The organism is Vreelandella arctica (assembly GCF_037070215.1).
Taxonomy (GTDB): domain Bacteria; phylum Pseudomonadota; class Gammaproteobacteria; order Pseudomonadales; family Halomonadaceae; genus Vreelandella; species Vreelandella arctica.
This window is the reverse complement of record NZ_JBANSN010000003.1, coordinates 172133-229803: the sequence shown is the minus strand read 5'-3', so window position 1 is coordinate 229803 and position 57671 is coordinate 172133. Positions and strand designations below refer to the sequence as shown.

At 55.6% G+C, this 57671-nt stretch carries 53 protein-coding genes (2 of these 53 running past the window's edge); 26 read left to right on the top strand and 27 right to left on the bottom strand.

The features are described 5' to 3' along the window. The 6 genes in view from bioB to bioA are tightly spaced (each overlapping or abutting the next) and all read left to right on the top strand, a layout consistent with a single transcriptional unit that may run on beyond the window. Positions 1–335 carry the 3' portion of a biotin synthase BioB gene (gene bioB / locus V8L70_RS04125; RefSeq protein ID WP_101147332.1) on the top strand. The gene continues 745 nt to the left of window position 1, outside the view, so the window shows 335 of its 1080 coding nt (coding positions 746–1080); its start codon lies off the left edge, out of view; it ends in the stop codon at positions 333–335. Beyond that, positions 322–1485 carry an 8-amino-7-oxononanoate synthase gene (bioF, locus tag V8L70_RS04120; RefSeq protein ID WP_101147333.1) on the top strand — a complete coding sequence of 388 codons (1164 nt, stop codon included), beginning with the start codon at positions 322–324 and terminating at the stop codon, positions 1483–1485. The genes bioB and bioF overlap by 14 nt, the downstream gene beginning before the upstream one ends. Then, positions 1467–2213 (top strand): alpha/beta fold hydrolase, encoded by a 747-nt coding sequence (locus tag V8L70_RS04115; RefSeq protein WP_336268942.1) that lies wholly within the window; start codon positions 1467–1469, stop codon positions 2211–2213. The genes bioF and V8L70_RS04115 overlap by 19 nt, the downstream gene beginning before the upstream one ends. After that, positions 2210–2992, top strand: coding sequence for a malonyl-ACP O-methyltransferase (locus V8L70_RS04110; RefSeq protein ID WP_336268941.1), 783 nt, complete (start codon positions 2210–2212; stop codon positions 2990–2992). Before V8L70_RS04115 ends, V8L70_RS04110 begins: the two co-directional genes overlap by 4 nt. Then, positions 2989–3678, top strand: coding sequence for a dethiobiotin synthase (gene bioD / locus V8L70_RS04105; protein WP_336268940.1), 690 nt, complete (start codon positions 2989–2991; stop codon positions 3676–3678). Before V8L70_RS04110 ends, bioD begins: the two co-directional genes overlap by 4 nt. After that, positions 3675–4946 (top strand): adenosylmethionine--8-amino-7-oxononanoate transaminase, encoded by a 1272-nt coding sequence (bioA, locus tag V8L70_RS04100; protein WP_336268939.1) that lies wholly within the window; start codon positions 3675–3677, stop codon positions 4944–4946. Before bioD ends, bioA begins: the two co-directional genes overlap by 4 nt. Before the next feature lie 8 nt (positions 4947–4954). On the opposite strand, the gene V8L70_RS04095 is transcribed toward bioA, so the two are convergent. From V8L70_RS04095 to V8L70_RS04070, 6 genes are all read right to left on the bottom strand, one after another. Next, a complete protein-coding gene (locus tag V8L70_RS04095; protein ID WP_336268938.1) occupies positions 4955–5668 on the bottom strand; it encodes an SIR2 family NAD-dependent protein deacylase in 714 nt (237 codons plus the stop codon). Between the two features lie 42 nt (positions 5669–5710). Continuing rightward, positions 5711–7471, bottom strand: coding sequence for a bifunctional isocitrate dehydrogenase kinase/phosphatase (gene aceK, locus V8L70_RS04090; RefSeq protein ID WP_336268937.1), 1761 nt, complete (start codon positions 7469–7471; stop codon positions 5711–5713). A gap of 84 nt (positions 7472–7555) precedes the next feature. Continuing rightward, positions 7556–8050 carry a CIA30 family protein gene (locus V8L70_RS04085; protein ID WP_336268936.1) on the bottom strand — a complete coding sequence of 165 codons (495 nt, stop codon included), beginning with the start codon at positions 8048–8050 and terminating at the stop codon, positions 7556–7558. Between the two features lie 83 nt (positions 8051–8133). Continuing rightward, on the bottom strand, positions 8134–9573 hold the full coding sequence (gene eat / locus V8L70_RS04080; RefSeq protein WP_336268935.1) for an ethanolamine permease: 1440 nt from the start codon (positions 9571–9573) through the stop codon (positions 8134–8136). 114 nt (positions 9574–9687) lie between these two features. Continuing rightward, positions 9688–10524, bottom strand: coding sequence for an ethanolamine ammonia-lyase subunit EutC (eutC, locus tag V8L70_RS04075; protein ID WP_336268934.1), 837 nt, complete (start codon positions 10522–10524; stop codon positions 9688–9690). Then, on the bottom strand, positions 10514–11929 hold the full coding sequence (locus V8L70_RS04070) for an ethanolamine ammonia-lyase subunit EutB (protein ID WP_336268933.1): 1416 nt from the start codon (positions 11927–11929) through the stop codon (positions 10514–10516). The genes eutC and V8L70_RS04070 overlap by 11 nt, the downstream gene beginning before the upstream one ends. A gap of 207 nt (positions 11930–12136) precedes the next feature. Here V8L70_RS04070 and V8L70_RS04065 point away from each other — a divergent pair, with 207 nt between their 5' ends. Then, a complete protein-coding gene (locus V8L70_RS04065; protein ID WP_336268932.1) occupies positions 12137–13099 on the top strand; it encodes a helix-turn-helix domain-containing protein in 963 nt (320 codons plus the stop codon). On the opposite strand, the gene mdoH is transcribed toward V8L70_RS04065, so the two are convergent. The 3 genes from mdoH to V8L70_RS04050 all read right to left on the bottom strand — a co-directional run bounded on the left by mdoH (position 13082) and on the right by V8L70_RS04050 (position 19883). After that, complete coding sequence (gene mdoH, locus V8L70_RS04060) at positions 13082–15601, bottom strand: glucans biosynthesis glucosyltransferase MdoH (RefSeq protein WP_336268931.1); 2520 nt, start codon at positions 15599–15601, stop codon at positions 13082–13084. The two genes, V8L70_RS04065 and mdoH, sit on opposite strands and share 18 nt — an antisense overlap. Continuing rightward, positions 15594–17180: a glucan biosynthesis protein G gene (locus V8L70_RS04055; protein ID WP_336268930.1), complete on the bottom strand. Its 1587-nt coding sequence runs from the start codon at positions 17178–17180 to the stop codon at positions 15594–15596. The genes mdoH and V8L70_RS04055 overlap by 8 nt, the downstream gene beginning before the upstream one ends. A 357-nt stretch (positions 17181–17537) precedes the next feature. Then, complete coding sequence (locus V8L70_RS04050) at positions 17538–19883, bottom strand: putative bifunctional diguanylate cyclase/phosphodiesterase (RefSeq protein WP_336268929.1); 2346 nt, start codon at positions 19881–19883, stop codon at positions 17538–17540. A 239-nt stretch (positions 19884–20122) separates the two neighbouring features. Between V8L70_RS04050 and V8L70_RS04045 the strand changes: the two genes are divergently transcribed. The 3 genes from V8L70_RS04045 to tnpC are packed head-to-tail and all read left to right on the top strand — an operon-like array spanning position 20123 to position 22320. Next, on the top strand, positions 20123–20335 hold the full coding sequence (locus tag V8L70_RS04045) for a hypothetical protein (protein ID WP_138801450.1): 213 nt from the start codon (positions 20123–20125) through the stop codon (positions 20333–20335). After that, entirely contained in the window at positions 20332–20688 is a 357-nt protein-coding gene (gene tnpB / locus V8L70_RS04040) for an IS66 family insertion sequence element accessory protein TnpB (RefSeq protein WP_336268928.1), read from the top strand. The genes V8L70_RS04045 and tnpB overlap by 4 nt, the downstream gene beginning before the upstream one ends. Before the next feature lie 45 nt (positions 20689–20733). Further along, complete coding sequence (tnpC, locus tag V8L70_RS04035) at positions 20734–22320, top strand: IS66 family transposase (RefSeq protein ID WP_336268927.1); 1587 nt, start codon at positions 20734–20736, stop codon at positions 22318–22320. A gap of 33 nt (positions 22321–22353) precedes the next feature. Here tnpC and V8L70_RS04030 read toward each other — a convergent pair whose 3' ends face one another. From V8L70_RS04030 to V8L70_RS04020, 3 genes are all read right to left on the bottom strand, one after another. Further along, a complete protein-coding gene (locus tag V8L70_RS04030) occupies positions 22354–22794 on the bottom strand; it encodes an HD-GYP domain-containing protein (protein WP_336268926.1) in 441 nt (146 codons plus the stop codon). Between the two features lie 3 nt (positions 22795–22797). Continuing rightward, positions 22798–24069 (bottom strand): flagellar brake protein, encoded by a 1272-nt coding sequence (locus V8L70_RS04025; protein ID WP_336268925.1) that lies wholly within the window; start codon positions 24067–24069, stop codon positions 22798–22800. Between the two features lie 438 nt (positions 24070–24507). Next, positions 24508–26078, bottom strand: a protein-coding gene (locus V8L70_RS04020) for an IS3 family transposase (RefSeq protein WP_232774936.1) whose coding sequence is annotated in 2 segments (ribosomal slippage) — positions 24508–25625 and positions 25625–26078 — 1572 coding nt in all. Because the reading frame shifts where the segments join, the coding sequence is not laid out codon by codon here. Between the two features lie 25 nt (positions 26079–26103). Between V8L70_RS04020 and V8L70_RS04015 the strand changes: the two genes are divergently transcribed. The 5 genes from V8L70_RS04015 (at position 26104) to zigA (ending at position 30497) form a co-directional block, all read left to right on the top strand. After that, positions 26104–26484: a helix-turn-helix domain-containing protein gene (locus tag V8L70_RS04015; RefSeq protein WP_336268971.1), complete on the top strand. Its 381-nt coding sequence runs from the start codon at positions 26104–26106 to the stop codon at positions 26482–26484. A 294-nt stretch (positions 26485–26778) separates the two neighbouring features. Beyond that, positions 26779–27411, top strand: a complete 633-nt coding sequence (locus tag V8L70_RS04010; protein ID WP_008959806.1) for a class I SAM-dependent methyltransferase — start codon at positions 26779–26781, stop codon at positions 27409–27411. Between the two features lie 96 nt (positions 27412–27507). Next, complete coding sequence (locus V8L70_RS04005; protein WP_336268924.1) at positions 27508–28902, top strand: PepSY-associated TM helix domain-containing protein; 1395 nt, start codon at positions 27508–27510, stop codon at positions 28900–28902. A gap of 3 nt (positions 28903–28905) precedes the next feature. After that, complete coding sequence (locus V8L70_RS04000) at positions 28906–29181, top strand: TIGR03643 family protein (protein ID WP_008959808.1); 276 nt, start codon at positions 28906–28908, stop codon at positions 29179–29181. Positions 29182–29270: 89 nt separating this feature from the next. Further along, positions 29271–30497 (top strand): zinc metallochaperone GTPase ZigA, encoded by a 1227-nt coding sequence (gene zigA / locus V8L70_RS03995; protein WP_336268923.1) that lies wholly within the window; start codon positions 29271–29273, stop codon positions 30495–30497. Between the two features lie 99 nt (positions 30498–30596). Here the strand turns inward: zigA and V8L70_RS03990 are convergent, their stop codons facing one another. The 6 genes from V8L70_RS03990 to V8L70_RS03965 form a co-directional block, all read right to left on the bottom strand. Further along, positions 30597–31910 (bottom strand): TRAP transporter large permease, encoded by a 1314-nt coding sequence (locus V8L70_RS03990; protein WP_008959810.1) that lies wholly within the window; start codon positions 31908–31910, stop codon positions 30597–30599. Next, positions 31910–32416, bottom strand: coding sequence for a TRAP transporter small permease (locus V8L70_RS03985; protein ID WP_035587466.1), 507 nt, complete (start codon positions 32414–32416; stop codon positions 31910–31912). Before V8L70_RS03985 ends, V8L70_RS03990 begins: the two co-directional genes overlap by 1 nt. A gap of 65 nt (positions 32417–32481) precedes the next feature. Beyond that, positions 32482–33480 carry a TRAP transporter substrate-binding protein DctP gene (dctP, locus tag V8L70_RS03980; protein WP_336268922.1) on the bottom strand — a complete coding sequence of 333 codons (999 nt, stop codon included), beginning with the start codon at positions 33478–33480 and terminating at the stop codon, positions 32482–32484. Positions 33481–33650: 170 nt separating this feature from the next. Next, a complete protein-coding gene (leuD, locus tag V8L70_RS03975; protein WP_336268921.1) occupies positions 33651–34289 on the bottom strand; it encodes a 3-isopropylmalate dehydratase small subunit in 639 nt (212 codons plus the stop codon). Further along, entirely contained in the window at positions 34289–35728 is a 1440-nt protein-coding gene (gene leuC / locus V8L70_RS03970; RefSeq protein WP_336268920.1) for a 3-isopropylmalate dehydratase large subunit, read from the bottom strand. The genes leuD and leuC overlap by 1 nt, the downstream gene beginning before the upstream one ends. 145 nt (positions 35729–35873) lie before the next feature. Beyond that, positions 35874–36680 (bottom strand): GntR family transcriptional regulator, encoded by an 807-nt coding sequence (locus tag V8L70_RS03965; protein WP_336268919.1) that lies wholly within the window; start codon positions 36678–36680, stop codon positions 35874–35876. 214 nt (positions 36681–36894) lie between these two features. Between V8L70_RS03965 and V8L70_RS03960 the strand changes: the two genes are divergently transcribed. Genes V8L70_RS03960 through V8L70_RS03935 form a run of 6 tightly spaced genes read left to right on the top strand, consistent with a single transcriptional unit; the run spans position 36895 to position 42306 of the window. Next, entirely contained in the window at positions 36895–37275 is a 381-nt protein-coding gene (locus V8L70_RS03960; RefSeq protein WP_336268918.1) for a nuclear transport factor 2 family protein, read from the top strand. A 46-nt stretch (positions 37276–37321) separates the two neighbouring features. Continuing rightward, a complete protein-coding gene (locus tag V8L70_RS03955; protein ID WP_336268917.1) occupies positions 37322–38227 on the top strand; it encodes an isocitrate lyase/PEP mutase family protein in 906 nt (301 codons plus the stop codon). A 50-nt stretch (positions 38228–38277) separates the two neighbouring features. Continuing rightward, a complete protein-coding gene (locus V8L70_RS03950; protein WP_336268916.1) occupies positions 38278–38964 on the top strand; it encodes an isochorismatase family protein in 687 nt (228 codons plus the stop codon). 15 nt (positions 38965–38979) lie between these two features. Beyond that, on the top strand, positions 38980–39933 hold the full coding sequence (locus tag V8L70_RS03945) for a polysaccharide deacetylase family protein (protein ID WP_336268915.1): 954 nt from the start codon (positions 38980–38982) through the stop codon (positions 39931–39933). Positions 39934–39937: 4 nt separating this feature from the next. After that, entirely contained in the window at positions 39938–40885 is a 948-nt protein-coding gene (locus V8L70_RS03940) for a polysaccharide deacetylase family protein (protein WP_336268914.1), read from the top strand. Continuing rightward, on the top strand, positions 40885–42306 hold the full coding sequence (locus V8L70_RS03935) for an FAD-dependent oxidoreductase (protein WP_336268913.1): 1422 nt from the start codon (positions 40885–40887) through the stop codon (positions 42304–42306). Before V8L70_RS03940 ends, V8L70_RS03935 begins: the two co-directional genes overlap by 1 nt. 226 nt (positions 42307–42532) lie before the next feature. Here the strand turns inward: V8L70_RS03935 and V8L70_RS03930 are convergent, their stop codons facing one another. The 9 genes from V8L70_RS03930 to V8L70_RS03890 form a co-directional block, all read right to left on the bottom strand. Beyond that, entirely contained in the window at positions 42533–44062 is a 1530-nt protein-coding gene (locus V8L70_RS03930) for a sensor domain-containing diguanylate cyclase (protein WP_101147362.1), read from the bottom strand. Positions 44063–44185: 123 nt separating this feature from the next. Further along, on the bottom strand, positions 44186–46213 hold the full coding sequence (locus V8L70_RS03925) for a RecQ family ATP-dependent DNA helicase (RefSeq protein WP_336268912.1): 2028 nt from the start codon (positions 46211–46213) through the stop codon (positions 44186–44188). 81 nt (positions 46214–46294) lie between these two features. Next, positions 46295–48037, bottom strand: a complete 1743-nt coding sequence (locus tag V8L70_RS03920) for a SulP family inorganic anion transporter (RefSeq protein WP_336268911.1) — start codon at positions 48035–48037, stop codon at positions 46295–46297. 69 nt (positions 48038–48106) lie between these two features. Beyond that, positions 48107–48535: a protein tyrosine phosphatase family protein gene (locus tag V8L70_RS03915; protein ID WP_336268910.1), complete on the bottom strand. Its 429-nt coding sequence runs from the start codon at positions 48533–48535 to the stop codon at positions 48107–48109. Between the two features lie 29 nt (positions 48536–48564). Beyond that, positions 48565–49473 carry an MBL fold metallo-hydrolase gene (locus tag V8L70_RS03910; protein ID WP_101147366.1) on the bottom strand — a complete coding sequence of 303 codons (909 nt, stop codon included), beginning with the start codon at positions 49471–49473 and terminating at the stop codon, positions 48565–48567. A 166-nt stretch (positions 49474–49639) separates the two neighbouring features. Continuing rightward, on the bottom strand, positions 49640–49858 hold the full coding sequence (locus tag V8L70_RS03905; RefSeq protein WP_153843484.1) for a DUF1653 domain-containing protein: 219 nt from the start codon (positions 49856–49858) through the stop codon (positions 49640–49642). Further along, on the bottom strand, positions 49855–50745 hold the full coding sequence (gene tcdA, locus V8L70_RS03900) for a tRNA cyclic N6-threonylcarbamoyladenosine(37) synthase TcdA (RefSeq protein ID WP_336268909.1): 891 nt from the start codon (positions 50743–50745) through the stop codon (positions 49855–49857). The genes V8L70_RS03905 and tcdA overlap by 4 nt, the downstream gene beginning before the upstream one ends. 10 nt (positions 50746–50755) lie before the next feature. Next, a complete protein-coding gene (locus tag V8L70_RS03895) occupies positions 50756–51529 on the bottom strand; it encodes a pseudouridine synthase (protein WP_336268908.1) in 774 nt (257 codons plus the stop codon). A gap of 112 nt (positions 51530–51641) precedes the next feature. Next, positions 51642–52607, bottom strand: a complete 966-nt coding sequence (locus V8L70_RS03890) for a LysR family transcriptional regulator (protein ID WP_336268907.1) — start codon at positions 52605–52607, stop codon at positions 51642–51644. Positions 52608–52790: 183 nt separating this feature from the next. Here V8L70_RS03890 and V8L70_RS03885 point away from each other — a divergent pair, with 183 nt between their 5' ends. The 5 genes from V8L70_RS03885 to V8L70_RS03865 all read left to right on the top strand — a co-directional run. Then, positions 52791–54308, top strand: a complete 1518-nt coding sequence (locus V8L70_RS03885) for an ABC transporter substrate-binding protein (RefSeq protein ID WP_336268906.1) — start codon at positions 52791–52793, stop codon at positions 54306–54308. A gap of 74 nt (positions 54309–54382) precedes the next feature. Then, positions 54383–55300 carry an ABC transporter permease gene (locus V8L70_RS03880; RefSeq protein ID WP_336268905.1) on the top strand — a complete coding sequence of 306 codons (918 nt, stop codon included), beginning with the start codon at positions 54383–54385 and terminating at the stop codon, positions 55298–55300. A gap of 11 nt (positions 55301–55311) precedes the next feature. Continuing rightward, positions 55312–56220: an ABC transporter permease gene (locus tag V8L70_RS03875; RefSeq protein WP_336268904.1), complete on the top strand. Its 909-nt coding sequence runs from the start codon at positions 55312–55314 to the stop codon at positions 56218–56220. Continuing rightward, positions 56213–57262 (top strand): ABC transporter ATP-binding protein, encoded by a 1050-nt coding sequence (locus tag V8L70_RS03870; protein WP_336268903.1) that lies wholly within the window; start codon positions 56213–56215, stop codon positions 57260–57262. Before V8L70_RS03875 ends, V8L70_RS03870 begins: the two co-directional genes overlap by 8 nt. Beyond that, positions 57259–57671, top strand: the beginning of a protein-coding gene (locus V8L70_RS03865) for an ABC transporter ATP-binding protein (protein ID WP_336268902.1). Its footprint extends 601 nt past the window's final position; the window shows 413 of its 1014 coding nt (coding positions 1–413); it begins with the start codon at positions 57259–57261; its stop codon lies beyond the right edge, outside the window. The genes V8L70_RS03870 and V8L70_RS03865 overlap by 4 nt, the downstream gene beginning before the upstream one ends.

Sequence of the window (57671 nt, the reverse complement as noted above, 5' to 3'; positions counted from 1 at the left end):
CGATCGAGTTCATCCGCGCCATTGCGGTCGCCCGCATCATGATGCCGCAAAGCCATGTGCGGCTCTCCGCTGGCCGTGAGCAGATGAACGAATCGACCCAGGCGCTGGCGTTTTTGGCAGGCGCCAACTCGATCTTCTACGGCGACAAACTGCTGACCACCGGCAACCCCCAGGTGGATCGTGACCGCGCGCTGTTTGCCAAGCTGGGCCTGCACCCTGAGAAGCGCGAGACCTGCGAAAGCGAAGATATCCAAGCGGCACGCCTTGCCCAACAGGCACAGCAGCAGGTGCACGCCGAACGCGTTGCCGAGCTGGCGGTAGATGCCAGTGTCTGAAGCGTGGCAACAGCGCCTGGCCGACGCCCGCGCTCATCGTCAACAGACGGAGCGTTGGCGAATTCGTCAGGTAGCCAAAAGCAATACCCTCGACTTTGCGGGTAATGACTACTTAGGCCTCGCTCAAGACCCGCGCGTTAGCGAGGCCCAGGCGGCGGGCGCTCACCGTTACGGTGCAGGTGCAGGCGCTTCGCATTTGGTCAGCGGTCATCTGGAGATTCACGACGCCTTGGAAGAAGCGTTAGCGCGCTGGACAGGCCGCGAACGTGCGCTGCTGTTTTCTACCGGCTATATGGCCAATCTCGGCGTGCTGCAAGCGCTGGCTGATCGCCATACCGCTATTTTCCAGGATCGCCTCAACCACGCATCGCTAATCGATGGCGCCGCGTTAAGCGGTGCCCGCTCGCGTCGCTTTCATCACCGCGATGCTATTGATCTGGAAAGCCTGCTGGCGCGCAGTGAGTGCGCGCATAAGCTCGTGGTCAGCGATGGCGTTTTCAGTATGGATGGCGATATCGCCGACATTGCCACGCTGGTCGAAGTCAGTCGGCAGCACAGCGCCTGGCTGATGATCGATGATGCCCACGGGGTAGGCGTGCTAGGCGACAATGGCAGCGGCTGCGTGGGCAGCGCCTGGAGTAGTACGGACGTGCCGATTCTTGTCGGCACGTTAGGCAAAGCGTTAGGTACCGCAGGGGCATTTGTTGCTGGCAATGCCGAGTTAATCGATCACCTGATTCAGTTTTCACGCAGCTATATCTACACCACCGCCCAGCCTCCGGCCATCGCCGCCGCGACGTTAAAAGCGCTGGAGATCGTTCAGAGTGAACAGGGACTCCGCGCCCAGCTAAACACTAATATCGCTTACTTTCGCCATGAGGCGCTGCACTTGGGACTACCTCTCAGCGATTCGACCACCCCCATTCAGCCGCTGATCCTGGGGGACGAAGCGCGCACCCTAAGCTGGGCGTTACAGCTCCAGCAAAAGGGCATACAGGTGGGGGCGATTAGACCGCCAACGGTGCCCAAGGGTGAGTCCCGTCTGCGTGTGACTTTAAGTGCGCGCCACCAGCACGACGATATTGATCAACTGTTAGCCGCGCTCCACCACTGCCAGCACCAAGAGGCGTTATGCAGCCCCTGCGCTTAATCCTGCTCTCCGGCTGGGGAATCGACCAGCGGATTTGGCAGCCGCTCGAGGCGCACTGGCCCACCTGTCTAGCTGCCCAGACAGTAGAGTGGCCCGGCTACGGCGATACGCCCTCACTTGAGGCCAACGCGACGCTGGAAGAGCTGGCCGAGGCTATGGCCGAGTCGTTAGCCAGCGATGCGGTTTGGGTCGGCTGGTCATTGGGTGGGCTACTGGCTACGGCGCTACTGGCATATCTCCCCCCACCACGGGGCCTGATCCTGCTCGGTGCGGGGGATGCATTCTGTGTCAAAGACGAGGTCAGTGCCAAAGGGGGCGTCACTAGTGCCGAGCTGAGTGCCTTTCAGCGCGCCTTTCAACGTGCCCCCACCGCGACGTGGCAACATTTCTTGCGCTGGCAGACCCAAGGGGAGCCCGGCCCCCGGCAGGCTCACCGGCAGCTGCATGACTTGCTGGGTGATACGCCCCCCGCCGACAGCACCACCCTGGCTACCGGACTGCACTGGCTGGCATCGATTGATAATCGCCCATGTCTAGCGGCGCCCCCTTGCCCGGTGGTACGTCTTATTGGCGACCATGATCCATTTATCAGCCCCGCCCAGCGCCGCATCAGCAAACCCTTAAGCAATGTCGGCCACTGCCCGATGCTCTCGCAGCCCCAGGTGCTCGCCGCCGAGATTGTCCGTCATGCTAATCAGATAACTAACGTCAGCACGGCGGCTTTATGAACGATCTAACGCTGAAGACTGAGGCAAACTGGCAGGCACGGGTCGCCCACGCTTTCTCACGAGCTGCTCCCCGCTACGATACGCTAGCCACTGCACAACGCCATATAGGTGAGATGCTTTGGGGGACGTTACCTCCACACGCTTATAACGTGCTGGATATGGGGTGCGGTACCGGTGTCTGGACACAGCGGTTGGCTGAACGTTACCCACGCGCTCAGATCACCGGGTTAGATTTAGCCCCTGGCATGCTGGAACAGGCCCGCCAACGCCACGGTGAAAGCATCCACTGGCAACCCGGCGATGCTGCAGCACTGCCATATGACGAGCATTCATTTGATCTGGTGTTTTCCAACTTGGCGGTGCAGTGGTGCCCTGACATTGGCGCGGTGATGGCTGAGCTTTACCGGGTTCTCACGCCCGGTGGGCAGGCGCATATCACCACGCTGCTGCCCGGCACCCTGGAGGAGATCGCCTTTGCCTGGCAGCGTCCCGAAGCGTTGCTGCAAACACCTGATCGCGCCAGCGTCGAGAGAGCCATCGGCGAAAGTGGCTTAACCATCACTCGGCAGACGATCACCGTTGAACGCTTCTATTACCCTGACTTGAAGGCGGTGATGGCGTCTATCAAAGGCGTGGGCGCGCAGATTTCCCGGCCACAAGCCAGCCTTAGCCGAAATGACATCGCCGCCGCACAAGCGCGCTTTGAACAACTCCGCCAGCCGGACGGCCTACCCGTGAGCTACCACTGCTTAACGCTGCAATTGGAAAAATCGCTATGAACGTTTGGTTTGTGACTGGCACCGATACCGATGCGGGTAAAACCCTGGTGACCAGCGGGTTACTATATGCCGCCCACCAACAGCAGTTGAGCACGCTAGGCTTAAAACCTATCGCCTCGGGCAGCCAAGCCACGCCTGAAGGCTTGCGGAATAGTGATGCCCTCGCCCTTCAGCATCAAAGCGTGCCGCCGGTCCACTACGCCACGGTGAACCCCATCGCCTTTGCCCCGGCCATTGCTCCTCATCTTGCCGCGTTAGAGGCGGGCCAGCCGCTTGAGGTGAGCGCCATCGTTAGCTTGTTGCGCGAAACTCTTAGCCAAACATCCAGAGACTTCACCCTGATTGAAGGCGCCGGTGGGTGGCGCGTACCGTTAAACGAGCAGGAAGATTTTGCCGACCTGGCAATGGCGCTTGAGCTGCCGGTGATTCTGGTGGTTGGCCTAAAGCTGGGCTGCTTGAATCATGCCCGCTTAACAGCAGAAGCCATTCGCGCCGACGGCTTGGTAGTAGCAGGATGGGCAGGCAGCGTAGTTGACCCCGTTTTTGCAGCTGACACGGCCCGCTTTGAGGCCAATATCGCCCATCTAAACGCCAAACTCGCGGCCCCCTGTTTAGGCATTGTTCCTCATCTAGATGACCCCGACGCCGCAACTGCCGCCCCCTACCTCTCCCTGGAGCCGTTATGAACACGCCGGTTTGGCATCCTTATGCCCACTTAAAAACCCAGACGCCCGCGCCCAAGGTGGTTGGCGGTGACGGTGCCCACTTTGTGCTCGAAAGCGGAGAACGCTTATTGGATGCCACCTGCTCATGGTGGTGCATGATTCACGGCTACGGCCACCCCCGTTTGGTGGCGGCCATCCGCGAACAGGCAGGTGAGCTTTGCCATGTGATGCTCGGCGGCTTAACCCACGACCCCGCCGATCAATTAGCGCATGAGCTGGTGCGCATTACCCCCGCCGGGCTGAATCATGTGTTCTATTCGGATAGCGGCTCGGTGGGCATGGAAGTGGCGATGAAAATGGCCCTCCAGTACCAGGTACTCACCGGCAACCCCGGCAAGCAAAAGATGCTCTCGTTGATGAAGGCATACCACGGCGACACTACCGGCTGCATGGCGGTATGCGACCCGGAGGAAGGCATGCATAGCCTGTTCGCCAGCCTACTGCCACAACACCATTTCGCCCCGGCGCCCACGGCCCCTTTTGATGCCACCGCTGAACAGGTCGAGCACGACCTTAGCGCCCTGCGTCGCGTATTTGAGCGCCACCATGATGAAATCGCCGCCCTATTGATGGAACCGCTTTTACAAGCAGCAGGCGGGCTCAACATGACCTCGCCGGACTATGTCACTGGCGCCAGGGAACTGTGCGATGAGTTTGGGGTGCTGCTAATTTTTGATGAAGTCGCCACCGGCTTTGGCCGCACCGGCAAACTGTTTGCCGCCGACCACGCGGGCATCACGCCGGATATCATGGTGCTCTCCAAAGGCTTGACCGGCGGCTATTTGGGTCACGCCGCTACGCTCGCCACGGATCGTGTCCATGACGCCTTTATCGGCGACACTCCCCAGCACGCTTTTATGCACGGGCCTACCTTTATGGGCAACCCGCTGGCCTGCCGCATGGCGTTGGAGAGTCTGCGCGTCTTCGAGGAAGAGAATTACCTGGACAAGATTGCCAAGCTCAGTCAGCAACTGCAGCGTGAACTACTCGAAGATCAGGCACTGAATGCACATCCGGCCGTGGCTGACGTTCGCGTGCTCGGCGCCACCGCAGTGATCGAAGCGCACTCCGCTGAAGCGTTAAAGGGCGTAGGTGACTTCGCCCGCGAGCGCTGCGTATGGCTGCGTCCCATTGGTCGCTGGCTCTATACCATGCCCGCCTACATTACTTCTGAAGCGGAAATCTCCCAGATTACCGATGTAATGAAGGCGTGGTTTAGCCGCAGCTAAAGCGAGGGCTATGACAATGCAAGATTACCCTGCTGCTTCCAGCGGTTTACCAACGCTGGAACGCCTTCTCCAGCCGTGGTATTGATTGCCAGCACGCCCGGCGGGCTGAGCATATCCGCCTCCGGGTCGACCAGGGCGCAGGGCGTGTCGTAGTCAATGTACGAAAGCAGCGAAGCGGCGGGCATGACGGCCAGCGACGTGCCAACGACCAGCAGAAAGTCAGCCTGGCTAACAAGGTCGCAGGCCTCCGCAAACAGCGGCACCGATTCGCCAAACCAGACCACGTCGGGCCGCAGTTGGCTGCCCTTGTCGCACACATTGCCCAGCTGGATGCCCCCTTTCGGCAGCGGGTAGCGCATGCGCTCATCGATTGATGAACGTGCTTTTAAAATCTCGCCGTGTAGATGTAGTACATGGCGAGAGCCTGCACGTTCATGAAGGTCATCAATATTCTGGGTAATAATGCTGACGTTAAACCCCTCTTGCTCCAGGGCAGCCAGCGCCTTATGGGCCGCGTTGGGCTTGGCACGACGTATCTGTTCACGACGCTGGTTATAAAAATCCAGCACTTGCTGCGGATTGCGCCGCCACGCCTGAGGGGTGGCGACATCTTCAACCGGATGGTTCTCCCATAGTCCGTCGCTGGCACGGAAGGTCTTGATGCCACTCTCGGCACTAATCCCAGAGCCGGTAAACACCACCAAATGCGGGCTTGCTGCCATGCTTACCTCGTCGCTTGTGTTTCATGGGCCTAAAATAGAAGCCTAATATACCAGTTGGCCTATCGTACCCACGAAACGCTGCTTATTTCGATAGGGATATACGTCGATGACCCGGCCATCGATGATCGCCTGCTGCAGCTCCAACCAGTAATCCGGGTCGAATAACTCTGGATGCTGCTCCATAAACAGGCGGCGCAATTGAGGGTTGGCAAACATGAAAGGGCCAAACTCCTCCGGGAAAATATCGTTAGGGCCGATGGATAACGTATCGCCCCCCTGGAAGTCATTGCCATAGGATTTCGGAAGTTGTCTGAAACGGCATTCAGTGAGATAGCAGACCTCATCGTAGTCGTAGAAGATCACCCTTCCATGGCGCGTCACGCCAAAGTTTTTCAGCAGCATATCGCCGGGAAAGATATTCGCCGCAGCCATCTGCTTGATGGCATTGCCGTAATCCTTAAGCACCATTTCCTTCTCTTGTTCGCTGCACTGCTCCAGATAGATATTCAGCGGCGTCATCATGCGCTCGGTGTAGCAGTGTTTGATAATGACCTTATCGTCTTTCAACACAACGGTAGAGGGCGCCACTTCCAGTAAGTGCTCCAGGCACTCCGGCGCAAAATGATCCTGGCGGACAATAAAATTGGAGAACTCTTGAGTATCGGCCATGCGTCCTACTCGGTCATGGCGTTTTACTAGCCGGTACTTTTCGCGCACCACGGCGTGGGTCACGTCTTTAGCCGGGTCGAATTTATCTTTAATGATCTTAAACACGGTGCGAAAACTGGGCAGCACAAACACCGCCATCACCATGCCACGCACGCCAGGGGCGATAATAAACTGATCTTCGCGCTTGGCGACCTGACGATTCAGCGCCCGGAAAAGCTCGGTTTTACCATGTTTGAAGAAGCCGATGGCAGCGTAAAGCTCGCCTTCCGGTTTGTGCGGCATCAACTGCTGAAGGTAATCGACAAACTCCCTGGGCACCGCCACTTCGACCTGAAAGTAGGCGCGGGTGAAGGAGAAGATAATCGACACCTCGTCAGTTTCGATCAATACCGTATCCAGGTGCAGTCCGGAATCGCCGCCTGTCTGTTCACCAAAACCCTCCCCGTGGAGTACCGGCAGCACCAGTGGTACTTGCTCACCACCGCCGACAATCCGTCCCACCAGATAAGCCCCTTTATTGCGATAAAAGACGCTATTCAACAGCTCGATTTCAGTATCATCGGCGTCCAGCATCGCCGAGGGTAAGTGCTGCTGTAAGAAGGTGGCGCCGAGATGGGTATCCTGGTCTATGTCCGCAAAGCGATTGCCGAAGGGAGCGTCCATAAGCGCCCATTTGAGCGCGGCCTGCCAGTCGCCGTTAACCTGTTTGCGACGGCATAGGTCAATTCCCGAGCGGTGGGCGGCATCCTCACGGGAGCTATACACAAACATCCAATCGTTACGGATATGGCGGTGATGGAAAATCGCACAGAATAGCGAGTTAAAAAAGGTCTCGGCTAGTTCGTAATCGAGCCGGTGGCTGATCAGTTCGGCGTAGTGGTTGCGCGCCTCGCGCCAGCACTCGCAGTGGGACACCACTTCAGGATCGAAAGTGCGCTTCAGGCGCCCAAGCGTAACGTCGATCTTTTCCTGATAGAGATTAATTCGCTCCGCCGAGGCTTGCTGAGCGTCACGCCAGGCTGCGTCGCGGAAACGACGACTGGCATCGGCAGTGATCTCTTTAAAGCGCGCACGATACTCATCGAAGCCATGCAAAATCGTTGTCGCTAAGCGGTACGCAGGTGCGTGTTTCAAGGGCCGTGCTCCTGATCATTTTTACCAGCTTCGCGTAACTGGAAGCTACATGCGAGACGACCTTGGTGGGTAGTCAACGCCAAGTTAGCGCAGGGGCTCGATACGGTTGATCTGAAGGCAAAAAGGCCCCGCGGTGCGGTCAGCGATTAAAAAGCCGACCTGGTGAATCTCGCTAGGGGTTACTGCCGGGGCGTCACTCAATAGCGTTCCCCGCCTCACCGCTTCAAAAGCATCCCATGAGAAGTGCAGTGTTTCCCAGGCATCTTGAGAAGGCGTAAATTTCACTCGGTACGCTGAGGCATTGCCAAGAGAGGTACTTTTCAGGCGCAGTTGATAGGTACGTCCGTCGCCCCGCACGGTCAACGCTATGCCCTGGGCATCCGCTAGCGTTGGCTCGAACCCGTTGGGCTCGCGGCGAACGGAGGCAAAACCACCGCCGTTTTCCAGCGACACCTCACCCTGAAAGCGACCTTCGTTGTCAGTAACGCGAAACGTACTCTCGGAAACACCGCCCATAACACCATCATTCACTGCGTACCAGCGCTGTTCTTCATTAGGACTATCAAATGTTAACGCCATGACGACTCCTTCTCATCAGCCAAAAAAGCCTCTTTGCCACAAGGCAAAGAGGCTTGGTCAGCCTAGGCGATTAGGCTTGTAAATTACAGCTTCGCTGTCGAGACCGCTGGGTCTGAATCACTATCATCCAGCTCCTCAGGTGACGCGACTACCAGTGCAAACTCCTCCTCAGCGGTTTTCGCTACGAGGTGATTCTTGCTGTAGAGGAAGAAGTAGGCTGCGCCAACAATGAACAGCACGATGGTGTAGTTAAAGGCGCGTGGGTCGAAGGCGTATACCCCGGTAAGCGCAACCAGGGAAAGCACCAGTGCAATCCCTGAGGTAACGACACCGCCAGGGGTTTTATACGGGCGCGGCAGGTCGGGTTGCTTTACCCGCAGTAGAATATGGCTGAGTGCCATGAGCGCATAAGAGATCGTCGCACCGACTACAGCCATTCCCAACATCAGGTCGCCTTCGCCGCTCAACGACACCAGAAAACCAAACACGCCGGGCACGATTAGGGCCAGATAGGGCACTTTACGGCCACTGGTCAGCGACAGTGCCTTGGGGAGGTACCCCGCCCGAGAAAGCGCAAAGACCAACCGGCTGTAGCCGTAGATAATCGAGAAGAAGGAGGCGATAAGCCCCGCTAGGCCCAGCACGTTCACCAACGTGGCCAGGGTCGGGTTGCCCGCCGCGTTCAGTGCATCCACCAACGGTACGCCGCTTTGGCCAATCATTTCGGCACCCGCCGCACCGGCCAGTAGCACCACGACTAACAACGCAGTGAAGAGCAGAAACAGCATCGCCGCGATAATGCCTTTGGGCATATCCCGGGCGGGGTCTTTGGCTTCTTCTGCCGCTAGCGGTACGCCTTCCACCGCCAGGAACAACCACATACCAAAGGGTAGCGCCGCCCAAACGCCGTACCAGCCAAACGGCATAAAGGTGCTGGCGCCCGCCGCATCGGTGGGGGCAATATCAAACAGGTTGGCAGCGTCGAAGCTGCCAATTAGCGCGACAGCAGTTGCCAGAATAGCGAATACCGCCAGGCCGCTAATCACCATCATGACCTTGAGCGCTTCCCCCACGCCTGCCAAGTGGATACCAATAAACACGGCGTAGAAAATCAGGTAAACCAGCGGGCCGTTAATGCCGATTAACGCCTCTACCGCGGCACCGATAAAGATCACAATCGCCGCTGGGGCCAAGGCGTACTCGATCAATACTGCAAGCCCCGTTAAATAACCACCGGCAGGCCCCATTGCCTGGCGGGCAAAGCTATAGCCACCGCCCGCTGCAGGAATCGCCGCGGACATTTCCGCGAGGGACAGCACCAGGGCCAGATACATCAGCGCCATCAAACAGGCCGCTATCGCAAAGCCACCCCAGCCCGCTTCGGCGATACCAAAGTTCCACCCGGCGAAGTCACCGGAAATGACGTAAGAAACCCCAAGCCCCGCCAGCAGTATCCAGCCAGCGGTGCCTTTGCGCAGTTGGCGTTTTGCCAGATACGCCTGATCAATCGATGGTTGTGTCATCGTTTTGCCCTTTCAGTGTGGAACGAAATCGTCGTCAGCGGCGTGCTGTTGTTTACCAACGTTGTTCCGTTTTGTTATGTGATCGTTGTTATGGGATATCGCTTTTGGGTGACGTTAATCCGCCACCAGGAAGTTACGTGTCGAGCCTGATGCTGATTCACCTTCCAACACATCGTCTTCGCTGCGGTCTTTCAACTTAACGCCAGACAACTTGAGCTGACGGGCCTCTTTTAACAGCAGAAAGAAACGCCGGGCGGCCTCCTCTATTTGCAAACCCGCCGGGCGCACGTTGGAAATGCAGTTTCGCCGATCATCCTTGAGCCCCGGTTCCGGCGCCCAGGTCATATACAATCCCAGGCTATCCGGTGAGCTCAGCCCCGGCCGTTCACCGATCATCACCAGCACTGCGTCCGCGTTGAGCAGCCCACCAATCTCATCGCCAATGGCCACCCGCCCCTGCTCAACAATCGTTAACGGCGCTAGCTGCCAATCAGCGGTGTCGCTGCTCAACATCTGATAAAGCGTGCTAAGAAACGGCGCGCTGTTTTGCTGCACGGCCAGCGCGGAAAGCCCATCGATCACGACAATCGCAAGGTCATAGCGCTGCTGGGACGCGGCGGCTTGCTGCAGGTGCTCACGGCTCTCGTCGTTAAGTCGTCGGCCATAGTCGGGCCGCTGCAGGTACATGGCACGATCCTGAGCATGGCTGTGCAGGCGAAGCGGTGGTTCAGACAAATTGAGGGCTTGGGTCAGCTCAGTGGAGAGCGTTTCCACATCCAGCGGACAGTGCACCGCATCCTGTGCTTGGGCGTGAGCCAACTGAAACGCCAGCAGCTTGCTGGTCGGCAGGCTAACCCCAGCGCGCCCCAGGCCAATACGCGCGTCGGTAAAGGCATTCAACCTCTCCCAGGAGTTCTCCACCACGATGGGAGATGACGGATCATGTGCCATGGCGCGTCTCCTTGGGCAGATGGCGCAGGCTATTGGCAAAGGCGGCCGGAAGCTGGTCATTGAGCCGGTGGGTGCTGACATCCTGGAAAATCTGCATCTCTTCGAGCCAGCGCTCAAATTCCGGCGCGGCTTTTAGCCCCAGCACCCGACGTGCATAGAGCGCGTCGTGAAAAGAGGTGGTCTGGTAATTGAGCATGATGTCGTCGGAGCCAGGAATCCCCATAATGAAGTTGCAGCCCGCCACGCCGAGCAGCGTGAGCAGGTTATCCATATCGTTTTGATCGGCTTCGGCGTGATTGGTGTAGCAGACATCGCAGCCCATGGGCACGCCCAACAACTTGCCGCAGAAGTGATCCTCAAGCCCTGCACGGGTGATCTCTTTGCCGTCAAAGAGATACTCCGGGCCGATAAAACCCACCACGGTGTTCACCAGCAAGGGGTTGAACTTGCGCGCCACCGCATAGGCGCGGGCTTCACAGGTTTGCTGGTCGAGCCCGTGGTGAGCATCGGCGGAGAGCGAGCTGCCCTGGCCGGTTTCGAAATACATCACATTGCGCCCCACCGTGCCGCGATTGAGCGTCTGCGCGGCTGCTTCGGCTTCGGCGAGAGTGCTCAAGTTAAAGCCAAAGCTGCGGTTAGTGGCCTCGGTGCCGCCAATCGATTGGAAGACCAAATCGACCGGGGCGCCTTGCTCGATCGCCTCCAAGGTGTTCGTTACGTGGGTCAACACGCAGGACTGGGTGGGGATTTGATACTTCTGAATCACTTCGTCCATCAAGCGCATCAGCTTGACGCTCTGGGCGACGTTATCAGTCGCGGGATTGATGCCAATGACCGCATCGCCACTGCCATAGAGCAGACCATCCAGGATACTGGCGGCAATACCGGTCACATCATCAGTGGGATGGTTGGGCTGCAGTCGTGTAGAGAGCCGCCCCGGCAGTCCAATCGTGTTGCGAAAGGCGGTGGTGACCCGGCACTTTTTGGCCACCAGAATTAAGTCCTGATTGCGCATCAGCTTGCTGACGGCAGCGGCCATTTCCGGGGTAATCCCCGCTTTCACTTCCGTTAATACATCGCTAGTCGCGTGATCGGAGAGTAGCCAGTTACGAAAATCGCCCACGGTGAGATGACGAATGGGAGCGAAGGCGTCGGCGTCATGATCATCCATAATCAGCCGGGTGATCTCATCCTCTTCGTAAGGAATCAGGGCCTCATTCAAAAAGGTGGTCAGCGGGAGTTCGGCGAGTACCATTTGAGCGACCACCCGCTCTTCGGCACTCTCCGCCATTACGCCAGCCAATCGGTCGCCAGAACGAGGCGGTGTGGCTTTGGCCATCAGCTCGGCTAGGCTTGCGAAGCGGTAGCTGCGACTCCCCACCGTGGTGTGATAGGTCTGCGCCATGGAGCTTTCCTTTTTAACGACTGCTTTTTATCGCGCTGACTGCGCGTTGAGGTATAAAACTTGCTTGTTTCCACCATAGCGCTATCACTAGAGAGGGAGTATCGAGTTTTGGCAAACCCTTAAATATTTAATAAATTCAATTAAATACAGCAAGTTAAGGCGTTAACCCAGCACTATTGAGCCCATATAACGCTCGAGGAGAGCCCTATGACCACGCTCGAAAGCGCATTTGCACCAAAAAGATGCGTTCAGGAAGCGTTCGATGCCGATGAGCACGCGCAAAACCTGACGCGCTGGCAGCAGGAGTACGACCAGCTCAGCCCTGGCAGCTTCTATGGTCGCCTGGATGAAGTGGCATTAGAAACGATGCAGGTGTTTAAGGAGCACACTGGGCAAGCGCTACGCCAGCAGTGTCGGGTATGGCCAAACTCGCTATGGATCGGCATTCCCACAACGCGAAATGGCACGCGGATCAATGGCCAAGCGCTTAGCGAGGGCGACGTAATGTGCCGCCCCGGTGGGCGGGATTTTGAATTGGTGACGCCGGAAGAATTCGATATCTATGGGCTGGTGATTCAATTACCAGCGTTAGCAGAGGCCGCTAAGCGCCAGGGGATGAGCTTGGATAAAGGCTGGGACGTCATGCCCCGTCGACAAGCAGCAAGCGAAACGCTCAATGCCGTCGCGTTTCTTATCGAGCGCCTGCTGACTAGCCAAACGCTGGCTATTGCTAGCCATATCCATCAAGACATTCTGCTGATGGCGCTACTGGAACTCCTGCAAGCCGAACAGCCTAGTGCAGAGCTGCCGCCCAGCTACGCGCATCGTAAAGAAGTGGTTGACCGGGTAAAGCGCTATGTGGACGAGCACATGGATGGCCCGGTGACCATGGATGAGCTTTGCCAGCTGACCCATGTTAGCCGGCGCACGCTGCAGTACAGCTTTACGGCCATTTTGGGCATTAGCCCGCTGCAGTATTTACGTTTAACGCGGCTCAATCGTGTCCGTCGGGCGCTGCGAGCCGCATCGCCCGAGCAGTCAGTAACGGAAATAGCCACTTACTGGGGCTTCTGGCATCTGGGCCAATTCGCCCACGACTATAAGCAGCAGTTTGGTGAGTGTCCGTCACACACGCTTAATGCAAAAGTAAGCTTAGCTAAAGGTCGGTAGATGTGTGGATTCACGCCCTGGCAGACCCAGTTCAAACCAACTGTGATGCGCCTTACTATCGACCCATAGGTGATAGTGCAATTGAGACATCATCACTGGATCATCTAGAAAATCCAGCCGCTCCAATCGACTCATCCCCGCTGGCCCCATCAATACGGCGCGAGAAACCCGCTCGGCTCGGCGCTGGCGTATGGGCTCGACATCGGTGTGCCGTGATGTGCCTAAAGCTGTCGCTAACGCATTAGGCACGGGCTCTACCACCACTCGGACAAAAGAGGGAGCCGACATCCCGGTGTTCATCTGGGCAAGCAAGCTCACCATGCGTCGCAGCACCCTTGGTGGCTGCGTTTCTTCAGGAATCCGGAACAGCCGCTTTTGAAAGCTGAGCTGCCCTAATGAAACACGGCTCGATAATGCCGACACCGGGATGGATAGCATCAAAGCAACGACAATGGGTGAGAGCCACCAAAGAAAAGTGGGCTCCATCACGTAAACACCCACTGCCCACACAGCCCCTATGAGAGTCTGTGTCCAATGAGCACGAATGGCATCACCCCACGTCGTGTCGCTATTTTCCCGGGACGGTGAGCGCCACTGAACCGCCCACCCCATCACTGACGTCAGTACAAAACGAGTGTGAAACAGCATTCTTACCGGCGCTAATAGCATCGAAAATAGCGACTCGAGAACCATGCTCGCCAGCACCTTGATCGGCCCACCATATTGACGACTGCCCTTTATCCACACCAGCAGTACGCTGAGCAGCTTAGGTAAAAACAGCAGTAACGCGGTCACACCGAATAACCCCACCGCCAAAGTGGGATTCCACTGCGGCCAAACAGGAAATAACATTCCCGGCTCAGGAAAGTAGTCGGGCGTGCTAAAACTATGCACGGCTAAAAGTGCGGTAGAAAGGACCAAGAAAAGGCACCATAGCGGCGCTGACAGATAAGACATTAAACCGGTCAGGAAGACGGCACGGTGAACGGGATGAATACCTTGCGAGAAAAACAGCCGGAAATTCATCAAATTCCCGTGGCACCAGCGCCTGTCGCGATTGAGCTCATCAAGCAGGTTAGGCGGCATTTCTTCATAGCTGCCTTCCAGCTTGTAAGCAATCCATACCCCCCAACCCGCGCGCCGCATCAGCGCTGCTTCGACAAAGTCATGGGATAATATCTCACCGGACATGGAGCCCTTACCGGGCAGCGGTGCCAGTATGCAGTGCTGCATGAACGGGGCCAGACGAATGATCGCGTTATGGCCCCAGTAGTGCGACTCGCCCAGTTGCCAAAAATGGAGCCCAGCGGTAAATAGCGGCCCGTAAACCCGCGTCGCAAACTGCTGCATGCGAGCGTACAGGTTGAGGCGCCCCGAAGCGCGTGGCGCTGTTTGGATAATGCCAACCCTCGAGTGCACCTCCATCATTTGCACCAACCGGGTCAGGCATTTGCCGCTCATGACACTATCGGCATCCAGCACCACCATGTAACGATATAGCGCTCCCCACCGGCGGCAAAAATCGTCCAGATTACCGCTCTTGCGTTTGACACGGCGCTGTCGACGGCGATAGTAAACTTGGCCGAAAGCATTCAGGTCACGACACAACCCCAGCCAAGCGTAGGTTTCTTGAATAGCAATATCGGGATCAGACGTATCGCTCAGGATGAAGATATCGAAATGCCGGTCATTGCCTGTACTGCGCAGGGACTCCAGGGTGGCGCGCACGCCGGCGAACACTCTGGCAACATCCTCATTACAGATCGGCACCAGCAGTGCTGTGCGCGCTTCATCATCAATCGGCTCGTCGCCCACTTCGCTGTCAATGGCGTAGCGATCATGGCTTCGTAATAGCTGAAAAAATCCCATCAAAGCGGTCCAAAATCCCGCGGACACCCAGGCGAACAGCAGCACAAACAGCGACAGAATAGTAACCTCAAGCCACTGCAGGCCCTGGCCGGGGAGTACGGTACGCATCTGATTGGCAGCGATGATACTTTGACCGAAAATCAACACCAGCAAAATCCAACGACGCCTTCTGGCGACCCACTTCCAGGACGCGGAGGGTGACTCTCTTCTGCGCTTTCGAAAATCACCGTTAGCCCAGCGCTTGAAACGTCGCCCAATATTGACGAAAGGATTGGTCGACCACTTCTGGGGCGCCAATGGCGTTCGTTTCATCGGTGGCGCCGTTCGCAGTCGCGTAATGTTGGAAGCATCCGTCGTTAGCACGTCTGGTGGCGCTAGCGGCGGCTCTGCATAGGCAAGCGCCAAGCGTCGGCCCACTGATAAGGCCGCTGGATCATCACTATTTTTATTCTGCCAATCACCTTCGCCCTCGCTATCTCCACCCAACGCAGCATGTAGCGAAGCCATATCGTGTTGATCAAGGTCACCGACTAATAGCGTGTAGCGCTCCTTACGATCCTGGGTTTCCAACGCCAATCGCTCTAAATACAGATCCGTTGGCGCTGCCTGGGAGGGAGATATTGTTTCAGCCATTAGCGGGCAGCCTGTAGTACCACGTTTCGGACATTTGCTTGCCATCGAGCATTAGCTTGGCCCTGATATCCAAAGGCTGGCTGCCATTACTGCGCTTCACGTTGACAAATACACGCCAGCCGTTGGTCGCTGGGTTATGAACAACGCGACTATTGGCTAGTTCGCCATTATCGCCAACGCTTGCTTCAACGGTCATATTGGCATCGCTGCCGATACCGGAAAGCGAGGGCCCGATAAAATCGAGGACGAAAGCGAGCGTACCGTCGGGCTCGCGCACCAGGTTATCGCGGACCACCTCTCCCCGTGAGCGACGTGTTTCTTCAACCCACGCAAGCTGAGGGTCAAGGTGACGGCTTTCATCGGTTGTGAACGTAATACGGTAATCGAACGCCAGCGGGGTTTCAGGGTCATGCGCTTCATCAGCCAGCCACATCGAAACGATGTTGTCGTTGGTCTCGTTGTCCGTCGGAATCTGGATCAGTTCAACACTACCGGCCCCCCATTCATTTTGTGGCTCAACCCAAGCGCTTGGGCGCAGGTCATAGCGTGCAGCAATATCCTGATAATCGCTAAAATTGTGACCCCGTTGCATCAGGCCATAACCGCGTAACTGAGGAGTTGCCTGACGATTCATCATCAATCTGGCTGGATTGGCTAGCGGGCGCCATGTCCAACCATTCTGCGCATCATTGATTAATAGGCCATTAGAATCATGAATTGCCGGGATATAGTGTTGTGTCGAAGAGGGCTGCTCCGGACCATAAAGGTACATGCTAGTGAGCGGTGCTATCCCCAATTTCTCGACCGCCCGGCGCAAATATAGCCGCGATTGCACGTCGACTAAGGTGTCTTCTCCAGGACGCAGCACGAAGCGGTAGGCGCCAGTAACGCTAGGCGAATCAAGCAGGGCAAAAATCGTCAAGTACTGGCTTTCTGGGCTAGGTTCGATGATCCACATTTCAGTAAAGTGAGGAAACTCCTCGCCCGAAGGTAGCCCTGTATCAACGGCCAAACCGCGCCCTGAAAGCCCATAAACCTGCCCTCCGCCAATAGCGCGGAAATAGCTTGCCCCCAGAAAGACCATCATCTCCTCATTGCGACCACCTTCATTGAGCGCATGGTTGATCCTGACACCTGCAATACCAACGCCATCGCTGTTCTTCACTTCGTCGGAGATGCCTAAGTCACCGTAAGTGAAGTCATCAGGGTTGTACGCAAAGCCATGAACCTCGCCTTCCTGATCAATGCTGTTTAATTGGATGGCGCTGTCGTAATGCATCCCTTCATGGATAAAGCTCAGGGTGAAAGGTGCGCCTCTACCGCTCCACACGTCACGATCTCGCTTGTACTGTATTTGCGCATATTCCGCAAAGCTGAGCTCGCGCAGCTCATTGGGCAACGACGTTTCTGGAGCACGATAGCCCTGCTGGGCTAGCTCTTCTGCTTTTCTAGCGACATCATCAAAACCAAACGCAAAAGCCTCAAGAGGGAAGCTTCCAACCAGCAGCCCGCCTAGAGCGGCTAGCGAAAAAAAACCTTTGCGGCGTGAAAATTTGCTTAGCGGGGTCGATCCACTCATTTAGCGTAATCCTCCTGTACAATCCTTTGACTGAATTCAAATACGCTTATTTGCCGAATCGACATACGTTAGAGACCATTCGATCAGCTAATTGCGTCCTTCTGCTATTGCTCGCTATCGCCAAAATACACACCATGCACGCATGTAAAGATTAGATTACATTTTAGGTATAGCATGAGTCTAGACTACTTGGCACCCTGACTGACCGAGCTTTTTGAAAGGACTGAGGCAAAAAATTAGAACTTACTCAATATGTTGAACCGCGTGGAGAGGCGCTACATTAAGCGGGTGGTCGGTTACAAGCCGTAGTTTTGCGAAAACCCTTCGCAAATACTTAACCAATCTCTTCCTGTTAGATTAGCAGAGCCAGCGCTGCACAAACTGCTCAGCGGCCAGTGGCCGGTCAAAGTAGTAACCTTGCCCTTGGCTGCAGCCAAGTGAAAGCAAGGCGGCGATTTGATCTTGGCTTTCAATACCTTCGGCAATGGTTTCAAGCCCTAGCGTGTTTGCCATGGCAATAATCGTCGCCACGATGACACGGTCATTGTCACTAGTGAGCATATCGCGGACGAAGGAGATATCGATTTTTATTTTATCGGCGGCAAAGCGCTTCAGGTAGGCAAGCGATGAGTAGCCGGTGCCAAAATCATCGATAGATAGCCCCAACCCCTTTCCCTTTAATACTTCGGTCATGGCGATCGCTTTTTCAGGATTTTCCATGATGCCGCTTTCGGTAATTTCCAAGCTAAGTTGCGAGGGCTCGATGCTGAAACTAGCACAGCTATCGAGCAGGTTGGCGACCAAGTTTTCTTCCTCGAACTGCTGGGCGGCAATATTGATCGCTAGCTGCCCCGGCATGGAATAGCCCTGCGCCCGCCACTCAGCCAGCTGTCGGCAAGCTTCTTCAATCACCCAATAACCAAGCGCTACAATCATCCCACGCTCTTCAGCAATGGGAATGAATTTACCCGGCGATACGTCGCCAAGCTCTTCATCGTGCCACCGGCACAGCGCTTCGGCACCAATCAACTGGCCACTGTTTAAATCCACCTGGGGCTGAAAGTGCAAGCTTAACTGTTTTTCTGCAATAGCGGACGCTAAGCGCTTGGCGATATTCAACTGCTCAGCGACGACGCGCCCCATCCAGGGTTCAAATACACAGGTGGAAAGTTTTTGCCGTTTAGCCTGATACATGGCGATGTCAGCATGCTTCAAAAGCTCCAAGGGCGTTGCCGCATGCTGGGGATAAAGCGAAATACCGATGCCCATTGAGAGTTCAAAGGAGTGCTCCTCAACCAGCATCGGGTATGCAATGCTATCGCACAGCCGCTGAGCGGCAGCTAACGCACCAATCGCTCCTACTCCAGGGCAAACGACGACAAACTCATCGCCCCCTAATCGGGCCAAAAACTCATCCTTCGTTAGCGACGCAGCAAAGTTGCTAGCAACGGCCTTAAGGACTAAATCGCCCAAATCGTGCCCTGCGGTATCGTTGATCTCTTTAAAATGATTCAGGTCCAGCAGCAATAGCGCCAGTTCAGGGATCTGCGTATCGGCGAAGACTCGCTCTAAGTGGCGCATAAAAGCGGCCCGATTAGGCAATTGAGTGCCAGGATCACAAAAGGCTAATTGGCGTATTCGTACTTCGTCTCGCTGACGCTCAAGCTCTGACGCTGCCCGCGCCGCAAATATCTGCAACACATTACGCACGATATCCACATCGTCTAGCGGCTTTTTAAACATGACGCCAATAAGGCCCATCGGCTGACCATGACTGTTATCAAGCCGACGCCCTACATAGCCGTTCACCCAGCTCAGTGCCCCGTTGCTCTCTTTAGGCAACATGATGGCGGCTCCTTCATGAACGATACACTCCTGCTCAACCATCACCTTATGGCAGGGAACCCCAGGCAAATAATAGGCGAAATTATCCTGAAGCTGACCATTTACATACAGCGTTAAGGTATGCGCGATATCAGAATCGTGCTCATCTAATAACGCGATAAAACCCACGTCGGCAGACAGCGCCTCCGCCATATGGGCGGTCAGTTGATGCAGAAATGCATCGCCACTTGTTGCTGAGACCGCTGTTGCAACGCTAACAACAGCTTGCTGAAAGCGTTGCTGTTCATTAATGGTATGAACCAGAGTTTCATTGTGCCGACCAATACGCTGCAATGCCCGCTTCTTATACAGTAGCCGCTCTTGGGTATGGCTTTCCGCTAACTGACGTGCCAGTTCAACTCCGGCCAGCGCGGAAGTAATGCGTAATACGTCATTGGCATATTGTGGTAGTACCAAGGGAGAGGAGTGCATCAGCGCAATGACACCTAACCCCCCCCCATCAGGGGCGGTGATGGTGGCTCCCCAGTACTCCTCCACGGAGAGCGCTGCAAGTCTTTCATCTGCTGGAAACTGTTCGCGGAGCTGAGAGGAAAATTGGCCTTTCGCATAATCCATTACATATTGGCAGGGCGTACCTGCCAGAGGATATGTCACATTTTCGATGAACCTACCCTGTGACCACATCGCCAGCGTAGTCGCAGTCCCCCGTTGACAATCGACGTGTTCGACAGCGACGTGATGAACGCCAAGGATGTCCGCCAGGGATTTCGCCAAGTGTAGGAACCCCCCATTGTCACTGACTTGGGCCAAGGTGTCCGCAAGCTGTCGAAAAGCCAATGGTGCAGTAGTTAGGGACATGGGTGTAAACGCCTTCAGGGTTAAGTAGAAAATCACGTCTGCTAGCCAACAGGCCAAGCCCTGCGACGACACTACCCCCTTTACATACCTGAACTTTCACTAAGCTCGTCAGTAAGGATTGGAGCGTCGTTAACCAGCTTTCAATTGCACGCCGTATACGTAAGCGCGCCATAAACCCCATCTACTCACCTTATTGTTGACTGATCACACTGGTGGTCTCTTTAGCATTGGAGATCATCATGAGTCGCGACCTCAATTCCACTCAAGCATTTTGGTTAGGGCACCTGTCTTATGCCGCCGCGTTGCAGATGCCGTTAAGCGCGTATGCTGAAGCGCAAGCCGTGACGTTAGCCGACCTGATGGCGTGGGAAAATCGGTTAATCGTGCAAGGCTTCCCCGTGCCACCGCGTTGTCGTCCCGCGCGGTTTGTCGCGGTGGAGGTCGTCGCATGATACGCCCAAGCACTGATTTGAGGGTGTACCTGTGCCGAGAACCCGTCGATATGCGCAAGCAAATTGATGGATTAGCATTACTGGTTCAGGAAGCCATGGCCTTGAACCCGTTTGATCAAGCGCTATTCGTGTTCGGTAATCGCCAACGCGATAAAGTGAAGCTGCTGTTCTGGGAACGTAACGGCTTTGTGGTGTGGTACAAGCGCTTGGAGCGTGAGCGGTTTAAATGGCCAACGCACCTGAAGGACGAGACAGTGACGCTAACGGGTCAAGAACTTAACTGGTTGCTGGATGGCTATAACCTGAAGGCTATGCAGCCTCACAAAGCGTTGGATTTTCAGCGGGTTGGATAGCCGTAGCGCTCTTGTTTTAGCGACGTTTTTGGTACACTAAGTGGTATGAAAAATGCCCCTTCCTCCTCACCGACGGTTACCCAGCTTGAGCGCAAGCTGGCCGCTGCTGACGCTGAAAATGCGCGGCTGTTGGCGTTGATGGAGAAAAAGGAAGCGCAGTGGGAGGCTACCAAACAGTCGCTGTTTGAGCAGTTCCGGCTTGCCCTGGAGCGTCAGTTCGGTCCTTCCACCGAAAAGTACCGTGTCGACCAGCGGGATCTGCTGATCAATGAAGCGGAAGTGGCGGTGGACGAGGAAGATGCAGCGGGTAGCGACGCCACCGCTGATGACGCGACGATCGACACCGCTACGCCTGCCAAGCGTCGCACGCGCGGCGGGCGTGTGGCGCTACCCCCAGAACTCCCACGTGTCGAGGTCATCCATGAACTGCCCAATGATGCTCGCCACTGCCGCGATGACGGCACCGCGCTAAAGGTGATCGGTGAAGAGGTCAGCGAAGAGCTGCACGTGGTGCCCGCCCGGATCGAGGTGATCCGTCATGTGCGACGCAAATATGCTTGCCCGCTGTGCGAAGAGGGCGTCAACACCGCCCCGTCACCTGCCAAGCTGTTGCCCAAGAGCAATGCCAGCGCCACGCTGCTCGCCTATATCGCGACGGCTAAATACCAGGACGCGCTACCGCTTTATCGGCAAAGCCAGATCTTTGCCCGCCATGGCGCCGAGATCCCCCGCAATACCCTGGCACGCTGGATGGTGCAGGCGGGAGAACGGATCATCCCGCTGATCGACACGTTGCGCCAACACCTCTTAAACGCCCCGCTGATCCACATGGATGAGACGACGCTCCAGGTTAATCAAGAAGCGGATCGTGCCGCCAGTGCGACGTCGTATATGTGGGTGCAACGAGGTGGGCCACCCGGTCAGCAGGTCGTCTTGTTCGATTATGACGCCAGCCGTGCGGGGCGAGTGCCCGTTCGCTTACTGGGCAATTATGCAGGCCGCTTGGTCACCGATGGCTATGAAGGCTACGCCGAGGTCGTGCGCCGTAATGGGATCACCCATGCGGGCTGCTGGGCGCATGCCCGGCGTAAGTTCGTCGAGGCCCAGAAGGTGCAGCCTAAAGGCAAAACCGGCAAAGCGGACTGGGCGCTGAACCAGATCCGGAAGCTGTACGGCGTGGAAAAACAGGCGAAGGCACGTGAGCCCGACGCGCGTTACGCGCTGCGTGAACAGAAGAGCCGTCCGTTAATCGACCAACTGCGCACCTGGCTCGACAAGTCACTGGCCCAGGTGCTGCCCAAAAGTGCACTGGGTAAAGCCTTGCACTACCTGGATAACCAGTGGCCCCGGCTGACCCGGTTCCTGGACGATGGCCTGATCCCGCTGGACAACAATCCGGCGGAGAACGCCATCCGTCCATTCGTCATCGGCCGTAAAAACTGGCTGTTCAGCCATACTCCGAGCGGCGCTCATGCCAGTGCGGCGATCTACAGCCTGATCGAAACCGCCAAAGCCAATGGTCTCTCGCCTTACGACTACTTACAGTATGTCTTCGCGACCCTGCCCACCCTCGACGATGATGACCTCAACACGCTGCTACCCTGGCAGTGGAAAGAGACATTACCGGTCTAAGCGACATCTGCCTAGATGTGGTTAGTGGCTCGCTTACCCGTATACGGCTGGATCCACGGTGCCTTCAAAATGGCCAAGTTGTGAAAAATCACGGCTCTCAAGCACACTATTAATCATTGCATCTTCAAATCTTAGATTTTTAATAACGTGTACTTTTGATGGCATGCCTTTATTATCAACATCCATTATCCAGGCTAAAAATCCACCTGCGTACTTGGCTAAACTGCCAATGGGGTAAAGTCCGTATAACTGAATATGCTCGACAAGAATCGCTTTGCTGTAAGCTTCCGGGCTATCATTAATCCACCGATAGGCGTCTATCGGTGTACGAGGCGGATGTCCATTACGTGCGTGCGTTAGTTTATTGACTCTTTTAATAACCGATACCAGGCGCACGATATCTGACAATTCATTACCGTGCTTACCGGAGGGATAGCCACTTCCATCAAGTAATTCATTGGCATTTTCTAACACGTCTCAACAAATTAGACTGGGTTGCCACTCCAGCCGCGACAGCGTATTTAACAATACTTTGACGTGTCCTTTCAGTAGATTTTTTTGTTCAGGACGCATAATTGCGTTAAGAGTTGGTAACTGTTGGCTAATGAGTAACGGTTTACCCAACGTATGTATTAAGGCACCTACTACTGCCTCACGTAAATCAGTTGAGTGTGGGTCCCGAATGAGTAGCGTATTGGATAATTGCCCAGCCACTTGAACGGCACTTCGTACCCACTCTGATTTATCATCAAGAAATGAGAGCGCATAAAGCAGCGCCCTATTATCTTCTCGTGCCAAATAAATCAGTGTATCGGCGCAGTCATACAAGATGTCGGCAGGAAAAGTCGCACGATTTTTAATAGTCATCAGGATAATTTGCAACTGATGTGCCACTTCCAATACGCCTTGAAGCGAAGGAGGTTGTTGAGAACGCATTTGACGACTGGTTTTTTCGCGTTGCAAAATCTTTCGCTCTTTGTCATTTGCAATAAATAAGGGTGAATGACCTATTAACGTATCTTTAAGACCTGTGCGATAGGCTGCTTCACGTTCGGACTCGGCAACAAAATGAAACAGCATCTCCGATTGCTGAGCATTCAAGTTGCTGAACTGAATACCGATGGCGGCATGGCCATGATTACCATAGGGACGCATATGCCGGATCTTCCCTTCGCAGTAGATGCTTTCACCGTTGGGGAATTCAATCGCCAACCCTGGCAATACTTGACCCACGGAAAGCGCGATACTCTCCTCAAGCGACACATCGACCAGACAGCCCCCAACCGATATATTTCTTAATTGGCCGGATATGCTTAACGTGTGCGTATAAACTTCAATACTGGTTCGGGCGTGCATGCCTAACAGAAAAGGCACCCGCATCGCTCCCCGATTCTCTTGTACAAACACGGTATGTGGAAGTTGGCACTCAAACCTATAATTATTACTGTCTATTTTAAGCACGCGCGCTGCAACGTTATTGAGACTGAAAATCTCGCGCTCAACAAACTCGCTTGTTTTTAACGACTCGATGTCAAAGCTTAAGCTTCCATCTACCAAGTAGCTTTCAATGTCTTTCCCCGCATATTGAGCTTCAATAACAAAATGCCCTGTATCTCGGTCCAGCTCTACGACAGATGCAGGCAGTGCATTAACGGTCTCCTTCGAATAAATAAATAGAGAGTAGTCCCTCATCATTAGAGAGCCAATAACGTTAGCAGAGGGAAATCTGGAGATACTCAGACTATTCATATCAACCACCCCACATCTTCAGAAACAATCAGTGAAACCGCCTTGAGCAAATGAAAATCATGCATTTATTTTTTTAGAACAGTTGCTTTATCTATAAAAAATACCGCCTTTATAAACCGCACACATGTCCAGATTGACCACTGCAGAGCCTAGAAATCGAGCGTATAAACCCACTCCAAGAGTGAGGTAACTCGTGTTTTTCACTGTAGTCAAAATTTCGGCATGACAATGTAGTCGCCTTATTGTGTATCTTTGAGTAACATTCAGAAACTAAAAGTTAAAAACAGCATCTAATTCAACTTCATAGGTCGATATTCAACCCAAACAGTCCTTCATGTCAATAGGTCGTTCCTCAACCATTTAGGTCTAATGGAGGACGTTGTGAATAAAATAGAACAGGATCGGTGATTTTCAACCCAGTTGTCCAAATGGCTGCACTTAAGCAGCCTGTTTGTTACGCTCGATTTCCTGCACTTTCCCTGGGTTAAGCGACACTGAACCAGTGACCTCCCAGTTTCGGGTGCTGCCCGACCAGCGTTTCGGATAGCGACGCTTAGCGCTTTCATAAACCGCTTTACGACGTTCAAGGCGTTTTCGATCAACGCCACGATGCCGGTCAGCTGGCGTGACATATTGGATGCCACTGTGAAGGTGCTGTTCGTTGTAAGCCCGCTCGAACACCAACATCCATTCTCGTACCGCGCTCAGCGATGCAAAGCCCTTGGTGGGCCATGCTGGGCAATATTTGACGGTACGGAACAGCGCTTCCGAGTAAGGGTTGTCGTTGCTTACTCTCGGTCGACTGTAAGACATCAACATCCCTAGTTCGGTTAACCTCGCTTTGAGCGTATAGGACGTCATCGGCGCGCCATTATCCGAGTGCAACACCGGCGGCTGATGCCAGCATTTCTCACGCAATAATGCACGCTCCATCAGCTGTTTAGCCAAGTCGCCCGATTCCGTCTCATGAACTTCCCAGGCAATGATTTTGCGGCTGTAGATATCCATGATCAGGTAGAGATACCAGTGCTGGCCTCGTACAACGGAGGCGCAATAGCTAATATCCCAGCTCCAAATCTGGTTCGGCCCCGTCGCCGTAAAACTGGTCGGCGCGGGTACTGTGCGGCGTGCTTTCGTACGGCCACGATGGTGCTGCTGGTGATGCTTTTTCAAGACCCGATAAAACGACGATTCGGAGGCCAGATAGACGCCGTTATCTGCCAGTAAGGGCACGATTTGAGACGGCGGCAAGCTCTGATACTCGGGACGATGACACGTGTTCAAAATGGTCTGCTCTTCCTCATGCGTCAGCTGATGCGGCTGTCTGCCTTGTGCCGCCTGTGGACGCTGATCCTCAACAACAGTGCCACACTCAGATCGCCAACGCTTTAGTGTGCGCTCGCTTACATCGATAATATCGGCTGCTTGATAGCGGGAAGCGCCACCCACCACCGCTTCGTCAAATAGCGCGATAAGCCTTGCACGTTCGTCGAGCGGCGTTAGTCGTCCTCGCCGCTGTCGGGATCTTCGCTGTACAAGGCGTCGAGCTTTTTTGAGAGCACCAGTAACGACGTCGTCTCTGCCACTACCTTGTCTTTGCGTCGCACTTCCGCTTTGAGTTGCTTGATGGTCTTACGGTCTTCTTTACGTTGCTTTTGCGCCGCTTTTTCCTGATCTTCTTGCCGACCAGCGCCTTCGAGGCAAGCCGCTTTCCACTGCTGAATTTGCTCGGGATAAAGGCCTTTTTCGCGACAGTAAGCGCCAAGCTCTGCCTCTGACAGGGTGGCGGTTTCGATGACCACGGCGAGCTTGGCGTCGGGCGACCATTCGCTGTCGCCTGGGGTGTAACCTGGCACAGGCACTCCTTTTACTCGACACTGTTTTAACCAACTATACAGCGTCGCGTCAGAGATGCCTTCCTCTGCCGCTACCGATGCCACACTGTGATTATGGGGTGGCAACAACTTTTTTAGGACGGCTGCTTTACGCTCTGCAGAATAACGTGGCACAAGGACTCCATGCGGCTCCCTCTGGATTAGATTTAGGCGATATCACCAACCGGACAACAAGGCTGACAGAGGGGGGGATCGGCTCGCAAGCAGTATCGGAAGAGCCATTGCCAAACAGAGGGTTCGCAGTCAAATGACTCAAGAAGAGGTGGCTGAGCGCTTAGGCATTGGCAATGAAGCCGTTTCTCGCATAGAGCGCGGCCGGGTGATACCCAATATTGTGCGCCTCATTGAGCTCGCAGAGATTTTCGATTGCGAAGCTGCAGAGCTACTTGGCCAAGCAAGCTTTCATGTTGATGACCAATCAAGCAGAATGAAAAATCTTTTAGCTCCTTTAAACCAAAATGATCGACAGCTTGTAATCGATATAGTGGAGAGTTTAACGGCGCGCCTAAAACGAAAGTAACAAAATAGGATGACAAGAATCTTTCTTGTCATCTTTAAACCAATCCAAAACCACCATCTCTATACCAGCTAACAAATAGATAGAACCATTATTCTAACCACCACCCATATAAACTTATAAAAATACTTCAACGCCATCCATAGAATTTAATTTTCGTGTTATTTTACGATTAGCGCTTTTAACCTTTAGACATATAATGCTGGCACACTCAATTGGTCGCTTAGACGCTTTTATGCTATAGGTAATCGGCACCCGCCCTTCAGCCATCGCAGCGTTGCGCTGCAAAGAGGCGTTATGTTCAACACGACTGCTTGGAACAGACTGCGCTATACCGCTTACGCCCCTTTTTATGATGTGGTTGCTGCTCGTGCTTTCCGCAGGCCAAGGCGTATTGCGCTAGGCCAGGTGGATTGGGAGCCGGGTATGCGGGTGTTATTGGTCGGCGCCGGCACAGGGCTAGACCTGCCTTTTCTGCCGCAGGATATCGAATTACACGCCACCGACTTAGCCCCAGCCATGGTTAAACGCACGGCTAAACGGGCTGAAACGCTACGCCGCGATGTGGAGTGCCGGGTGATGGATGCCGAGGCGCTCAACTACCCCGACGAGCACTTTGACGCCGTCATCATGCATCTGATCATTGCGGTCATGCCTAACCCACAGCGAGGGCTTGCAGAGGCGCACCGTGTGCTTAAACCCGGCGGCCAGCTGTGTGTGATGGATAAGTTCCAGCCGGATGAACAGCCTGCTGGGGTGGGCCGACGTCTGTTGAACCATCTGACCTCAGCACTTGCCACCGATATTACCCGCCAAGCACAACCACTGCTTGCGGAGGCTGGCTTCACGATTCGCCACGATGAACCCGTGCTGATGAATGGCCTGTTCCGTGCGCTGTTAGCTGCCAAACCAGCGCTTTCTAACCGTTAAGCATGTGACCTTTCACCGCTGCCTGCACGCTGGTGATTGCCGAGGGGATTGGCTACTCTGGCAAACTTCTTCGCCGATCATGCTCGGATTCTTGCCATGCCACCGCCCTCTTCCGCTCGCACCCAAAGGCTTCTGTTTGCCCTGCTTAGTCGCCTGCACTTATATATTGGTCTTTTTATTGGACCTTTTATTCTCATTGCAGCGCTATCAGGAATAGCTTACTTGCTTAGCCCGCCTCTTGAAACGTGGCTCTATCACGACACGCTTTATGGGGTAACAGAAGGTGAACCAAAGCCGCTTGCAGCCCAGATTGCCACTGTACAGCGCCACCTCGGGAATCCAGCATTACCCAGTACCGTACGTCCCGCTCCAGCCCTCGGCGACACCACCCGCCTGATGTTTACCACTCCTGGCCTCGGCCCTTCGGAACATCGCGCGCTGTTTGTTGACCCGATTTCGCTGGAAATAACGGGAGACACAACGGTCTACGGCACCAGCGGTATTTTGCCGCTACGCACGGCGATTGATCATTTTCACCGTCAGCTGTTAATGGGCGATGTAGGCCGCCTTTACAGCGAATTAGCCGCGTCTTGGCTTTGGCTTTCTGCTCTGGGTGGCGTCATATTGTGGATGCGGCAACGCCATACGCTGAAAACGCTTTCTGGAGCCCAAACAACCCGGCGACGTCACGCCACGCTAGGATTGGTACTTGCCATCGGACTGCTGTTCTTCTCGGCGACGGGGCTTACTTGGTCACAATGGGCGGGGGGCAATATCGCGGAGCTGCGCAATGCCTGGGGCTGGAACACGCCTAGCGCCTCAACAGCGCTGATCGATACTGATAGCCAAACCACTGACGAGCATGCCGAACATCACGGCCATACAGCCCCCGTTTCAGCCAGTACACAGCTGCTGCCAGAAGATTTTGATCGTGCGCTCACGGCGGCACGTGCGGCAGGGCTAACGGCAGATCGCATTCAACTCTCCCCACCAACCAGTGAAAACCAGGCCTGGCGGGTAGCAGAAATTGATCGGCGTTGGCCCACCCAAGTGGACCAGGTCGCGCTGCACCCGGGCAGCATGGCGGTCACCGATCAAACCGACTTTGAGACGTTCCCCTTAGCCGCCAAGCTCACCCGCTGGGGGATTGACCTGCACATGGGCGTTCTCTTTGGCTTGGTCAATCAAGTAGTGCTGGCATTGATCGCTGCAGGGCTTGTGACGCTAATGGGCTGGGGGTACGCCATGGCATGGCGGCGGCTGCGCAAGGCGAGTGGTCAGCGTTTCCCGACGGTTTCAGAGCCATGGTTACTGCTCCCGATCAAAGCCAAGCTCAGCGTGCTGTTAGTTGCTATCACGTTAGGTCTGGCGCTACCCGTTTTAGGCGTCAGCCTTGCGCTGTTCATCGTGATCGATGCGTTACGCTGGTATGTGAAAAAGCGTTACACTGCCCGCCACCTAAATGCCCACCCTTCAAATACATCGAGGTGATCGATGCCAAAAGCACCCGTTAAACGCTTTCGTCGCTTACCCGATGACGAGCAGTCACGCGTTATCGAGATGGCCTGGGAAGACCGAACGCCATTTGAAGCGATTGAAACGCTGTTTGGTTTAGCCGAACCGGACGTCATAGAAGTAATGCGCCACCAGCTCAAACCCGCTTCGTTTCGCCTATGGCGTAAACGCGTCACCGGCCGCGCGACAAAGCATACCGCGTTGCGTTCACCGGATGTTCTACGCGGCTACTGTCCCACGCAATATAAGCGCTGATACTCAGTTACCAAAACAAGCCTTTATCTAAACGCCTCTTTGTTGTTATATTATCACATAACATAAATGTGTTTAGAGGCGTGCTAGCAATGACTGCGTTTTCTCCCCTACCCGTCACCGTGCTTTCGGGTTTTTTAGGTGCTGGTAAAACCACCGTACTCAACCATATTTTGGCCAATCGTGAAGATCGTCGGGTGGCAGTGATCGTTAACGACATGAGTGAGATCAACATTGATGGTGCACTGGTGCGCGGTGGCCCTGGCGAATCGACGCTGGATAGAGATGTTGCTCTGAACCGCTCTGAAGAGCGCTTGATAGAGATGAGTAACGGCTGCATCTGCTGCACCCTGCGCGAAGACCTGCTGGAAGAAGTCAGCCAGCTGGCCAGAGAAGGAAAATTCGATTATCTGGTGATTGAATCCACTGGGATTTCCGAGCCGTTGCCCGTGGCGGAAACCTTCACTTTTGAAGATGAAAGCGGCCAGAGCCTTTCCCACGTTGCCCGGTTAGATACCCTGGTGACCGTTGTCGATGGGGCCAACTTTCTTGAGCAGTACCGCGAAGCGCAAAGCCTAGCAGAAGCCGGTGAAAGCTTGGGTGAAGAGGATGAGCGCAATGTCGCCGACCTGCTGGTCGATCAAATCGAGTTTTGCGATGTGCTGCTCATTAGTAAAACAGACCTAATCAGCCAAAAAGAGCTGGAAGCCCTGCAGGCGATTTTACGCTCGCTGAACCCTGATGCAGAACTAGTGCCGATCACCCAAGGTGGCGTGCCGTTGGATAAAGTACTCAATACCGGCAAGTTCAACTTTGAGCGGGCCCAACTGGCCCCCGGCTGGCTGAAAGAGATGCGCGGCGAGCATGTGCCTGAGACCGAAGAGTACGGCATTGGCAGCTTCGCTTACCACGCCCGTCGGCCCTTCCATCCGCAGAAATTCCACGATTTACTCAACCAGGAGTGGTTCGGCAAAGGCCTGTTACGTTCCAAAGGTTTCTTCTGGCTTGCCACCCGCCCCCAGGCCGCTGGTCAGTGGAGCCAGGCAGGCGGTATCGCTCACCACGGCCCGGCAGGTGTGTTCTGGAAAGCGATCCCCGAAGAGCGTTGGCCAACCGACCCAGAAACGCGTCAGTTTATTATGGAGAAGTGGCAGGAACCGTTTGGCGATATGCGCCAGGAGCTAGTCTTCATCGGCCAAAACCTGGATCAAGCCCGGATGCGCGAAGCGATGGACGACTGTCTGTTAAGCGAGGCAGAACTGCTGGAAGGTATGGAAGCGTGGAAGCAATTATCTGACCCGTTCCCTTCCTGGGAGTAGGTGATAGCCATTATCCTCAACGACCAAAAGAGAGGCCGAAGCCTCTCTTTTTTATTGACAACTATTTTGTGCAAGCTACTTTTTTGCAAGCTAAGACGCTTACTGCAGCATGCTGGGCAACCAAGTAGCGAGGCCCGGAAACACTATCAACACGGCGACCAGTAGCATCGAACAGAGAATATAGGGAATCGCGGCCGAGTAGATTTCACTCATGGTCGTGCCCGGGGGTGCTACCCCTTTCATCACAAACAGTAACAGCCCTAATGGTGGTGTTGAGAAGCTGATTTCCAGTGCCAGCAACACGACGATACCGAACCACACCAAATCAAAGCCAAGTGCCTGCGCCAGCGGAAAAAAGATCGGCACGGTCAGCATCATGATGGAGATTTGCTCCATAAAAGTGCCCAGCACCAGCAGTACCGCAAACATGGCTAACAGCATCAGGATGGGGGAAAGATCAAAGCCTGTTGCCCAACCGATCAAACCGCCCGAAGCGCCCGAGAAACCGAGCAACTGGCTGAAGGTGGCCGAACCAAATACGATCAGATAAGCCATCAGCGTGACTTTTAGCGCGCCGGTGACCGAAAGCTTAAACGCCTCCCAGGTCATGCAGCGGAAAAGAAACGCCAGGATAATCACACCCAATGCCCCAAATGCTGCGGCTTCCGACGGTGTAGCAAACCCCATCAGCATCATCGCAACAATGATCACCATGACGCTCAGCATAGGGAGAATATCGGTCACTATCAGCTTGAGCTTAGCGCTTAGCGGCACCGGTTCTAACTCATAAGCAGGTGCGGCATCCGGGTCCAGCTTGGTTTGGATAAAGATGGTGACAATATAGAACCCCGCCAGCGTCAGCCCAGGCAAAATGCCAGCGATGAGCAGCGCGCCAATATCCACTTTTGCCAAGGTTGCCAGCAGTACCGCCAACGCAGAAGGCGGAATAATAATCGCCAAACCGCCGGTCCCCAGAATGGGGCCAATGGCCATTTTCTTCTTATAGCCGCGTCGCTCCATTTCCGGTACTAATAGCGACCCCATCAAGGCTGTGGAGCCCATAGAAGAGCCACTTAAAGTAGAAAACGCTGTTCCACCCACGACTGTCACATAAGACAAACGTCCAGGTAGCTTGCCCATCAGTTGGTCAACGGCATTGAACATTTTCATGCCCAATCCGGTTCGGAAAAACAGTTCGCCCATCAGTAGAAAGAGCGGGATGGGGACTAGGTTGAAGCTTGAAAGCGCGCCGAAACCGTTGTTGAGCATCTGTAAGATGCCGGTTTGGCCACCCATAAAGTGCCAGGCACCAATGACGTTAGCGGCTAAAAATGCCAAGGCTATCGGAGTGCCAATCGCCATAAAGATAAGGATCAGCGATAGCAGAAAAGCGAGCGCAAAGTACCATTCCATTATTCTTTCATCCCCGCTTCGCCGCTGTGAAGTATTTCATGGCCCACTACAAAGCGGCCAAACTCAATCGCCATTAACGTAAAGCTAATAGGAAATACGATGGTCAGTATCCACTTCGGCACAAAGTAGGCACGCACGTCATAGTCTGTGCGCTCAATGTTGAGCAGAAATAGATCCAATCCTTTCCACGCCAGCACACCGCACACCACGACACATAGCAGCGATACTCCTCGGCTTAGAATGTTGAGCGCTGGCAGAGGCAGGACGGAGGTCAGCAACTCAATATGCACGTGCCCTTTTTGACGCACCAACCAGGGTGCCCCTAACAGGGTGAGGTAAAACATGGCGTACTCGGTGGAAAGAAAAAACCACGCAGAGGGCTGGAGCCCCAAATTACGGATGACTACCGAGAGCACTACGGCCACCATCAGCCATACCAGCATGATAGCGGCCAGAAGAGCCATGCCATTAAGTAGCAGCAAATAGCCGCGTTGTGCGTAGCGCATAAAAGGCCCTAACGAAAATAGCCACACAAAATGGGGCGCTCACTAGTGCAGCACCCCGCATGTCTTTACAGGTCGTTAAATTTTTCTATCAACATATCATAGTGCTCCAGACCAGATGGATGGCGCTCCATCTGGCGGCGCATACGCTCCCAGGTAGCATCGCGGGCAGCATCTGAGAAACGCTGTGCAGCTTCACCTTCAAGCGTCACTACCTGCATGCCATCGGCTTCTAGTTGCGCCTGCTGCTCTTCAGCTAGCTCAGCCAGTTTCTCGGCGCTTTCGCGCTCATGCTCAATAGCCACTTCCTGCAGGATCTGCTGGGACTCTTCGCTGAGCTGTTTCCACTTGTCCAGGTTGACGATGACCCCCATGTCCGTGGAGAAGAAAGCAGGATCAACTCGGTAGTTAAGGAAACGGTCCCAGTTAAGATCTTTCAAACCAATCTGGGTCCAGCCGGTGGCATTCACCACACTCCGTTCAAGAGCAGCGTAAACATCCGTTGTCGGCAGACTTATCGGCTGCGCGCCCAGGTAGTCCTGGAAGAAGGCGTCATACACCGGGTTACTGCGTAGGCGTAGGCCCGAAACGCTCAGATTGCCGTCGGCATCAACGGAGGGCTCTTCGATGGTATAAAAGTTGTAGCTGACGCCACTATCGAACCAGCCCAAGTAGTAGGTGCCCATCTTCTCTTGATGAATCTCATTGAGCAGGTCGATGCCGCCATTTTCACGCGCGTAGATCGCATTGGTGTTAGAGGCCACCATGGCATCGCGCTCTGGCACGGTACCGGCGTAGAAGCTTGCGGCGGTATAGGCCATATCCACCACGCCGTTGCGCACTGCATCAGGCTGCTCGGAAAGGCCGATCACTTCAGGACCGCCACGCACGCTAATCTGCACCACGCCTTCACCGCGCTCGTTTACTTTATCGACAAACTCCAGAAAGCTCTGGGTATAGATGAGCGAAGGTGGAAAGGCATGCACGGCGGTGATTTCATCAACGGCCAGCGCTTGAGCGGAAGCTAGGGCGGTGAGCATGCCCAGGGTAAGCGTTACTTTTTTCATTCGTTAGTCTCCTGCACGAGGTAGTCTGCGTTATAGCGTTTATTGTTTCTGTTGCATTCTTATAAGTCGTTTTATAAAGCTGTTGTTGATTAACCTTTCTTATAAACGTCTGCTGCAAGCGTGCGTGCTGTTTTTATTGAAACTCATTCTGGGTGTAGTCATTGCTGCCACTACCCTTTACTTATGATGGCGTTTTCTGGCGGCTGCGCCGATGTCCAGGGAAACTGTGCTGTATACCGAGCGGCAAAACTGTTAATGGTGTCAGCATGCTGGCGGGTCATATCAATGTCATCCCAGCCATTTAGCAATTTAGTGCGCCAAACAGGGCTAATCGAAAAACTGACCTCTACTTCTGCCACACGGACGACCTGCTTCTCTAAGTCAACGTGTATCGAAGCGGGTGAGTCTCCGAGGGCGGCCAGCAAGCGCTCGGCGTCGTCCTCTTCCACCACTGCAGGCAGTAAGCCATTATTGACGGCATTCGAAGCAAAAATATCGCCAAAGCTCGGCGCCACCACACAGCGAAAGCCGTAGTCGACCAACGCATAAACCGCCGCTTCACGAGATGACCCCGCGCCAAAATTGCGGCGACTAACCATCACTTCGGCATCATTTGCGTTAGGGCGATGAAGAATAAACTCGGGGTTAGGTGTGTCCTGCTCATCGTGGCGAACGTCGTAAAGCAGAAACTGGCCGTAACCGACGCTGCGCGGTTCTTTCATAAAGCGCGCGGGAATCAGTTGATCGGTATCCACATTAGCCGCAGCAAGGGCAACGCCAAGGGTGTCTAGTACGGTAATTGGTTGCATTAGTGCGCTCCTGAAGCCTGAACGGATGAATCACTGCCCGCCGTTAGCGTCCGCACATCGGCCAACCGTCCACTGACCGCCGCCGCAGCCACCATGGCAGGTGACATCAGATGCGTACGCGCCCCTGGCCCCTGGCGGCCTTTAAAGTTGCGATTGGTGGTGGAAGCACAGCGCTCGCCGCTCGCCACCAAATCACCGTTCATCCCGACACACATGGAGCAGCCGGAGTGGCGCCACTCAAGCCCGGCATCGATAAAAATGCGGTCCAGTCCTTCGGCCTCCGCCTGGGTTTTCACCAGCGTGGAGCCGGGCGAGACCATACCGGGTACGCGACTTTTGTGACCCGCCAGCACCGCCGCAGCGGCGCGCAAGTCTTCAATACGCGCGTTGGTGCATGAGCCAATAAATACTCGATCAATGGTGATATCAGTGAGCTTTTGCCCCGCCGTTAGCCCCATATAGGACAAGCTATCCCGGGCTTGGCGCGCTTTCGCTGGATCGCTCAATTGATCAGGATCAGGCACCGCCCGGTCGATCGGCAACGCCTCTTCCGGCGAGACGCCCCAGGTCACTGTCGGCGCAATCTCATCGGCATGCAGCGTCACTTCAAGATCAAAGCTGGCGCCTGGGTCGCTGTAGAGCGTAGACCAGTAAGCGCAGGCTTGATCGAAAACCTCCCCTTTAGGGCTCCAGGGGCGCTCGCGCAAATAGTCGAAGGTGGTTTGATCCGGCGCGATCATGCCGCAGCGGCCACCGCCCTCTATGGAGAGATTACACAGCGTGAGCCGTGCTTCCATGGAGAGCGAGCGAATCGCCTCACCGGCGTACTCGATGGCGTAGCCCCGTGCACCATCGGCGCCCAAACGGGCAATCCAGGTGAGCGCGATATCCTTGGCGGTGATGCCTTCGGCCAGTTGGCCTTCCACCGTGATGCGCATCACCTTGGGCTTGCTTTGCCACAACGTTTGGGTGGCCAGCACGTGGGCGACTTCTGATGCGCCAATACCAAAGGCAATGCTGCCAAAAGCACCATGGGTAGCGGTATGGCTATCGCCACACACCATCACCATCCCAGGCTGAGTGAGCCCCTGCTCTGGGCCTAGCACATGCACAATGCCCTGGCGTGGGTCATCCAGGCCAAACAGCGTCACACCATGCTGCTGGGTATTTTGGGAGAGCTGCTCGATCATTGAGCGCACTTTGGGATCGGCAACGCCTGCCAAATCACGGGCTAGCGTCGGTACGTAGTGGTCAGCAATGCCAAAGGTCAGATCGGGCCGGGCAACGGGCAAGGCTCGCTCACCGAGCTTATTGAACGCATGAAAAGAGCCTTCATGGACAAAGTGACGGTCAATCCACAGCAGGCTCTGTCCGCTTTCACTTCGGTGAACCTCGTGGGCGCGCCAAACTTTGTCAAACAGCGTTATTGGGGTACTCATGGTCTTCGCTCGTTGCCTCGGCCTTCGTTGGACTTATCATTCTCACCCAATACAACTAGCGCAATTTGATAACACAGGTCAAATGTATTTTTTGTAATTTTAAACCTGTATTAAATTTAATACATTTAAAAACCAACCAATCACACTACTCATCCTTCCCGGTAGTGGGCATTCCACCTACCCTGGGCTCCCAGTAGCGGAAGTTATCGTCGCCATTACGCTCCAGATCAATTTGGAAGCGATACCGATCCGGACGATAGAGCGCATCCAGATGTTCAACGCCTCGACCCTGCTCATCAAACACCACACGGGTCAGCGAGATCAGCGGCGAACCTACCGGTACATCCAGTGCTTCCGCGACCTCGTGGCTGGCCAACGTAGCGGAAATCGATTGGGAAGCGTGATCCACCTTCACACCGCTACGCTCAAGCAGCACAAACAGCGGCGTATTGGCTAAATCCATCTCGTTGTAGTGCAGAGCAATAGTTTCCGGGACGTGGGTCACCAGATGGGAAAATGGCTTATCGTCGACCATACGGACACGCACCGAGCGCTGTACCTTGCCGTTCTGGGCCATACCTAGCCGCTCACGGATCATTTCCGGTGGTAGCACATAGGCAAACTCCAACAAGCGCACTTGGGACGCTTGACTCATCTTGACCATGTTGGGCATCAGGTTAGACACGCTGGCGGTCATCACCGTGGCGTCTAGCGGCTGTTCCAGCACCACCGTACCCACTCCCGCCTTCCGCTCTACCATTCCTGCCGTTTGCAACGCCTCCATGGCACGCCGAACGGTGACTCGCGAAACGCCATGCTGCTCCGCCAGCTTATTTTCACCTGCTAATTTACTGCCCGCAGGCAGCCGCCCACTCAAAATGGCATCTTTCAGTAGCAAATAAATACGGTGTGATTTTGTGCCACCGACCGCAGAGGTTTTTGCCTCACTCATCCATGCCTCTCCTCAGGATGTGGTTCAAAAAATTCATAACAGGCTTGACGCAGGGACAATAATAGACATAAAAATGTATTACACATAATACATATCGACAGCCAATCAATAACACAATTACTGACGCTTGAAAGCCATTATTACAGAACCAGCGCCCTTGGGTATCGCTTACCACACGTTCTAAAAGGCACTGCTAGCATAAAGAGAATTGACGATGTCATACCCAGATAACCACTGCACAGAGCAGGTGCGCGCCTTCTTAAGCGCCATGGAAGCGCGCGACCTAGGCAGTGCCGAGCGCTACCTTGCGACTCACGTGGTGATGCAATTCCCTAGCGCGCCGCCCATGCAGCGACTAAACGAGGTCGTGGAGTGGGCAAAAACTCGCTATCGCCGTGTGAGCAAAACATTTCACGCAGTAGATCAATGCTTATATCCAAACCACTGTGTGGTGGTCTGCCATGGCGAGCTAACAGTGGAGTGGCTAGATGGCAGCACGTCGACCGGCGTGCGTTTTATTGATCGCTTTGAATTAAGCGATGGCCTGATTACCCGCCAGGATGTGTGGAACGACTTGGCGCTCGTGCGCCGCTAATACCCTGATCAGATGCTGATGCTTACCCAACAATGATGAGACCGCTATGACACGCCAACACCTTGCTTCACCACAGGCTTCACACCAGCCCGCCCAACTTAAACAGCTGTTGCAGGACACCCCCATTGTGGTCGCTCCCGGCGTGTTTGACGCACTCGGCGCGTCGCTGGCCGAACAAGCAGGGTTTGATACCGTCTACCTTTCGGGTGCCAGCCTGGCCTATACCCAGCTGGGACGACCCGATATTGGCTTGCTCAGCATTACCGAGATTTGCACCGCGATGTCGCATATTCGCGAGCGAACCAATCTTTCCGTGGTGGTGGATTGCGACACCGGCTTTGGCAACGCCATGAACGTGATGCGCAGCGTGCGTCTGCTGGAGCGTGCAGGCGCCAATGCCATTCAGTTGGAAGACCAGACCTACCCTAAACGCTGCGGCCACCTGCGCGGCAAAACGCTGGTCTCCAAGAGCGAAATGGTCGGTAAATTGCACGCGGCACTGGATGCGCGAGAAAACGATGGCACGCTTATTATTGGACGAACCGATGCACTGGGCGTGGAAGGCACCGACAGCGCCATCGAGCGCGCCCAGGCTTATTATGAGGCGGGCGTGGACATGCTGTTTATCGAAGGTATTCGTAGCGACGACGATATCAGCAAGATCATGGCCCAGTTCAAAGGCAAAGTGCCAATCATGGCCAACATGGTCGAGGGTGGCGACACACCGCTGCAGAACGCGCAGGCGCTGGAAGATCTTGGCTTCTCACTGGTGATCTTCCCCGGCGCACTGGTGCGGGCGATTACCCATATGGCTAGCCGTTTCTTTGCCACGCTGAAACAGGACGGCACCACCGACGCTTTCCGTGACCAGATGCTCGACTTCAAACAGCTCAACGACTACTTAGGCACCCAGGCGATGCTGGAGCTTGGAGAGCAGTACGACAATCGCTAATCAAACACTATCAAGGCACCATCCAGGCGCTCACCGCTTAGCCACTAATAATGATTAGTCAGGAGACAACCATGCAGACCACTGATAAAACGGCAAAAGAGATCTTTAACGACGTGATGGCCAACCCCCAGCGGGTGCCCTTTGGCTTTGGCAAGAAAGCAGTACTGGTCAATGTAGACCCGCAAAAGGCCTACACCCGTACCGATCTCTTCAAGACCGCCTACGAAACCGACCCCAAACAGCTGGAGTATACGAACCAGTTGGCGCGCGGCTTCCGGGAGAAGGGCTGGCCGGTGGTCTGGACCCATGTCGCCTTTCTGGACTCCGCAGAAGATGCGGGCGTGTGGGGCACCCGCACCGATACCCCCGATTCACTGCAAAACATCAAGTACGGCTCCGAGCGCGCCGAGTTCGACGAGCGCTGCGAGATCGACCGCAGCCGCGACGTGATCTACACCAAGCGTATGCCTTCGGCCTTTTTTGAAACACCGCTGCAGTCACTGCTGGTATGGCATCAGGTCGACACGGTGATCATCACCGGTGGCTCTACCTCGGGCTGCATTCGCGCCACTGCCGTGGAAAGCCTGTCCCGTGGCTACCGCACCATCGTCCCGATGGAGTGCGTCTCCGATAAACACGAAAGCTACCACTACGCCAACCTGACCGACCTGCACCTCAAATACGCCGATGTCATGCCCGTTGCTGAAGTGCTGGCGTGGCTTGAGGGCGATGCATAAGGCGAGGAGCTAGCGATGAAAGAGTCACTTGGCGTTTACGATTACTGGGCCTACGACCAGCGCCCCAACATTACTTGGCCCGGCGGCGCAAAGGTGGCCTTCTGGGTCGCCCCCAATATCGAGTATTACGAACTCGATCCGCCGCAGAACCCGAGCCGCAAGCCTTGGCCGCACCCTCACCCGTCGGTACCCGGCTACAGCATTCGCGATTACGGCAACCGGGTGGGCCACCAGCGCCAAATGGCCCTGTTGGATAAGTACGGGGTTCGTGGTTCGGTATCGCTTTCCGTGGCGCTCTGCGAGCACCACCCGGAAATCATCCAGATGTGCAAAGAGCGCGACTGGGAGTTCTTTAGCCACGGCATCTACAACACCCGCTACACCTATGGGCTAAGCGAAGCCCAAGAGCGGGCGATGATTCGCGACAGCATGGAAACCATTCACCGCCATACCGGGCAAGCCTGCGCGGGGTATCTGGCGCCTGCGCTCTCTCACTCGGAGCGCACTCTGGATCTATTTGCCGAAGTGGGCGAAGAGCTATTCGGCGAGCAGGGCGGGCTTTATACCTGCGACCTGTTCCATGACGATCAACCCACACCGGTTAGCGTTCGCTCCGGCAAGCGGTTTATCTCCATGCCCTACTCGCTGGAGATGAATGACACCATCGTCTATGCAGTGAATAAAGTTGAGCCGCGCCAGTACGCCACCATGCTCAAGCGCCACTTTGACCGTCTGTATTTAGAGGGCGCGGAGTCCGGCACGGTGATGTGCATTCCCACTCACAACTATCAGGTGAGCTGCCCCCACCGCATCAAGGCGTTTGAAGAGGCACTGGAGTACATCACCGGGCACCCGGATGTATGGGTCGCCACGGGCAGAGAAATCGCCGATTACTATCTCGAACACTATTACGATGCCGCCCTCGACAGCATCCAGGCCCAGGCCGCCACCGCACGCAGGGAGGGCTAATCCTATGGCATCCAAAGACATGGCGCTCAACGACGACTATCTCGACTACCCCTTGCGCCGCCACGGCTACGATCACGACCGCTATGCGTGGTCGATGCTGAGTGAACGCGCCCCCGTTACCTGGCCCGGCGGCAAGACACTGGCGGTGTGGATCAATATTTCGCTGCAGTTCTACCCGCTCAACCAGCGCGGCGAGCCGTTCAAAGTACCTAACGGCATGACCATGCCCTATCCCGACCTGCGCCACTTCTCGCTGCGGGATTACGGCAACCGGGTGGGTATCTATCGCGTGCTGAAAGCGCTGGCCGCGCACAGCATCACGCCTACGTTTGCGATCAACGCACAGCTTGCTGAGCAGACGCCCTATCTGGTGCAGCGTTTGAAAGAGCACGGCGGTGAATTTATCGCCCACGGCTGGAACATGGATCACCTGCATTACGGCGGCCAACCGATTGAAGAGGAGGCCGAGCTGGTCAAACGCTCCGTGGACACGCTGCGGCGGGTGACCGGCCAACCCGTTCACGGCTGGCTAAGCCCCGCCAAGCACCAGAGCTTTAATACTCCCGACCTGCTGACAGAAAATGGCATCGATTACTGCGCCGATTGGGTGAACGACGACATGCCTTATGCTTGTGAAACCAAAACCGGCAGTTTGACCATGATGCCGCTGGCTACCGAGATTGAAGACCAGTTCGTGATGAGCCAGAACCTGCACTCGGAAGATTCTTGGGTGACACAGGTAAAAGACGCTTTCGATTTTCTGCTGGAAGAGTCCCGCGAACAGGGTGGACGACTGTTTGCGCTGAACCTTCACCCCTGGCTGGTGGGTCAGCCCCATCGAATTGCTTGCCTGGAAGAAGTGCTGGCGCATATCAGCGGGCACCCAGACGTATGGCAGGCCCCGGCGGGTGAGATTCTGGATGCCTTCCACCACGCTGCGGAGCAGGCGTAATGGCGATCATTCCCTATACACACGACGGCTTTGATGCCCACCTGCCGCTGCTGATTATCGGCGCAGGGGCCTGCGGCCTAGCAGCGGCGCTAGCCGCCCAGGAAGCGGGCGTTGAGCTGGCTGTTTTAGAGCGCGACGCCCTGCCGCGTGGCAGCACGGCGATGTCGTCAGGGTTTATTCCCGCGGCCAATACACGCTTTCAGCATGAGCTGGGCGTCACGGATTCTGCCGAGGCCATGGCAGAGGATATTCAAAAGAAGAATGGCTTTGAGGCCGACCCGGCCATCGTCGAACTGCTGGCCAGCCAATCCGGCCCAACCATCGAATGGCTGGCGGATCAGCACGGCGTACCCTTTGAGTTGGTGGAAGGGTTTCTCTACCCCGGCCACCGTCACCTGCGCATGCACGCCACGCCCCGGCGTACCGGGGAAGAGCTGATGGGCGCGCTGCTCAATGCCGCTGAAGCGGCAGGTATTGATATCCTGACTCAGGCTCGGGTAGTGGATTTGCACGTGGATAGCACCCAGCGCGTACGGGGCGTCACGCTGGAGCGCCCAGATGGCAGCCGCGAAAGCATTGGCTGCGATGCGCTGGTTCTGGCCTGCAACGGCTATGGCGGCAACCCAGAGCTGGTGGCACGTTATCTGCCCACGCTGAAACACGCGCTGTATTACGGCCACGAGGGCAACCAGGGTGACGCCTTGCTGTGGGGCCAGGAAATGGGCGCGAGCACCAAAGACTTAGGTGCCTGCCAAGGCCACGGTTCGCTCGCCACACCCCATCAAACGCTGATTAGCTGGGCGCTAATGATGCAAGGGGGCATTCAGGTCAACATCAAGGGTGAGCGCTTTTCCAATGAGCACGGCGGCTACTCCGAACAGGCCGCCAAGGTGCTGGCACAGCCGGAGCAAGTGGCCTGGAATCTTTATGATGCCCGCATTCATGAGTCTGCACAGGCGTTCGAAGATTACCGCAACGCCCAGGAGAGCGGCGCAGTACGCAGCTTCGCCAGCCTTGAAGAGATGGCCACTGGCCTGAAACTGCCCCTTGGCGCACTGCAAGCCACCTTCGCCCAAATGCAGCAGCATGCCGAGCAGCAAACGGCCGATGCGTTTGGCCGCCGCTTTGAACCCGCCAACCTGCTTAAAGCCCTCTACTACGCCATTCGCGTAACCGGTGCGCTATTTCACACCCAGGGCGGTTTAGAAGTGAATCGCAAGGCCCGCGTGCTCAATGCACAAGGGCAGGCGCTGCCCAACCTGTTTGCTGCAGGGGGCGCGGCGCGTGGGGTGTCGGGTTCCAACGACAGTGGCTATCTTTCCGGCAACGGGCTGCTGAGTGCTGTGGTGCTGGGCGCAGTGGCAGGTAAGAGCGCCGCTGAGTTGCTACACTTGAAGCTCAGTTCTGCCGCACTTCCTTAAGCCCTTTCCGCTGGGCACACAGCGCATTGTCCACTCACGTTCCTGCGGTGGGCACTGCGCTGCTTAAAGACTGCGATGCTGGTCAGACTGCGGACGAGGAATTTCAACTCACCACTCTTAGACTCCATTATATGAAAAGAGAGAGGCCGCGGCCTCTCTCTAAAGTGGTAAATGATGAAGCTCACTATGCCCTTATACTTCCAATAACGTTAATATTCGCTTTTAGTTAGTGGCCATATATCGCAATGCCACAGCGACCACTGTGTTTAACAAAATACATGGTTTGGTCGGCTGCATTCATAAGCTCTCGACTATTGGCAAAACCACCATCGCTGAGGCAAGCAATACCGGTAGAAACGGTGACATGGATGGACTGACTTTCCACATAGGCTATAGGCTGTTCAGCCAGTTGATGTGCTACTTTTTTCGCTAATAGCTGGGCGGAATCGGCGTCTTCATCAGGCATTATGATCATGAACTCTTCCCCACCGAAACGTCCGGCTAGGTCGCTATCACTTATAAGCCTTCTGATGAGCTTTCCAAAGTTTTCGAGTATTACGTCCCCCACCAAGTGCCCATATCGGTCATTGATCGTTTTAAAATGGTCCAAATCAATAAACGCCACCGAAAGAGTGCGCCCCTCCTCCCGGCATTGGGCAAAATGTTCGCTTAGTTGTTCTTCCAACCATCCACGATTAGCCAGCCCTGTGAGCGGGTCTATGCGGCTGCGGACTTCTAACTCGCTTTGACGCTTAAGTAGGTTTGCTAGCTCTGACTGTTGCTGTTCTAAGCGCGCATTCAAAGCCAATGTTTGTTGGAATAAGAGATCCTGTGCTTCCGCTAATAGTGCTTCGCTATCCTGGTTTTTTGGGGCCGTAATTTCTAGGACATCTGCTAATGAGGGAAGCTGCTTTTCAATAGTGGCGAGCAGTGCAGCAAGTTCGATTTGCTGGGCTTTTGTGTGGCTTTTAAGCTTGCGCATTACACTGACCAACGAATGGGCAGGAGAAGGGGCAAGCCAGGCATCGGCGATATGCCCTGAAAGGCGCACACAGAATAAGTCTATTGGAGCGGAAGCATAATCCGCATGACTGGTACCAATCGCTTCAGCAAGATTTGTGGGAACGCCCCATTTTGCTGCTAACCAAGCACCTACGGTAGCGTGATCGCAGCCAAACAGCAGTTGCTCTGAATGGCTAAGATCGGAGTGGTGCGTTGGTAGCGGCTCATAGATGGCTTCAACATCATCAGGATAAAGTGATTTTAGAGCCAATACTCCTATGTCCTGCAGAAGCGCTGCCGTAAACACAAACCCTGCTTCCCCAGGACACAATTGCTCTGCCATGTAACGCGCCGCAATAGCAGCAATTAAAGAGCGACTCCATACCTGCTGCAAATAAGCAGCTTGGTCTTTATGTTTGAATAAGTTAAAACTTAGCGTGGTGGCTAGGGTAGTGTCTAAGCCAACACGCGCCACCGCCTCTTGGCAAGTATGGATGGTCGGTGCGCTACGAGCGTAATAAGCGCTGTTGGCCAGCGCCAATAAACGTATGGTTAGTATGGGGTCCGTTTGAATGGCCTCCGCATAGGCCTTCACACTCGCATTTGGCGAGCGAGCAACGTCGAGCACTTTAATCGCGGCTGACGGTAGTGTCGGTAGAGTGAAGCAGTTATTAAGCCCTTCGCGTATAAAGTCGGGCAAGGCAGAGGTTAAGCTGAGCTTTTGGCTGTTGTCGGTTGGTTGAATAGCTAGCATTTCGGTTCCCTTGGCGAAGTATGGCTCCGAGTGTTAGCACCCAGGCGCCTAACTTATAGTTCTTCCCTGGCTAGGAAGGTACGACAACTCCAAAGCTTAGTCTAAAATCCTGTTTTGCTGAACTTAATGCTTGAATTCAGGTTTGTTAGCCATTGATTTTTGCCTACTCGCCACCCACTCACGCACTTGTGGATAGGCGCGCTGCTCGAACACGGCGAAGCCCTCAAGGCGACGGGCTTTAAGCGGGGTAAACACGGGCATGGTTAAACCACATAGAAAATGCGCCAACCGATGCGCGCTGGGAGGCTGGCCGAACTGTTCAGTGTGCCGCTGAATGAACGGAGCGGCATAGTACTGAAACTCCGCATTGCTCGGTACAGGCTGCGGCGGCGCGTCCGGTAGCGTTACGGGTTGACCATAACATACCGAGCAATGCCCGCAGCGGCCCTGCTCGGTGTCGGATGGCGTGTCAAACGTGCGATCACCGAAGTGCTCTGCTAACCGCCGCGTCAGACAGCTCTCCGACTCAAAGAGCCCCAACATCGCTTGTAGCCGTTCAATCTCGCTGCGTTCACGGCTCAGGCAGTCGTCGTATAGCTGGCGAGCCAGCGCTTCTATCGCAACAGTCGACTGACAGATCTCATACACGTCGGTCATCCGCTTGCCTTCCAGGGTCAGCCAGCCCTTGTCCTGAAAGTACTCAAGCGCGGTGATCACCCGGCTGCGGGAGGCGTCGACCTGCTGTTTCTGCCCCGCGCGAAGCAAGCGCTCGAAATCTACCGTGCCCCAGGTGCGAGCAATGGGGATATGGTCAACCAGTAGACGCACAAAGACCGCCCGCTCGCCTTCGAAACGGCTCACCAATGCCTCCGGCTCGATGTGATAACGCAGCCGATACTCGGCCAGAAACGCAAAACGCGGTGCAATCACCCCATGCATTTCCAGCCGCACCAGCAGCGTCTTAAGCGGCAGGAGACGGATATTGGTATCACGGGAAAGCGTGTTGAGCAGCACTTCCCACTGGCGGTCTGGCGTGTTGGCGGCGGAGGCGATCTCCTCAAGCAATCGAACAATGCCGCTGTATTCCGGCGTGTCGCCGTAGACGAAGTTCTCCAGCACCCGCAGACCGTCACGCCCGGCCATGGTCAGGCAGGTGGAAGGCAGGCCATCGCGACCTGCCCGGCCAATCTCCTGGCTGTAGTTCTCGATGGATTTAGGCAGGTCATAATGCACCACGTTGCGAATATTGCCCTTATCAATGCCCATGCCAAAGGCAATGGTGGCCACGATGCAGTGCGACTCGCCGCTCATGAACTGGCGCTGAATCTCGTCACGTTGCTGGGATGCCAGTCCCGCGTGGTACGCCTGAGCAGCGATGCCCTGAGCCTGTAGGGCGCTAGCAACCTGCTCTGCCGTGTGCTGGAGCGTGACATAGATGATCGTGGGCGCTTCGCCGCCCGGCTGCATTTGTGGCCTTAGCCACGCAACAAGCTGCTGCTGGCGATCTTCCATGGCCGGCGCGACCAGCAGCTCAAGGTTTGGGCGATAAAAGCCGGTAGTTACGATATGTTCTGGGGCGATGGCAAACTTTTCGCGCATATCGGCAATCACCGCTGGAGTGGCGGTGGCAGTGAGCAGCAATACCTGGGGAATGGCAAACTCACGCTGGTAATCCGGCAGTTTGAGATAATCAGGTCGGAAGTTATGCCCCCACTCGGAGAGGCAGTGGGCTTCATCGACGACCAATAGTGATATCGGTACCTGACGGAGAAAATTCCGGAAGCGCTCGTTTTTCAACCGCTCTACCGAGACCATGAGGATGTTCAGCTCGCCGCGTTTAGCCCGCTCCATGACTTCGCGGGTGGCGTCGCGCTCTTGGGTGGAGTCGATACTTGCGGCGGCAATGCCGCGGGCTTGCAAAAAGGCGAGCTGATCCTGCATGAGGGCAAGCAACGGCGACACCACCAGTGTCAGGTGCGGCAGATGCAGCGCGGGTAGCTGATAGCAGAGTGATTTCCCCGCCCCGGTGGCAAAAATTGCCGCCGTGGAGTGGCCCTTCAAGACGTGCGATACCACTGCCTGCTGGCCGCCGCGAAAGTCGTCAAAACCGAATACTGCTTTTAGCGTCTGCTGCGGCGAAGCTGAGGTCATGGCCATTTCCTGGAGAGTCGTCAAGGCATCAGCGGCTAACCTAACGCGTTCACGCTGTTTTCTCCAATCATCAACAGCACGCTAGGGCAACGTGGCCGGTAGCTGACTCTCACTGGCCGGATGCGCCAACGCCTGCCAGGCGTCGTAGGTGGTAAAGAACACTTGGCCGGTGAGCTCGTGATAAAACGCCGTGTGCTTTAGTCGGTCCATCACCGGCCCTTTCACCTCGGCCAAGTGGAGCATGGCACCGGCATCTTTCAGCCGACCGTTGATCGCCTCCAGGCTCTCCAGGGCCGAAGCATCGATGACATTCACTGCCTGACAGATGAGCACAATGTGCTTGATCGACGGCGAGCGGGCGGCCAGCGCCATGACGGTATCTTCGAGATAGCGAGCGTTGGCAAAATAGAGGCTTTCATCAATGCGCAGCATGGCGACATGCTCGTCGGTTTCTACCTGATGGCGCTTCACATTCCGGAAATGCTCGGTGCCCGGCACCCGCCCTACCACCGCACTATGGGGCTGGCTGGTGCGGTAAAGGTGTAGCCCCAGCGAGAGCACCACCCCGCTGATAATACCCACTTCCACGCTGTGCAGAAGCGTCAGCAACAGGGTAGCGATCATCGCGACGCCATCGCTGCGGGAGTATTGCCAGGTCCGCTTTACCGCAGGCAAATCAATCAACGTCCCCACGGCCACGATAATCGTGGCGGCCAGCGTGGCGGTGGGTAAAAAGGCCAGTAAGTCAGTGAGTAGCAGCGTCGCCAACACAATCCCGAGCGCGGTAAAAGCCCCCGCCAGCGGCGTTGACGCCCCGGCTTCAAAATTGACCACCGAGCGCGAGAAACCGCCCGATACCGGCGAGCCGCCGCTAACGCCAGCGCCAAGATTCGCCATGCCGAGCGCAATCAGCTCTTGGTTGGGGTCGATACGCTGACGGCGCTTGGCGGCCAGGGTCTGCGCCACGGACACCGACTCTACAAACCCTACCAAGCTGATCAGCAGCGCCGCCGGGAGCAGATCGAGCCACAGCGATTGATCCAGACTCGGTAGCGTAATGGCAGGCAGGCCACTGGGCACAAAGCCCACCACATCGACCCCGCGCTGCTCCAGTTGGAGGCCCCAGGCCAACAGGGTGGTCACTACCACGGCCGAAATAGGCGCGGCTTTCACCATTAACCCTGCCCAGCTGGCAGGCATTCCCAGCTTGGTCAGCCAACCATTCAAGCGCTTGCGACACACCCATAGATACACCCAAACGCCAAGGCCAATCAGCAGCGTTATGACATTCACCTGCTGCCACTGTCCCAATAGCGCTCTCAGCAGTTCCACCACGTTATGGCCGGATGCTTCGACACCCAAAATGTGCTTCAACTGGCTAATCCCGATCAAAATTCCCGAAGCGGTAACAAACCCGGAAATCACCGGATGGCTGAGGAAGTTGACTAAAAAGCCCAGCCGAAGCACGCCCATCGCGATAAGCATCAGCCCAGAGAGCGCGGCCAGCACCAGCGCCGCACCGATATATTCCGGGCTGCCCGGCGCGGCAAAGCTGCTCAGCGCCGAGGCCGTCATCAGTGCTGCCACCGCCACCGGTCCTACCGCTAAACTCGCGCTGGTGCCAAAGATGGCATACAGCACCAGCGGCAGCATGCTGGCATAGAGCCCCATTTCCGGCGGTAACCCTGCCAGCATGGCGTAGGCCAGCGCTTGCGGCACCAGCATCAGCGTGACGATCACCGCGGCAAGTACATCCCGCGTGAGCAAGCCCCGGTGATAGGTTCGCAACCAGCCGATTAGCGGCACCCAGCGCTCAATGATCATGATGCAGTCTCATAATAGGTATCTGCTGATACAGGGCCTTCGTACTAGGGTTTTACTCATCTTCGATTTTTATTGGGCGCTCCGTTCAAGACCTTGGCGCTGATCTTCCAAGTCAACCCCTGCCGCATGGGCCGCCGTAAACAGCTCCGCCAAATCGCACTGCTCGTGCTGACGCTTCGCGTAGGCCCACAGGTGCGTGGCCCGCTTACCTGAGCGGCAAAACGCCAATAGAGGGCGCGGCAGCTCTTGAAGCGCCTCAGCAAAGGCGCGAATGTCAGCTTCGCTGTACTCGCCTGGCTTCACGGGGATATGCACCCAGGCAAGGCCAAGCTGCTCGGCTTTTTCGCGATAGCGCGCCTCGTCGGGAAAGTCCTCGCTCTCACCTTCGATGCGGTTACACACCACCGCGTGAAAACCACGGGCTTTTACCTCCTCCAACTCATCCACCGTCAGCGCTGAGGTGATCTCAACGTCTGGCTCTAATGGCTTCGTTTGCATGACCACACCTCATATTGGTTTGGATAACATCAATCCCAGGCCGCACCTTCCAGCGCATCCAGGGGGATTTTCAGATAGCGCTTGCCGTTGGCTTCTGGCTCCGGCAGGCGACCACCGCGGGTATTCACCTGCAGCGCGTGCAAAATCAACTTGGGCATGGGCAGCTCGCTATCCCGCTTGTGGCGCAGAGCGATGTACTCCTCCTCGCTTTTGCCTACCAAGTGCGGGTTGTTGGCTCGCTGCTCATCGACGCGGCTCTCCCACTGCGGTTCACGGTCGTCGGGCATATAGTCGTGGCCGGTGAACAGCCGCGTATTGCCCGGTAGTGCGAGAATCTGCTGGATGGAGTTCCATAAGGACTTGGCATCCCCACCGGGAAAATCGGCTCGCGCCGTCCCAAAATCAGGCTGAAAAAGGGTGTCATGCACAAAGGCGGCATCACCGATGACGTAGGTGATGGAGGCCAGCGTATGGCCAGGCGAGTGCAGCACGCGGGCGCTGAGTTCACCAATAGCAAACGTATCGCCCTCGACAAACAGCGTGTCCCACTGGCGACCATCGGTGGGCATCTCCGGCCAGTGATAAATCTCCTTCCACAGGGCCTGCACTTGGGTGACGTACTGGCCAATCGCCGTCGGTGCGCCGGTTTTCTCTTTTAGGTACTGGGCTGCTGAAAAGTGGTCCGCGTGGGGGTGCGTATCCAGAATCCACGCCACTGTCAGCCCCTTTTCCTCGATATATTTCAACATTGCATCAGCGCAAAAGGTGGCCGTTGCGCCAGACTTTTCGTCGAAATCCAGCACCGGATCAATAATCGCGCACTGCTTGGTGGCAGGGTCGCTGACGATGTATTGGATGCTAAAGGTGCGTGGATCAAAAAAGCCCGCCACATCAGGTGCGCCTGTGCCTGTGCTTTGAGAAAGGGCAAAGGTCTGCATGCTTATCTCCCGGCTACTTGAGTAGGGTTGCCTGACGCCAAAGCGCCAACAATTGTTATAAAGATAGCTGATTATGGAATATAAGCAATAACAACCACAAAAACGCCGCCTCCCTGCTAACAGGGGGCGGCGACAATAAGAGCGACGATGGAGCAATCAATACGGGCTAGAACGTTTTCTCCAACGCAAAGCGCGGCTGGGTGTTGCCTTCTTTCGTCACGCTCTCCATGAACATCGCCAGCGGGCGCACCCAAAGACCGTAGTCGCCATATAGCGCGCGGTAGACTACCAGCGGTTCTTCGCTTTCGCTGTGCTGGGCGGTGCCCATTACTTCGTAAAGGCTGCCTTTATAGTGGCGGTAAATACCGGGAACGGGAGTGGTCATTCGCTTTCCTCTTGGATGGCCTGAGTGGCGGCGGGCTGATTCGCTTTCTTGGCGAGGCGCTCCAGCACTTTGGAGGCGGCAACAAAGCCAAAAGTGCCGGTCAGAAACGTCGCGGCGCCAAAGCCGGAGGCGCAGTCCAGCCTTGTGGCGTCGCCGCTGCCGGGCTTTTGCAGGCACACTTCGCCGTCGGCACTGGGGTAGATCAACTGCTCATCGGAGTAGACGCACTCCACCGAGAAACGCCGCTTGGGGTTGCGGGAGAAGCCGTAATCGCGACGCAGCCGCGAGCGCACTTTGGAGAGCAGCGGGTCGTGCTCGGTGCGGGTCAAGTCCGCCACTTGAATGCGCGTGGGGTCGGTTTGCCCGCCCGCCGCGCCGGTGACGGTAATCGGGATTTTGCGCCGCTTGCACCAGGCGATTAGCGCCGCTTTGGCGATCACACTGTCGATGGCATCTACCACATGGTCGGCATCCTCGGGAATGCGCTCGGCCAAGTTGGTGGGCGTGACGAAGGCGGTGTCCGCCACGATCTCGATCTCGGGAGCAATCAGGCGGCAGCGCTCGGCCAGCACATCCACTTTGGGCTGGCCGATGGTGCCATCCAGCGCGTGGAGCTGGCGGTTGACGTTGGAGACACACACATCGTCCAGATCAATCAGTGTGAGCTTGCCAATGCCCGATCGGGCCAGCGCCTCTACCGTCCAGCTACCCACGCCGCCTACCCCGACCACGACCACATGGGCATGGCGAAACGCCTCCGCAGCCCGCTGGCCGTAAAGGCGTCGAATACCGCCAAAGCGGAAATCATAGTCGCTAGAAGAATAGTCGCTAGAAGCATCGTCGCTCGACGCTGAAGCAGGCGAAATAATGAACTCATTCAATGACATAACGACAGGCTCACAGTGCTTGCAGGGCAGAAACCGTGGCAATGGGCGGCGTTCGTACGCTATCCAGCGGCAAATGCCCTGCCCAGCCAAGGTGATTAAACAGCGCGGTCATCGTGTCGTCCAAGGCGCAGCTTAATTGTACACGCTTAGCCAACAGTGGATGGTCAAAGGCCAAGTAGGTCGCCGCCAATAGTAAGCGTGGCGCCCCCATCTGCTCGGCAAAAAAGCGGTTGTGAACACTTTTGCCGTGCTTGGCATCGCCGATAATCGGATAGCCACGCCGTGAAAGATGACGACGAATTTGGTGGCGCCGACCAGTCAATGGCCGAGCCTCTACCAGGGAGTAACGCGCCACAGGGTAACGGTCGACCTGTACCGGCAATTCAGCGCTATCCAGACGACGAATATCGGTCATCGCAGGCATGGCGGGCATTTCCGCCTTGGGGCGCGTGCCGTCCTCCTCCCGCAGTGGGTAATCCAAACGTTCGCTCTCTGGTGCTTTACCTCGCACCACCGCTAGGTAGCGCTTTTCTACCTGACGCTCGCTAAAGGCTTCGCTGAGCAGGCCAGCCACCGTTGGAGAGAGCGCAAAAACGATCACCCCTGACGTCGGTCGATCCAACCGGTGAACGGGATACACCCGCTTACCGAGCTGGTCGCGAAGCCGCTGGAGCAGAAATTCAGTTTCGCCACGCGCTAACGTCGAGCGGTGCACTAACAGGCCTGACGGCTTATGCACTGCAACGAGATACTCATCCTGATAGAGGATGTTGAGTGGCGTCATAACGCTCCCTGGTAACAGCTGGTGACTAACATATCAGTATAAAAATAGGCGGCTATTGTCGCGGCTTGACGAGCCGATGTCATCCGCGCAATACGGCATCACTGCCCATTTCTTACTCCGGAAGCACCCGAACATCAGTCAACGTTTGTGAATTTGGCAGAAGAGGCAACTTCCCAGGTGGAATGTGCTCTTTAATAAACGCTAGGAAGGCCTGTGTGGCACTCGGTAGTGTGCGTTTGGCCAGGGTCTGGACTTCGATAAAGCGGGAGTCCATGCCCTGATCTCGAATAGGAATCGCCACTAAGCGATGTTGTTGAATACGGTAACGTACCGAGATCTCCCCCGCCAATGCGACCCCTCCCCCTAGCATGGCAAAGTTAATCAATGCCTCGGTGTAGTCGCTGCTAAAAATGGATTCAAACGCCAGGTTTTGACGGCTACAGCAGATATCAAACAGCTGGCGCAGGGTCGTTTCTGGCGAGGGTAGCGCCAGCGGATAGCGCTGCAGTTGAGCTAACGTTATATGTTTTTTTGCGGCTAGCTCATGGTCAGGAGAAACCAGCGCCATAATCGGCGCTGGTTGTCTCAGGGAAACAGTAATATCTGCTTCGGGTTTTAGGCTGAAGGTAATGCCGATGTCCGCATCGCCTTCCCTGACATGACGGGTCGCCTGTGCAGGTGAGCCCACCATCAAGTGAAAATGAATACCGCTGTAGCGCTTTCGAAAAGCCGCGATGGCTGCAGGCAAAAAGTCCACGGCAAACCCTTCTGAACTGGCGAGGCGCACCTTGCCACGCTGTAAGCCCCGCAGCGCCAGGATTTCACTGCCAATTCGGTCGGCTTCCAGTTGCATGTGGCGAGCATGTACTGCCAACAGCTCGCCTGCAGCACTCGGCACCATGCCACGTGCTCGGCGTTCAAACAGCAACGTGTCCAACTCACTTTCCAGCCGGGCAATCTGTCGACTGATCGCCGAGGGCGCCACATTTAGCTTACTGGAAGCTTCACTGATGGAGCCGCAGCGAACCACTTCTAAAAAATAGCGTAACGCGGTTTCTTGTAGCACCCGTGGATTCATAATGCCTCCCTTCGTCATAAGCATTGCCAAAACGGCAAGGTTAAATTCTAAAGATTGCACTGGCGGCATGACTGACTAATAGCTTAGTTTTAATTCAAGGCGGCGGCTCATCTAAAAAAACAAGAAGCCACGCCAGTACGCCAAACGCTCATAACCTTCCCTTATTAAAAAACGAGGTATGGCATGCAAACACCTAGAACTCTTTATTGCGTTACGTCACTTGCTTTACTCAGCGTCGCGACACCTGCATTAGCAGGTAAGGCCAACGATACACTGGTTTATGCATCTGACAGCGAGCCTGAGAATGTTAGCCCCTACCACAACAACCTGCGTGAAGGGGTGATCCTTGCCCACCTAGCTTGGGACACACTGATTTACCGTAACCCCCAAACTAATGAGTACGAGCCACGCTTGGCGACAGAGTGGGAGTGGGCCGATGACTCGACCTTAGATCTTGTACTTCGTGAAGGCGTAAACTTTCACAATGGAGAGGCCTTCGATGCTGACGATGTCGTTTTCACCTTTAACTATGCGGTATCACCAGAGTCACGTGTAGTGACACGCCAAAATGTTGATTGGATTGAAAGCGTTGAGAAACTGGATGACTATCAGGTGCGCATTCATCTCAAAGAACCTTTTCCAGCCGCCCTTGAGTATCTTTCCGGCCCGATGCCTATTTATCCCGATGAGTACTTCCAGGAAGTCGGTATTGAGGGCTTTAGCCGTGAGCCTGTAGGCACCGGGCCCTATCGGATTACCAACGTTCGACCCGGCGATGGCGTCAGCATGACGCGCTTTGATGACTACTTCGAAGACAGTCCCATTGGCCAACCCGAGATCGGTAATATCGAGTTCAAGGCCATTGCCGATGCGGACTCACGTATGGCGCAATTAATGTCGGGGCAAGTCGACTGGATCTGGCGCGTACCGTCGGATCAGGCAGAATCGCTGGGCGGCATGCCGCAGCTTAGCGTGCTAGGCGGCGAAACCATGCGAGTGGGTTATATTGGGCTGGATGCCGCAACACGGGAGGATTCACCGCTAAATGACCTTCGCGTGCGACAAGCTATCAATCATGCGATGAATCGAGAAGGCCTCGCCAACGATTTGGTTCGTGGTGGTAGCCAACCCCTCTACGCCCCCTGCTTTCCCACCCAGTTCGGCTGTGAAACACAAGACGTTATCGAGTATGAGTATGACCCTGAAAAAGCCCGCGAGCTGCTCGCCGAGGCAGGCTACCCCGACGGCTTTGATATTGACCTTCATGCTTACCGGGAGCGCGATTACGCCGAAGCGATGATTGGCGATCTTCGTGCCGTAGGTATTAATGCCGACCTGCGTTTTATGACCTCCCCCGCGCTTTTGGAACTTCAGCGTAATGAACAAACCGATATGTCGTTCAAAGCCTGGGGCTCCTTCTCTATTAACGATGTCTCGGCGTTCGTTAGCGTCTATTTCACAGGCGGCATTGACGACCTCTGGCAGGACACCCAGGTGCAGGAGTGGCTACAAGTCGCCGATAGCTCGGTAGATCCTGATGTGCGTTTAGAGCACTACCAGAAAGCGCTCGCCCGCATCTCCGAGCAAGCGTACTGGGCGCCGCTATTCTCCTACTCCACCTATTACGCCCACACCGCTGATCTCGACTTCACCGCTTACCCGGATGAACTCCCCCGCTTCTATGAGGCGAGCTGGAAGTAACAGCGTCTGATCGACCAAACGGCAGCCGTGGCACTCACCACGGCTCGCTTTCCACAGCGAGGGAGTGATGCTTTATGTGGGCATTTGTTTTCAAGCGCACGTTAATAGCGCTTAGCGTCGCGCTCACCATTTCGGTGCTGTGTTTTAGTCTGCTCCAGCTCTCGGGTGACTTAGCGCTCTCCATTGGTGGCCCCGAGGCCACCGCAGAACAGGTTGAGCAAATTCGCGTTGAATACGGCCTGGATCGGCCAGTCATTCAGCAATTTACGACGTGGCTATGGGGGGCGGTGCAGCTCGACTTTGGGCGCTCTTACTATTACCAGAGCGAAGTCATCGATCTCGTCGTTGAGCGGCTACCGGTAACGATGACCCTAGGTGTATTGGCGTTGGCGATTGCGCTGGGCGTGTCAATTCCCCTCGGCGTAGTCGCCGCCCTCAAACGCGGCAGCTGGATAGACCGTATGGCTATGGCGATTGCAGTCACCGGCCAGGCAATGCCCAACTTCTGGTTTGGCCTAACGCTGATCATCCTGTTTGCCGTCAAGCTGCAGTGGTTTCCCGCCGCTGGAAGCGATAGCTGGCAAGGCTTTGTACTGCCCGCCGTAGCGCTGGGCTATTACGCCACCCCTGCAATGATGCGGCTAACCCGTAGCGGCATGCTGGAAGTATTAGAGGCTGACTACATTCGCACCGCCCGGGCCAAAGGGCTGCGCACTGGGTCGGTGATTTTCAAACATGCACTACGCAATGCAGTGATTCCGGTGGTGGCGCTAGCCGCCGTAGAGCTGGGATTTATGCTCGGCGGTTCGGTAGTCATAGAGACCGTCTTTTCGCTGCGCGGGCTAGGTCAACTGGCCTGGAACGCGATTTCACGCAATGACTATCCGGTGGTTCAGGCCATCGTGTTGATCATTGCGCTGTTTTATATCGTGCTGACGCTGCTTGCCGACATTCTCAACGCAGTACTCGATCCGCGCTTGCGCGCGCGCTAACGGAGAACACCATGGCACACACCCTTTCCCCACCGGTGGCGGCAGAGCAATACTTAGTCGGCAGTTGGCAATCGCGTTTACTGCGCAGCACACTTAACAACCGCAGCTTAGCCATCGGCTTATTGATCATTACGTTACTAGGTATTATCGCGCTTCTGGCACCGTGGCTAGCCCCCCATGATCCCTATTTACAGAACACCGCTAACCGCATGGTGCCGCCTTTCTGGCACGATACTGGTAGTTGGACACACCCGTTAGGCACCGACCGTCTTGGTCGTGACTACCTGAGCCGCCTGATTTATGGCACCCGCATTTCACTCTTTATCGGCATAGTGGTTGCACTGATTTCAGGCCTGATTGGTACGACGTTAGGCGTGTTGGCAGGCTACTTTGGCGGTCGCGTTGATGCCGTGGTGAGCTATCTACTGACCACTCGCCTGGCCATGCCCGTGGTATTGGTAGCACTTGCCATGGCCTCGCTGATCGGCGGCTCGATGCTGACCGTCACGCTACTGCTGGGGCTGCTGCTATGGGATCGCTTTGCGGTCGTTGCCCGCTCGGCTACTCAGCAATTGCGCGATGCCGAGTATGTTCAGGCTGCCCAGGCGCTGGGCTGTTCGCTGCCCTATATTCTACTGCGCGAAGTGCTGCCCAATATCGCCGGCGCTCTCATCGTGGTGGCTACCCTCGAAGTCGCCAACGCTATTTTACTTGAAGCAACGCTGTCGTTTCTGGGCATGGGCGTGCAGCCTCCTTCCCCCTCTTGGGGGCTGATGATCGCCGAAGGCAAAGCCTATATGTTCTTTCAGCCCTGGGTAATTACGATCCCTGGCAGCGCGCTATTTATTCTGGTGCTGGCGATTAACTTACTAGGCGATGGACTGCGCGATCTCAGCGCACCGGGAGGCCGCAATGAGTAATCTATCCTCAGTTGAGCGTTCAACAGCGCCAGCCTCACCGCTACTCACTGTAAAACAGCTGCGCGTCGACTTGCCGATAGCAAAAGGCACGCTCCACGCCGTGCGGGGTATCGACTTTCACGTTGAACGCGGTGAAATGCTCTGTCTGGTGGGTGAATCGGGCTGTGGCAAATCCATGACGTCGCTGGCATTAATGGGCCTGCTGCCGCGCAAAGCGCAGATAAACGCCGACTGTCTCAACTTTGACGGCGTTGACCTGCTCACGGTGCCCGAACGCGAGCGCAGCAATTTACGCGGCGCGCGTATGGCGATGATTTTCCAAGAGCCCATGACCGCGCTCAACCCTGCCTACACTCTGGGCAATCAGCTTTGTGAAGCCTTGCGCCGTCACCAGCGGGTATCACGTAAAGCGGCCCATGACCGCGCCCTCTACTTACTTGAGCGGGTAGGTATCAGCGCGGCGGAAGAGCGCATGCGCCAGTACCCTCATCAGCTTTCGGGCGGGCTGCGCCAACGGGTAATGATTGCCATGGCGTTAATGTGTGAACCCGATCTGATCATTGCCGATGAGCCCACCACGGCCCTAGACGTCACCATTCAAGCGCAAATTCTCCACCTGCTGCGCGATCTTCAACAGGAGTTCGGCACGGCGGTTATTTTCATCACCCACGACCTGGGCGTTGTTGCACGCATCGCGGACCGAGTCGCCGTGATGTATGCCGGTGAGGTGATTGAAACCGCCTCTGCCCAGGCGCTCTTCAAGGCCCCTAACCACCCCTACACCCAAGGATTATTGCGCTGTATCCCGACGCCCGGCAAGACATTGCCAGGCAGTCGTTTACAGGCGATTCCAGGGGTGGTGCCCAGCCTGGTAGGCAAGGTCGAGGGCTGCGCCTTTTGCAATCGCTGCGACCAAGCGGATGAGCTGTGCACTACCACGCCGCCCTTACATGCTGTCACAAGCGAGCACTATTCACGCTGTCACTTTGCTCATCAGCAAGCCCGCCCAGAGCTGCTAAATACTCAGGAGATAACATCATGACAAGCAACGCCTCTCCTGCAAACAGTATGGATCCACTTGCCCTCGAACTCTGCGCGCTGTCCAAAACGTTCAAACTAGGTGGCGGCATGCTGCACAAAAGCCGAACCTTAAAGGCAGTCAATGAGGTATCGCTGCGCGTTCCCCGCGGTCAAGTGATGGGGCTGGTGGGTGAGTCGGGCTGCGGTAAGAGCACTTTAGCCAAAATGCTGCTGGGTCTCACGAAACCAAGCGGCGGCGATGTATTAATCAACGGCAAAGCGATTGTTAATGCTGACCAAAAAGCATTAGCTCGTCATATTCAGCCGATTTTTCAAGATCCCTACTCATCGCTCAATCCACGCCAGCGGATTGCCCAGATCGTTGGCTTGCCACTCCGCATTCATGCCATCGGCACCCCCAAAGAGCAAAC

What these genes read in the sequence shown, in the direction of transcription:
- V8L70_RS03895 (WP_336268908.1), bottom strand. Translation starts at nt 51,529, where the DNA reads ATGACGCCACTCAACATCCTCTATCAGGATGAGTATCTCGTTGCAGTG.
- V8L70_RS03990 (WP_008959810.1), bottom strand. Translation starts at nt 31,910, where the DNA reads ATGGAATGGTACTTTGCGCTCGCTTTTCTGCTATCGCTGATCCTTATC.
- V8L70_RS03915 (WP_336268910.1), bottom strand. Translation starts at nt 48,535, where the DNA reads ATGCAAACGAAGCCATTAGAGCCAGACGTTGAGATCACCTCAGCGCTG.
- V8L70_RS04095 (WP_336268938.1), bottom strand. Translation starts at nt 5,668, where the DNA reads ATGGCAGCAAGCCCGCATTTGGTGGTGTTTACCGGCTCTGGGATTAGT.
- V8L70_RS03925 (WP_336268912.1), bottom strand. Translation starts at nt 46,213, where the DNA reads ATGACCTCAGCTTCGCCGCAGCAGACGCTAAAAGCAGTATTCGGTTTT.
- V8L70_RS03885 (WP_336268906.1), top strand. Translation starts at nt 52,791, where the DNA reads ATGCAAACACCTAGAACTCTTTATTGCGTTACGTCACTTGCTTTACTC.
- V8L70_RS04010 (WP_008959806.1), top strand. Translation starts at nt 26,779, where the DNA reads ATGTTCAACACGACTGCTTGGAACAGACTGCGCTATACCGCTTACGCC.
- V8L70_RS03950 (WP_336268916.1), top strand. Translation starts at nt 38,278, where the DNA reads ATGATTAGTCAGGAGACAACCATGCAGACCACTGATAAAACGGCAAAA.
- V8L70_RS04050 (WP_336268929.1), bottom strand. Translation starts at nt 19,883, where the DNA reads ATGTCCCTAACTACTGCACCATTGGCTTTTCGACAGCTTGCGGACACC.
- leuD (WP_336268921.1), bottom strand. Translation starts at nt 34,289, where the DNA reads ATGCAACCAATTACCGTACTAGACACCCTTGGCGTTGCCCTTGCTGCG.
- V8L70_RS03960 (WP_336268918.1), top strand. Translation starts at nt 36,895, where the DNA reads ATGTCATACCCAGATAACCACTGCACAGAGCAGGTGCGCGCCTTCTTA.
- bioD (WP_336268940.1), top strand. Translation starts at nt 2,989, where the DNA reads ATGAACGTTTGGTTTGTGACTGGCACCGATACCGATGCGGGTAAAACC.
- V8L70_RS03890 (WP_336268907.1), bottom strand. Translation starts at nt 52,607, where the DNA reads ATGAATCCACGGGTGCTACAAGAAACCGCGTTACGCTATTTTTTAGAA.
- V8L70_RS03945 (WP_336268915.1), top strand. Translation starts at nt 38,980, where the DNA reads ATGAAAGAGTCACTTGGCGTTTACGATTACTGGGCCTACGACCAGCGC.
- V8L70_RS03935 (WP_336268913.1), top strand. Translation starts at nt 40,885, where the DNA reads ATGGCGATCATTCCCTATACACACGACGGCTTTGATGCCCACCTGCCG.
- V8L70_RS03940 (WP_336268914.1), top strand. Translation starts at nt 39,938, where the DNA reads ATGGCATCCAAAGACATGGCGCTCAACGACGACTATCTCGACTACCCC.
- eutC (WP_336268934.1), bottom strand. Translation starts at nt 10,524, where the DNA reads ATGGCACATGATCCGTCATCTCCCATCGTGGTGGAGAACTCCTGGGAG.
- V8L70_RS04055 (WP_336268930.1), bottom strand. Translation starts at nt 17,180, where the DNA reads ATGAGTGGATCGACCCCGCTAAGCAAATTTTCACGCCGCAAAGGTTTT.
- V8L70_RS04070 (WP_336268933.1), bottom strand. Translation starts at nt 11,929, where the DNA reads ATGGCGCAGACCTATCACACCACGGTGGGGAGTCGCAGCTACCGCTTC.
- leuC (WP_336268920.1), bottom strand. Translation starts at nt 35,728, where the DNA reads ATGAGTACCCCAATAACGCTGTTTGACAAAGTTTGGCGCGCCCACGAG.
- V8L70_RS03880 (WP_336268905.1), top strand. Translation starts at nt 54,383, where the DNA reads ATGTGGGCATTTGTTTTCAAGCGCACGTTAATAGCGCTTAGCGTCGCG.
- V8L70_RS03875 (WP_336268904.1), top strand. Translation starts at nt 55,312, where the DNA reads ATGGCACACACCCTTTCCCCACCGGTGGCGGCAGAGCAATACTTAGTC.
- zigA (WP_336268923.1), top strand. Translation starts at nt 29,271, where the DNA reads ATGACTGCGTTTTCTCCCCTACCCGTCACCGTGCTTTCGGGTTTTTTA.
- tnpC (WP_336268927.1), top strand. Translation starts at nt 20,734, where the DNA reads ATGAAAAATGCCCCTTCCTCCTCACCGACGGTTACCCAGCTTGAGCGC.
- bioF (WP_101147333.1), top strand. Translation starts at nt 322, where the DNA reads ATGCCAGTGTCTGAAGCGTGGCAACAGCGCCTGGCCGACGCCCGCGCT.
- V8L70_RS03985 (WP_035587466.1), bottom strand. Translation starts at nt 32,416, where the DNA reads ATGCGCTACGCACAACGCGGCTATTTGCTGCTACTTAATGGCATGGCT.
- V8L70_RS04065 (WP_336268932.1), top strand. Translation starts at nt 12,137, where the DNA reads ATGACCACGCTCGAAAGCGCATTTGCACCAAAAAGATGCGTTCAGGAA.
- tnpB (WP_336268928.1), top strand. Translation starts at nt 20,332, where the DNA reads ATGATACGCCCAAGCACTGATTTGAGGGTGTACCTGTGCCGAGAACCC.
- bioA (WP_336268939.1), top strand. Translation starts at nt 3,675, where the DNA reads ATGAACACGCCGGTTTGGCATCCTTATGCCCACTTAAAAACCCAGACG.
- V8L70_RS04115 (WP_336268942.1), top strand. Translation starts at nt 1,467, where the DNA reads ATGCAGCCCCTGCGCTTAATCCTGCTCTCCGGCTGGGGAATCGACCAG.
- dctP (WP_336268922.1), bottom strand. Translation starts at nt 33,480, where the DNA reads ATGAAAAAAGTAACGCTTACCCTGGGCATGCTCACCGCCCTAGCTTCC.
- V8L70_RS04025 (WP_336268925.1), bottom strand. Translation starts at nt 24,069, where the DNA reads ATGAATAGTCTGAGTATCTCCAGATTTCCCTCTGCTAACGTTATTGGC.
- V8L70_RS04085 (WP_336268936.1), bottom strand. Translation starts at nt 8,050, where the DNA reads ATGGCGTTAACATTTGATAGTCCTAATGAAGAACAGCGCTGGTACGCA.
- V8L70_RS04005 (WP_336268924.1), top strand. Translation starts at nt 27,508, where the DNA reads ATGCCACCGCCCTCTTCCGCTCGCACCCAAAGGCTTCTGTTTGCCCTG.
- V8L70_RS03910 (WP_101147366.1), bottom strand. Translation starts at nt 49,473, where the DNA reads ATGCAGACCTTTGCCCTTTCTCAAAGCACAGGCACAGGCGCACCTGAT.
- V8L70_RS04045 (WP_138801450.1), top strand. Translation starts at nt 20,123, where the DNA reads ATGAGTCGCGACCTCAATTCCACTCAAGCATTTTGGTTAGGGCACCTG.
- V8L70_RS03955 (WP_336268917.1), top strand. Translation starts at nt 37,322, where the DNA reads ATGACACGCCAACACCTTGCTTCACCACAGGCTTCACACCAGCCCGCC.
- tcdA (WP_336268909.1), bottom strand. Translation starts at nt 50,745, where the DNA reads ATGTCATTGAATGAGTTCATTATTTCGCCTGCTTCAGCGTCGAGCGAC.
- V8L70_RS04000 (WP_008959808.1), top strand. Translation starts at nt 28,906, where the DNA reads ATGCCAAAAGCACCCGTTAAACGCTTTCGTCGCTTACCCGATGACGAG.
- V8L70_RS03930 (WP_101147362.1), bottom strand. Translation starts at nt 44,062, where the DNA reads ATGCTAGCTATTCAACCAACCGACAACAGCCAAAAGCTCAGCTTAACC.
- V8L70_RS03920 (WP_336268911.1), bottom strand. Translation starts at nt 48,037, where the DNA reads ATGATCATTGAGCGCTGGGTGCCGCTAATCGGCTGGTTGCGAACCTAT.
- V8L70_RS03905 (WP_153843484.1), bottom strand. Translation starts at nt 49,858, where the DNA reads ATGACCACTCCCGTTCCCGGTATTTACCGCCACTATAAAGGCAGCCTT.
- eat (WP_336268935.1), bottom strand. Translation starts at nt 9,573, where the DNA reads ATGACACAACCATCGATTGATCAGGCGTATCTGGCAAAACGCCAACTG.
- V8L70_RS03965 (WP_336268919.1), bottom strand. Translation starts at nt 36,680, where the DNA reads ATGAGTGAGGCAAAAACCTCTGCGGTCGGTGGCACAAAATCACACCGT.
- V8L70_RS04110 (WP_336268941.1), top strand. Translation starts at nt 2,210, where the DNA reads ATGAACGATCTAACGCTGAAGACTGAGGCAAACTGGCAGGCACGGGTC.
- V8L70_RS03870 (WP_336268903.1), top strand. Translation starts at nt 56,213, where the DNA reads ATGAGTAATCTATCCTCAGTTGAGCGTTCAACAGCGCCAGCCTCACCG.
- mdoH (WP_336268931.1), bottom strand. Translation starts at nt 15,601, where the DNA reads ATGGCTGAAACAATATCTCCCTCCCAGGCAGCGCCAACGGATCTGTAT.